The organism is Collinsella sp. LCP19S3_B6 (genome assembly GCF_052121815.1).
Taxonomy (GTDB): domain Bacteria; phylum Actinomycetota; class Coriobacteriia; order Coriobacteriales; family Coriobacteriaceae; genus Collinsella.
On the sequence record NZ_JBQKDN010000005.1, the window covers coordinates 1 to 57,671 of the forward strand.

General features: G+C 61.5%; 46 protein-coding genes and 2 tRNA genes (1 of these 48 running past the window's edge). 8 read left to right on the top strand and 40 right to left on the bottom strand.

What is annotated here, in order from left to right; all coding sequences use genetic code 11:
• Window positions 1–217: 217 nt before the first annotated feature.
• A complete protein-coding gene (ileS, locus tag ACTQWD_RS02860) occupies window positions 218–2,995 on the bottom strand; it encodes an isoleucine--tRNA ligase (protein ID WP_441536971.1) in 2,778 nt (925 codons plus the stop codon).
• 510 nt (window positions 2,996–3,505) lie between these two features.
• Here ileS and ACTQWD_RS02865 point away from each other — a divergent pair.
• Window positions 3,506–4,594: an iron-containing alcohol dehydrogenase family protein gene (locus ACTQWD_RS02865; protein ID WP_154515482.1), complete on the top strand. Its 1,089-nt coding sequence runs from the start codon at window positions 3,506–3,508 to the stop codon at window positions 4,592–4,594.
• Window positions 4,595–4,724: 130 nt separating this feature from the next.
• On the opposite strand, the gene ACTQWD_RS02870 is transcribed toward ACTQWD_RS02865, so the two are convergent.
• A complete protein-coding gene (locus tag ACTQWD_RS02870; protein ID WP_441559205.1) occupies window positions 4,725–5,177 on the bottom strand; it encodes a DUF523 domain-containing protein in 453 nt (150 codons plus the stop codon).
• Window positions 5,178–5,252: 75 nt separating this feature from the next.
• On the bottom strand, window positions 5,253–7,145 hold the full coding sequence (gene ftsH, locus ACTQWD_RS02875) for an ATP-dependent zinc metalloprotease FtsH (RefSeq protein ID WP_195838531.1): 1,893 nt from the start codon (window positions 7,143–7,145) through the stop codon (window positions 5,253–5,255).
• 92 nt (window positions 7,146–7,237) lie between these two features.
• On the opposite strand from ftsH, the gene ACTQWD_RS02880 reads away from it, so the two are divergent.
• The gene (locus tag ACTQWD_RS02880) at window positions 7,238–7,723 is read left to right on the top strand and encodes a cob(I)yrinic acid a,c-diamide adenosyltransferase (RefSeq protein WP_441559206.1); all 486 of its coding nucleotides are present in this window, start codon (window positions 7,238–7,240) and stop codon (window positions 7,721–7,723) included.
• Window positions 7,724–7,808: 85 nt separating this feature from the next.
• Here ACTQWD_RS02880 and ACTQWD_RS02885 read toward each other — a convergent pair whose 3' ends face one another.
• The 4 genes from ACTQWD_RS02885 to thyA all read right to left on the bottom strand — a co-directional run bounded on the left by ACTQWD_RS02885 (window position 7,809) and on the right by thyA (window position 11,684).
• Complete coding sequence (locus ACTQWD_RS02885) at window positions 7,809–9,158, bottom strand: MATE family efflux transporter (protein ID WP_441559207.1); 1,350 nt, start codon at window positions 9,156–9,158, stop codon at window positions 7,809–7,811.
• Between the two features lie 125 nt (window positions 9,159–9,283).
• The gene (locus ACTQWD_RS02890) at window positions 9,284–10,198 is read right to left on the bottom strand and encodes a TrmH family RNA methyltransferase (RefSeq protein WP_441559208.1); all 915 of its coding nucleotides are present in this window, start codon (window positions 10,196–10,198) and stop codon (window positions 9,284–9,286) included.
• 109 nt (window positions 10,199–10,307) lie between these two features.
• Window positions 10,308–10,826 carry a dihydrofolate reductase gene (locus tag ACTQWD_RS02895; RefSeq protein ID WP_441559209.1) on the bottom strand — a complete coding sequence of 173 codons (519 nt, stop codon included), beginning with the start codon at window positions 10,824–10,826 and terminating at the stop codon, window positions 10,308–10,310.
• 9 nt (window positions 10,827–10,835) lie between these two features.
• Window positions 10,836–11,684, bottom strand: a complete 849-nt coding sequence (gene thyA, locus ACTQWD_RS02900) for a thymidylate synthase (RefSeq protein WP_154515464.1) — start codon at window positions 11,682–11,684, stop codon at window positions 10,836–10,838.
• Window positions 11,685–11,900: 216 nt separating this feature from the next.
• Between thyA and ACTQWD_RS02905 the strand changes: the two genes are divergently transcribed.
• Window positions 11,901–12,665 (top strand): NifB/NifX family molybdenum-iron cluster-binding protein, encoded by a 765-nt coding sequence (locus tag ACTQWD_RS02905; RefSeq protein WP_427794672.1) that lies wholly within the window; start codon window positions 11,901–11,903, stop codon window positions 12,663–12,665.
• Between the two features lie 116 nt (window positions 12,666–12,781).
• Here the strand turns inward: ACTQWD_RS02905 and ffh are convergent, their stop codons facing one another.
• From ffh to ACTQWD_RS03040, 27 genes are all read right to left on the bottom strand, one after another.
• Complete coding sequence (gene ffh / locus ACTQWD_RS02910; protein ID WP_427747339.1) at window positions 12,782–14,275, bottom strand: signal recognition particle protein; 1,494 nt, start codon at window positions 14,273–14,275, stop codon at window positions 12,782–12,784.
• Window positions 14,276–14,285: 10 nt separating this feature from the next.
• Window positions 14,286–15,203 (bottom strand): signal recognition particle-docking protein FtsY, encoded by a 918-nt coding sequence (ftsY, locus tag ACTQWD_RS02915; RefSeq protein WP_441559210.1) that lies wholly within the window; start codon window positions 15,201–15,203, stop codon window positions 14,286–14,288.
• Window positions 15,203–18,739, bottom strand: coding sequence for a chromosome segregation protein SMC (gene smc / locus ACTQWD_RS02920; RefSeq protein WP_441559211.1), 3,537 nt, complete (start codon window positions 18,737–18,739; stop codon window positions 15,203–15,205). Before smc ends, ftsY begins: the two co-directional genes overlap by 1 nt.
• A 10-nt stretch (window positions 18,740–18,749) precedes the next feature.
• Window positions 18,750–19,475, bottom strand: coding sequence for a ribonuclease III (gene rnc, locus ACTQWD_RS02925; protein ID WP_154515455.1), 726 nt, complete (start codon window positions 19,473–19,475; stop codon window positions 18,750–18,752).
• A gap of 3 nt (window positions 19,476–19,478) precedes the next feature.
• Window positions 19,479–19,721, bottom strand: a complete 243-nt coding sequence (locus ACTQWD_RS02930) for an acyl carrier protein (RefSeq protein ID WP_154515452.1) — start codon at window positions 19,719–19,721, stop codon at window positions 19,479–19,481.
• Window positions 19,722–19,838: 117 nt separating this feature from the next.
• Window positions 19,839–20,855, bottom strand: coding sequence for a phosphate acyltransferase PlsX (gene plsX / locus ACTQWD_RS02935; protein WP_441559212.1), 1,017 nt, complete (start codon window positions 20,853–20,855; stop codon window positions 19,839–19,841).
• Between the two features lie 88 nt (window positions 20,856–20,943).
• Window positions 20,944–21,123, bottom strand: coding sequence for a 50S ribosomal protein L32 (rpmF, locus tag ACTQWD_RS02940; protein ID WP_022094017.1), 180 nt, complete (start codon window positions 21,121–21,123; stop codon window positions 20,944–20,946).
• Between the two features lie 64 nt (window positions 21,124–21,187).
• Entirely contained in the window at window positions 21,188–21,742 is a 555-nt protein-coding gene (locus ACTQWD_RS02945) for a YceD family protein (RefSeq protein ID WP_154515446.1), read from the bottom strand.
• Window positions 21,742–22,239, bottom strand: coding sequence for an ATPase (locus tag ACTQWD_RS02950; RefSeq protein WP_154515443.1), 498 nt, complete (start codon window positions 22,237–22,239; stop codon window positions 21,742–21,744). The genes ACTQWD_RS02945 and ACTQWD_RS02950 overlap by 1 nt, the downstream gene beginning before the upstream one ends.
• 68 nt (window positions 22,240–22,307) lie before the next feature.
• On the bottom strand, window positions 22,308–22,805 hold the full coding sequence (gene coaD, locus ACTQWD_RS02955) for a pantetheine-phosphate adenylyltransferase (protein ID WP_154515440.1): 498 nt from the start codon (window positions 22,803–22,805) through the stop codon (window positions 22,308–22,310).
• Window positions 22,798–23,442, bottom strand: a complete 645-nt coding sequence (gene rsmD / locus ACTQWD_RS02960; RefSeq protein ID WP_441033360.1) for a 16S rRNA (guanine(966)-N(2))-methyltransferase RsmD — start codon at window positions 23,440–23,442, stop codon at window positions 22,798–22,800. The genes coaD and rsmD overlap by 8 nt, the downstream gene beginning before the upstream one ends.
• Window positions 23,439–25,616: an ATP-dependent DNA helicase RecG gene (gene recG, locus ACTQWD_RS02965; RefSeq protein WP_441559213.1), complete on the bottom strand. Its 2,178-nt coding sequence runs from the start codon at window positions 25,614–25,616 to the stop codon at window positions 23,439–23,441. The genes rsmD and recG overlap by 4 nt, the downstream gene beginning before the upstream one ends.
• Window positions 25,617–25,626: 10 nt before the next feature.
• Window positions 25,627–27,288, bottom strand: a complete 1,662-nt coding sequence (locus ACTQWD_RS02970) for a DAK2 domain-containing protein (protein ID WP_427794677.1) — start codon at window positions 27,286–27,288, stop codon at window positions 25,627–25,629.
• Between the two features lie 27 nt (window positions 27,289–27,315).
• Complete coding sequence (locus ACTQWD_RS02975; protein WP_187361832.1) at window positions 27,316–27,705, bottom strand: Asp23/Gls24 family envelope stress response protein; 390 nt, start codon at window positions 27,703–27,705, stop codon at window positions 27,316–27,318.
• 162 nt (window positions 27,706–27,867) lie between these two features.
• Window positions 27,868–27,942: transfer RNA gene (locus ACTQWD_RS02980), tRNA-Asn, on the bottom strand.
• A gap of 33 nt (window positions 27,943–27,975) precedes the next feature.
• Window positions 27,976–28,050, bottom strand: a tRNA-Asn gene (locus ACTQWD_RS02985).
• Window positions 28,051–28,417: 367 nt separating this feature from the next.
• On the bottom strand, window positions 28,418–29,761 hold the full coding sequence (rpoD, locus tag ACTQWD_RS02990; RefSeq protein ID WP_370450567.1) for an RNA polymerase sigma factor RpoD: 1,344 nt from the start codon (window positions 29,759–29,761) through the stop codon (window positions 28,418–28,420).
• Between the two features lie 110 nt (window positions 29,762–29,871).
• Complete coding sequence (gene dnaG, locus ACTQWD_RS02995; RefSeq protein ID WP_441559214.1) at window positions 29,872–31,980, bottom strand: DNA primase; 2,109 nt, start codon at window positions 31,978–31,980, stop codon at window positions 29,872–29,874.
• A complete protein-coding gene (ribF, locus tag ACTQWD_RS03000) occupies window positions 31,973–32,980 on the bottom strand; it encodes a riboflavin biosynthesis protein RibF (protein WP_441559215.1) in 1,008 nt (335 codons plus the stop codon). The genes dnaG and ribF overlap by 8 nt, the downstream gene beginning before the upstream one ends.
• The gene (gene truB / locus ACTQWD_RS03005; protein ID WP_441559216.1) at window positions 32,977–33,909 is read right to left on the bottom strand and encodes a tRNA pseudouridine(55) synthase TruB; all 933 of its coding nucleotides are present in this window, start codon (window positions 33,907–33,909) and stop codon (window positions 32,977–32,979) included. Before truB ends, ribF begins: the two co-directional genes overlap by 4 nt.
• A 15-nt stretch (window positions 33,910–33,924) precedes the next feature.
• Complete coding sequence (locus ACTQWD_RS03010) at window positions 33,925–34,968, bottom strand: DHH family phosphoesterase (RefSeq protein WP_441559217.1); 1,044 nt, start codon at window positions 34,966–34,968, stop codon at window positions 33,925–33,927.
• Window positions 34,961–35,371 (bottom strand): 30S ribosome-binding factor RbfA, encoded by a 411-nt coding sequence (gene rbfA / locus ACTQWD_RS03015; RefSeq protein WP_006234038.1) that lies wholly within the window; start codon window positions 35,369–35,371, stop codon window positions 34,961–34,963. The genes ACTQWD_RS03010 and rbfA overlap by 8 nt, the downstream gene beginning before the upstream one ends.
• A gap of 11 nt (window positions 35,372–35,382) precedes the next feature.
• Window positions 35,383–38,058, bottom strand: a complete 2,676-nt coding sequence (infB, locus tag ACTQWD_RS03020; protein ID WP_427719633.1) for a translation initiation factor IF-2 — start codon at window positions 38,056–38,058, stop codon at window positions 35,383–35,385.
• A gap of 91 nt (window positions 38,059–38,149) precedes the next feature.
• The gene (gene nusA, locus ACTQWD_RS03025) at window positions 38,150–39,397 is read right to left on the bottom strand and encodes a transcription termination factor NusA (RefSeq protein ID WP_441559218.1); all 1,248 of its coding nucleotides are present in this window, start codon (window positions 39,395–39,397) and stop codon (window positions 38,150–38,152) included.
• 1 nt (window position 39,398) lies between these two features.
• The gene (rimP, locus tag ACTQWD_RS03030) at window positions 39,399–39,893 is read right to left on the bottom strand and encodes a ribosome maturation factor RimP (RefSeq protein ID WP_441559219.1); all 495 of its coding nucleotides are present in this window, start codon (window positions 39,891–39,893) and stop codon (window positions 39,399–39,401) included.
• 256 nt (window positions 39,894–40,149) lie between these two features.
• Window positions 40,150–42,726, bottom strand: a complete 2,577-nt coding sequence (gene leuS, locus ACTQWD_RS03035) for a leucine--tRNA ligase (RefSeq protein WP_441559220.1) — start codon at window positions 42,724–42,726, stop codon at window positions 40,150–40,152.
• Between the two features lie 259 nt (window positions 42,727–42,985).
• The gene (locus ACTQWD_RS03040) at window positions 42,986–44,497 is read right to left on the bottom strand and encodes an IMP dehydrogenase (RefSeq protein WP_154515410.1); all 1,512 of its coding nucleotides are present in this window, start codon (window positions 44,495–44,497) and stop codon (window positions 42,986–42,988) included.
• A gap of 193 nt (window positions 44,498–44,690) precedes the next feature.
• On the opposite strand from ACTQWD_RS03040, the gene ACTQWD_RS03045 reads away from it, so the two are divergent.
• Window positions 44,691–45,035, top strand: a complete 345-nt coding sequence (locus ACTQWD_RS03045) for a winged helix-turn-helix domain-containing protein (protein WP_441559221.1) — start codon at window positions 44,691–44,693, stop codon at window positions 45,033–45,035.
• 104 nt (window positions 45,036–45,139) lie between these two features.
• Here the strand turns inward: ACTQWD_RS03045 and ACTQWD_RS03050 are convergent, their stop codons facing one another.
• The 4 genes from ACTQWD_RS03050 to ACTQWD_RS03065 form a co-directional block, all read right to left on the bottom strand.
• Window positions 45,140–46,129 (bottom strand): PLP-dependent transferase, encoded by a 990-nt coding sequence (locus tag ACTQWD_RS03050; protein ID WP_441559222.1) that lies wholly within the window; start codon window positions 46,127–46,129, stop codon window positions 45,140–45,142.
• 95 nt (window positions 46,130–46,224) lie between these two features.
• Window positions 46,225–46,386 carry a GH32 C-terminal domain-containing protein gene (locus tag ACTQWD_RS03055; RefSeq protein ID WP_441559223.1) on the bottom strand — a complete coding sequence of 54 codons (162 nt, stop codon included), beginning with the start codon at window positions 46,384–46,386 and terminating at the stop codon, window positions 46,225–46,227.
• 55 nt (window positions 46,387–46,441) lie between these two features.
• A complete protein-coding gene (thrS, locus tag ACTQWD_RS03060; protein WP_441559224.1) occupies window positions 46,442–48,205 on the bottom strand; it encodes a threonine--tRNA ligase in 1,764 nt (587 codons plus the stop codon).
• A 257-nt stretch (window positions 48,206–48,462) separates the two neighbouring features.
• Entirely contained in the window at window positions 48,463–48,894 is a 432-nt protein-coding gene (locus ACTQWD_RS03065; protein ID WP_006234085.1) for a double zinc ribbon domain-containing protein, read from the bottom strand.
• 806 nt (window positions 48,895–49,700) lie between these two features.
• On the opposite strand from ACTQWD_RS03065, the gene ACTQWD_RS03070 reads away from it, so the two are divergent.
• The 4 genes from ACTQWD_RS03070 (at window position 49,701) to ACTQWD_RS03085 (ending at window position 54,542) form a co-directional block, all read left to right on the top strand.
• A complete protein-coding gene (locus ACTQWD_RS03070; RefSeq protein WP_441559249.1) occupies window positions 49,701–51,164 on the top strand; it encodes an NAD(P)/FAD-dependent oxidoreductase in 1,464 nt (487 codons plus the stop codon).
• Between the two features lies 1 nt (window position 51,165).
• Window positions 51,166–52,587 (top strand): NAD(P)/FAD-dependent oxidoreductase, encoded by a 1,422-nt coding sequence (locus ACTQWD_RS03075; RefSeq protein WP_441559225.1) that lies wholly within the window; start codon window positions 51,166–51,168, stop codon window positions 52,585–52,587.
• A 2-nt stretch (window positions 52,588–52,589) separates the two neighbouring features.
• Window positions 52,590–52,988, top strand: a complete 399-nt coding sequence (locus ACTQWD_RS03080) for a DUF1667 domain-containing protein (RefSeq protein WP_427728710.1) — start codon at window positions 52,590–52,592, stop codon at window positions 52,986–52,988.
• Window positions 52,989–53,453: 465 nt separating this feature from the next.
• The gene (locus tag ACTQWD_RS03085) at window positions 53,454–54,542 is read left to right on the top strand and encodes a M24 family metallopeptidase (RefSeq protein ID WP_441559226.1); all 1,089 of its coding nucleotides are present in this window, start codon (window positions 53,454–53,456) and stop codon (window positions 54,540–54,542) included.
• 239 nt (window positions 54,543–54,781) lie between these two features.
• Here ACTQWD_RS03085 and ACTQWD_RS03090 read toward each other — a convergent pair whose 3' ends face one another.
• The gene (locus ACTQWD_RS03090) at window positions 54,782–56,125 is read right to left on the bottom strand and encodes a bifunctional folylpolyglutamate synthase/dihydrofolate synthase (protein ID WP_441559227.1); all 1,344 of its coding nucleotides are present in this window, start codon (window positions 56,123–56,125) and stop codon (window positions 54,782–54,784) included.
• A gap of 278 nt (window positions 56,126–56,403) precedes the next feature.
• Window positions 56,404–57,671, bottom strand: the final stretch of a protein-coding gene (locus ACTQWD_RS03095; protein WP_441559228.1) for a valine--tRNA ligase. It continues 1,429 nt past the right edge of the window; only the last 1,268 of its 2,697 coding nucleotides appear in the window; its start codon lies off the right edge, out of view; its stop codon occupies window positions 56,404–56,406.

Sequence of the window (57,671 nt, forward strand, 5' to 3'; positions counted from 1 at the left end):
GGCAGGCCCCGCCGACCGATTGCAAGCGGTCGGCGGGGCCATTGTGGCTCTTGACAGCGGATTGGGTCATATGAGCGAAAACCCGCCAGAGCGAGCAAGGTGCCTTGAAGCAAGGCGGCATAGACCTTCTGGTCATGCCGCCGAAGCTGAAAGGCAGATTGCCGCTCTGGCGGGTTAGCAGCGTCAACCTGTTACGCGGTTTGGTAAAACCGCGTAACTACAAGGCATTCGCGCAGCGCTCGCAGATATGCGCGTGACCGTTGTACTCGCCGACGGTGGTGCGATAGTTCCAGCAACGGTCGCAGCACTCGCCCTCGGCGGCCTCAATAGCAACGGAAAGCTCCTCGCCCTGGGTTAGCTCAACATCGGAGACGATGTAGAACTCGGCCAGATCGACGGCCTTGTCGCCGGTCAGCAGCGCATACATCTCGGCGGGAACGACCGCCTTGACGCGGACCTGCTGGCTCTTAGTGAAGGTGCCGGCGGAGCGGGCATCCTCAAGGGCCTTGGTCACAGCGCTACGGAGCTCGAGCGAGGCCTCGAGCACGCCCTCGAACTCATTGGCCTCGTCGACCGTGATGGGCGACTTATACCAATCGAGCAGCGCGGCGTACTTCTGGTGATCGACGCAGCCGGCGGGCGCATAGGCCATGGCCTCGTCGACCGTGTAGGACAGGATCGGCTGCAGGTCGCGCATGAGCATCGAGAAGAGCTCAGCCAGCACGGTCTGGGCGCTGCGGCGCTCGAGCGAGCCGGGCTTGTCGCAGTACAGACGGTCCTTCAGGGCGTCGAGGTACACGTTGGAAAGCTCGGTAACCACAAAGTCGTAGAGCGCACGGTAGGCGCGCGGGAACTCGTAGCTGGCGTAGGCGTCGTCGACCTCGGCCTGGACCTGGGTCAGACGGGCAACCATGAGCTTGTCGAGCGGCAGCAGGTCGGCAAAGGCGACGCCGTCGGTCTCGGGCTCAAACTGACCCTCGAGCTCGGAGAGCAGGAAGCGCAGCGTGTTGCGGAAACGACGGTAGGCATCGGACGTACGAGCAAGGATCTCGTGGTCGATGGAGACGTCGGAGCTGGTATCGACCGAGGCGACCCACAGGCGGATGATATCGGCGCCCATCTCGTCGCAGACCTTGTTGGGGTCGATGACGTTGCCGAGCGACTTGGACATCTTGCGGCCCTGGCCATCGAGCGTGAAGCCCTGCGAGACGACCGCCTTGTACGGGGCGTGGCCGTTGGCACCCACCGAGGTGAGCAACGAGCTCTGGAACCAACCGCGGTGCTGGTCGGAGCCCTCGAGGTACACATCCGCCGGGTACTCAAGCTCGGGGCGATACTCGCAGACGGCCTTCCAGGACACGCCGGAGTCCCACCACACGTCGAGGATGTCCTTATCGGCCTTGAGGTGATGGCCGCCGCACTTGGGGCAGACGCAGGCCTCGCCCAGGTAGCTCTCGGGAGCGTCGGTGAACCAGGCGTCGGAGCCCTTCTCGTGGAAGAGCTTGATGACGGCGTCGAGCGTGGCGTCGTTCATGACCTTCTCGCCGCAGTCGGCGCAGGTGTAGCTGGGGATAGGCACGCCCCAGTTGCGCTGACGGCTGATGCACCAGTCGGGACGCTGCTCGACCATGGCACCGATGCGGTTGGCCGCGTGGGCCGGATACCACTTGACGTTCTCGCGGATCTCCTTTCCAGCCTGCTCGCGCAAACCGGTCTTGTCCATCGAGACAAACCACTGGTCGGTAGCACGGAAGAGCACCGGGTGCTTGCAGCGCCAGCAGTGCGGATAGCTGTGCGTGATCTTCTTCTCGAGGACCAGGGTGCCGCGCTCGCGCAGGAACTCGATGATGTGCGGATTGGCCTCGTCGGTATCCATACCGCTGAAGGGGCCACCGGTACCAAACTCCTCGCCGGTGTAGAACTTACCGTCGTCATCGACCGGCATGCAGATATCGGTGATGCCCTCCTTGAGGCAGGCGAAGTAGTCGTCGACGCCGTGGCCGGGCGAGTTGTGGACGATACCGGTACCGTCATCGACGCCGACGTAATCGGCCAGCAGTGCCACGCCCTCGACGCCGTCAAAGATCGGCTGCTTGTAGTGGATGTGGTGGAAGGTCTCAGCGGGAACCACATAGGGCTTACCGTCGACCATGACCGGGGTGTACTCCCAGCCAAACTCCTCACAGCACTTGGGAGCCAGGTCCTCGAGCATAACCTCGGCACGGCCATCGTGCTCAACGGCAACATAGGCGGCGCCGGGCTTAAGGGAAACGGCCTGGTCGGAGGGGATGGTCCACGGCGTGGTCGTCCAGATGATGAAGTCAACCGGGCCGTCGAAGTTCTCGAGACCGGCAGGCTTAGTGGTCATCTCAAAGCGCACGAAGATGGACGGGCTCGTCTCGTCGGAGTACTCGATCTCGGCCTCGGCCAGCGCGGTGTGGCAGTGCTTGCACCAGTGGACGGGCTTATGACCGCGATAGATCATGCCCTTGTCGAACATGGCCTTGAAGACCTCGATGTCGGCGGCGTCATGCTGGTGATAGAGCGTCAGATACGGGTTGTCCCAGTCGCCAAGAACGCCCAGGCGACGGAAGCCGGCCTTCTGCAGCTCGATGTTCTCGACAGCGAACTTATTGCAAAGCTCGCGGATCTTAGCCGTGGAGGTCTGGTTGAACTTCTCGGTGCCGAGCTTCTCCTCGACCTTGTGCTCAATCGGCTGACCGTGGCAGTCCCAACCGGGGACATAGGGAACCTCATAGCCCTGCATCATCCAGTAACGGTTGATCATGTCCTTAGAGATCTTGTTCATGGCGTGGCCGATGTGGATCGGGCCGTTGGCATACGGAGGGCCGTCGTGCAGCACGAACTTCTTGTGACCCTTGTTCTTCTTTAGAACTTGCTCGTAGACCTTGTTGTCCTGCCAGTCCTTGAGTCGCTTGGGCTCGGACTTGGAAAGACCGGCACGCATGGGAAAACCGGTCTTGGGCAGATTCATCGTCTGCTTGTACTCGTTTGCCACGGTACCCCTTTCTTGTCATGGGCGCGCACGCCCTCTGGGCACCAAAAAAGCGCCCGTCCCTGCAAGCTGGGACGAAGCGCCACAAGACAGGCAGTCTGCCCGTAAAAGCTCTTCGCTTAACCACCCAGCTTAGATGCCCTCGCCCGCGTCGCCGCGCGCTCGCATCCGTTACTCGGCTGGCCTGTATCGACGACCATCTCGGCGATATCTACTAAGACGTGCCTGCGCGGCACGTCCGTTGGGACCGCAGCTCCGGGGTGATTTTCATCGGTCGCATGCACGGGTTCTCAGCGCTCCCCGCTCTCTGTAGCATGCGGACGGCCGACTACTCGTCCCCATCAACGCTTATGCGGAGTATGCTAGCACGTTCCGCGCCGACGAAAAACCCTCAACACTGGTTTTATACGTTCGAAATTTCTCGCGGCTGTAGACCTTCTCTAGGAGCAAAATACCTGAAAGCACTTTATCGAACGAAAGAAGGTTGCTATGCGCACGATCGGAATGAGCGACTATACCGTCGGCGAGGACTGCTTCGACGAGCTACCCGGCGCGCTGGCCGAATACGGTGCGACCAAGGTCGCAATCATCGGTGGCAAGCGAGCACTGGCTGCAGCACTTCCCGGTATCGAAGCCGCGCTGGCAGGCACCGGCGTCGAGGTTCTGGAGACGCGCGTCTACGGCACCAACAGCACACGCGCCAATATCGCCAAGGTCGTAAACTCCCCTGCCTGCCAGGAAGCTGACGTGCTCATAGCCTGTGGTGGCGGCAAGGCGCTCGACACCGTGAAGACCGCAGCTATCGAGCTCAAGAAGATCGTCTTTACGGTGCCGACGATCTGCTCCAACTGCTCCGCCGCGACCGCCATTGCCGTTGTCTACAACGACGACGGCTCGCTTGAGGGCTATTCGTACCCCAACCGCCCCGCGCACATCTTCATCAACCCCAAGATCATCGCCGAGGCACCGGCAGAGTACTTCTGGGCCGGCGTGGGCGATGCCCTGTCCAAGCAGCCCGAGGTCGAGTACGCCACAAGCGCCGGAAATTTGGAGCACACCGCCGGTCTTGGCCTGGCACTCGCCCACACCTGCTCCGAGCCGCTGTTTACCTATGGCGTCCAGGGTCTTGAGGACGTGCGCCAGGACCTGTCGAGCGAGGCCGTCAAGCAGATCGCGCTCGACATCGTGGTCAACACAGGATATGTCTCGAACCTGACCAACCAGAACGATTACTACTACAACTCGAGCGTGGCACACGCGTTCTACAACGCCACTTGCAGCATTCCGCGTGAGGGCACCTACCTGCACGGCGAGGTCGTAAGCCTGGGCGTGCTCGTGTTGTTCGCCTACACGGGCGACACCGAGAACCTTGAGCGCTATGCCGCCTTTAACAAGCAGATGGGCCTGCCCGTGACGCTTGAGCAGGTCGGGCTTTCCGAGGCCGATATCCCTGCCCTGTGCGAGTACGCGCACGCCACCAACGAGTGGAAGCAGGGTAACCCCGAGCCCTTCACCGACGAGAAGTTCGCCGCCGCCATCAAGGCAGCCAACGCCTACGGCCACACCCTCCTCGCCTAACCTACCAAAAAGGGACAGGTTTATTTTGGCAGGTTTTATCTGGGAAAACGCCATTGAATATCTGTTGAAATTGTTTAGCTTGCCAGTAAAGGGGGCGACCATCTACTCGATGGCCGCCCCCTTTCATTTGCTATTCCAACATGCTCGGGTCAAATTCACTTGCGGGAATCACACGGTACCCGTGGCGCAGGAGCAGGTCGACGAAGACACCGTTACCCGCGGTGAGCGTGCCGCTAAAGGTGCCATCGTAGACGCGACCTGCACCGCACGAGGGGCTACGGTCCTGTAAGATGCACGCGGCGATCTCTTCCGGCCCGCCCGCCTGCTCGCACATGTCGAGTGAGCGCTCGGCACCCAGGCGAAACTCACGATCGACCGAGGCGCCCTCGCAGGTACGGACTTCGCCGTTCACAATTTCGGACGGCTTGCGCGGCGTGGGCAGACCGCCAAAAACCTCTGGGCACACGAGGAGCACCTCGGTTCCCGTGCGCTCGCAAGCCTCAACCAGCTCGCGATGGTAATTATCGAGCCCGTTATACTTGCAGCTCTCGCCCATCAAGCAGGCACTTACCACGATCTTCATATACAACTCTTCCCAAGCGAAACGCCCCATTTGAGGTGGACACTCAAATGGGACGAAAGCACTGCGCAACTAGTATTACTGCTGCTTTGGCATCAGCGGATTCTCACGCGTGAGGAGATTCATAAACTCCTCGCCCGTGATCGTCTCCTTCTTGTACAGATAACGAGCTAGCTCGTGGAGCTTAAACTTGTTCTCCTTCAGGATCTGCAGGGCGCGGTCGTGCGCATCCTCGATCAGCTTGGCGACAATCGCGTCCACGCGCTCGGCCGTACCGGGGGCGCAGGTGAGCGACGTATCCTGGTTAAGGTACGCGTTCTGCACGGTACCGAGCGCCATCATGCCAAACTCATCGGACATACCAAAGCGCGTCACCATGTTACGGGCGAGCTTGGTGGCCTGCTCGATATCGTTGGCGGCGCCGGTCGTCATCTCGCCAAAGATGAGCTCCTCGGCAGCACGGCCACCGCAATAGACGGCGAGCTTGTCCAGGATCTCCTGGCGCGTGGTCAGGAAGCGCTCGTCCTCCTCGACCTGCATGGTGTAGCCCAGAGCACCGCTCGTGCGCGGCACGATGGTGATCTTTGTGACCGGCGCAGAGCCCTTCTGGCGAGCGGCAACGATGGCATGACCGATCTCGTGATAAGAAACGACCTGCTTCTCGTGGTCGGACAGCACCGTGGACTTGCGCTGCTGACCGGCGATGACGACCTCAACCGACTCCTCAAAATCGTCCTGCGTGGCGCGTTTGCGACCCTCGCGGACGGCACGCAGGGCGCCCTCGTTGATAATGTTGGCCAGGTCGGCGCCCGAGGCACCGGGCGTGGCGCGGGCAATCGCGGTCAGGTCGATCGGCGGCTGCGTCTTCACGCTCTTGGCGTGCAGCTCAAGAATGTTCTTACGGCCGGTCAGGTCGGGCAGCTCAACGGGAATGCGGCGGTCAAAACGACCGGGGCGCAACAGGGCCGGGTCAAGGCTGTCGGGACGGTTGGTGGCAGCGAGGACGACGATACCCTTGTGGTTATCGAAGCCGTCCATCTCGGTCAGCAGCTGGTTGAGCGTCTGCTCGCGCTCGTCGTTGCCACTAAAGCCGCCGCCGTCGCGCTTCTTGCCGATGGTGTCGATTTCATCGATAAAGACGATGCACGGGGCCTTTTCCTTGGCCTGCTTAAACAGATCGCGAACCTTGGCGGCGCCGCGGCCGACGAACATCTCAACAAACTCAGAGCCCGAAATACTAAAGAACGGAACACCTGCCTCGCCGGCCACAGCCTTGGCAAGCAGGGTTTTACCGGTACCCGGAGGGCCGACAAGGAGGGCACCGCGCGGCAGCTTGGCGCCAATCTCCTCGTAGCGCTGCGGCTTCTCCAGAAAGTCGACGACCTCCTTGAGGGACTCCTTGGCCTCTTCCTGGCCAGCGACATCCTTAAAGGTCACGCCCACATCCTTGGAGGCAATCACGCGCGCGCCGGACTTGCCCAGTCCACCGCCGCCAAAACCGCCGCCGCCAAAGTTCATCGACGGGCCGTCATCACCCATGGCCTTCTTCATGCGGCGGTTGAGCCACCAGCCGATCAGGAAGAAAATCGCCATGGGAAGAATGAGGGTGAGCAGGTAGTAAGTCATCAGACCCGAGTTCTTATCGGGAACGACCGACTCAAGCGAGGCGCCAGATTCAAGCACGCGATCGGTAAAGCCCGCATCATTCGGCACACCGGTCGTCTTGTAGGCGATGTTCTCGTCCTCGCCCTTCTTGGTGTAATAAATCGAGTAATCGTCCGTGTTGTACTCGACCTTATCGACGCTCTTCTTGTCGAGCGCTTTGACAAACGTCGAGTAATCGGTCTTCGTAATCTGCTGCGTGTGACCGATGTTGGGGAACAGAACGGTCGAGAGCACGAGGTAGACGACGAAGGCGATGAGCACGTAGAGGATCATATTCCGTCTACGTTTGTTGTCATCCATCTCCATCTGCTTGAACTCCATCTACTGGGGTTGATAATGCTAACTAGAATACCCAACCCGGCCGGCGATAAACCGACACCGGGCACGAAAGGACAGAGATGGCATCACTGGAAGTCGGCAAGGTTCAAATCTATACGGGCGACGGCAAGGGCAAGACGACGGCTGCGCTGGGGCTCGCGCTGCGCGCCACGGGCTATGGACTTAACGTGTTCATGCTTCAGTTTGCCAAGAAGCTGCACTGCGCCGAACATGACGCAGCTCCTCGATTGGGGCTTTGCATCGTACAAGCCGACCGCAACACGCCCGAAGCCTGTGCCGCACAGATCATGGAGCTGGCGCGCGAGCAGATTAGCCAAGTCGACGTGCTGATCTTGGATGAGCTGGGAGAAGCCATGCGACGGGGCTTTGTGACGCGCGAAGATGTCGAAGCGTTAATCGCGATGAAACCAACCACCACGGAGCTCGTGCTCACTGGCCGCGGTTTGCTGCCCCTCGCCGACCTTGCCGATCTAGTAACCGAAATGCGCCCCGTCAAACACTACTTCGACGAAGGCCTCCTAGCCCGCCAAGGCATCGAATACTAATTGATCCAAAGGGGACGGAGGAAAACGAATCATCGACATCACCACGGAGAGCAATGATCCGTTTTCCTCTGTCTCATACGGATCATTAGGCAGTGGCGCGGCCTAGCCAGTTGCCGCTGTGGTGGTAGATGGTGAACATCGCGGCCGTGATGAGCCAGGTTACGGGGTAAACCAGCAGCAGGAGCTCAAGCGACGGATCGAAAGGCATGATCGCAAACACCCAGATCACCCTGAGCACGACGGTGCCGAAAATCGTGAGAATCATGGGTTGCAAGCTCACGCCGGCACCGCGAATGGAGCCCGACGCGTTTTCGATAATCGAGAAAATCGCATAGAACGGCGCAATAAAATGGATGATGGTCGTGGTGTACGCCGAGATCGAAGCATCGTCGACAAACAGACGCGACAGAGGACCCGAGAACACCAGCAGCACGGCAGACAGGCCACCAATGAGCATAAACGACAGCACGAGCGACGTATGGTAGCCCTTGCGCATGCGCTCGTAGTTGCGCGCGCCAAAGTTCTGTGCCGAGAACGTGGTGATCGACACGCCAAGCGCCTCGGTAACCATCCAGACAATGCCATCTAAGCGGCCCGAAAGACCCCAAGCCGTGGTGACATCGGCACCAAACGAGTTGACCGACACCTGAATCAAAACGTTGGAAATCGAATACGCAGCAGACTGAAAGCCAAGCGGCAGACCACACGAGATCATGCTCTTGCAAATACCAGGATCAATGCCGAGTTTGGACAGTGAAAGCCGCCACGCACCCGGTGCGTGCATCATGCGAATCACGATCATCGTGGCGTTGGAGCAAATGGTCAGCGCCACCGCGATGCCGCAGCCCAGAGCCTCCATATGAAGCACGGCAACGAAGATGACATCCAGTACCACGTTAACGAGGCAGCCGGAAGCGATGATCACGGCAGGGCCACGCGTGTCGCCCACGGCGCGCAGCAGTGCCGTTCCCATATTGAGCAGCAGCGCCGCAACCATGGCGGCAAAATAGCAACGAGCATAGGCCACACCCTCGGCCAATAGTTCATGCGGCGTATTCATAAGCACCAGCATGGGCTCAACGAACACTATGCCCAGAATCGAGACAACGATACCGCCCACCAGAGCGAGCGTCATGGCCGTATGGACCGAACGACTCAGTCGCTCATCATCGTGCTGGCCAAAATACTGACCCGTAATAACAGCACAGCCGGCGCCAACACCGACGCAAAAACCGATGCAGAGCTCCGTGAGCACCATCGTGGCCTGTATGCCGCCCAGCGCGAGCTTGCCGCCAAACTGACCGACGATATAGGTACCGATAAGCGTGTATGCCTGCTGAAAGAACGAACTAAAAAAGATGGGAACGCACAGCGAAAGCAACTGCTGCCAAATAACACCCTGTGTTACATCGATAGCCGTAGATTTCTTAGCCACACGCCCTCCCCACCAGCGCACGTCAAACAACAAAACGTCAATTTAAGACCAAAGCCAGCACCAGCTTAGCACCGACCGGCGTCAACCGAAACACTCGGACTCAGAGCCCAGTGCAAAATATCTGCCTAGTGATACAGTCCCGGCTGGTAGTGATACTCGTTGCTCACGTGCGGACACAACTGCCAAAAAGCGACAGCACTCGCCGCGGCCACGTTGAGCGAATCGACCCCGTGCGCCATCGGAATACGCACAGCCCGGTCACAGCCCGCGATGGTCTTGGCGCCCAGGCCGGCGCCCTCGGTGCCCATAAAGATCGCCAACCGGTCAATCTCCCGCAACGCGGGATCGTCCAACGACACCGAATCATCCGTCAATGCCATGGCGGCACACGAAAAGCCGGCATCGTGCAGCGCCGCCAGCCCATCATGCGGCCATACGCGTGCCTCGCTGCCAATGCGCGTCCAGGGCACCTGGAACACCGTGCCCATGCTCACGCGGGCCGAGCGGCGGTACAGCGGGTCACAGCAAGTGGGGCTCACCAAAATGCCATCGACATTCAACGCTGCCGCCGAGCGGAAAATCGCACCCACATTAGTATGGTCGACAATACCCTCGAGCACGCACACGCGCACCGGGCGCTCACCCGCCACCTCGACGACGCCGTCCAAGAACTCATCAACCGGAATCTGACGCGGGCGACGGAACGCCGCGAGCGCACCGCGCGTCACGTTAAAGCCCGTCAACTGCTCCATGAGATCCATGGAGGCCACGAACACAGGAACCGGACCTGCGCCCTCGCGTACAACCAGACGCTCGAACAGCGGCATCATCTGATCGAGCCAGCGCTCACCCAAAAGAAAGCTCACCGGCTCGTATCCGGCACGCACCGCGCGCTCGATGACCTTGGCGCTCTCGGCGATAAAGATGCCCTTTTGCGGCTCCAGCACGCAGCGCAGCTCGCGCTCAGTCAGTCGCACGTAGGCGTCGAGCCGCTCATCATTAAGGGAATCGATTCGCAGCACCTCAACGGCATCAGTCATAGCAGCCAGCCCGTACCCTTCTTTACAGCACATCTATACCAAACGAGGCGACGCTAAGCGCCGCCCCATGCATTCAATCAACCCGGTGATACCGTTCACGCCAGACGATTTAAGCATCAACACGACGATATGTCACGAACTCATAATCGAGGCCTTCGTCACCCTCGCCCGCGGCAATCGTGGCAACCCCGTCGCGCCGCGCAACTTCCCACGCAGGATCGACATCCAAATTGGGAAAGTACGTGTCCACGGCATGGGTGCAATGGTTGTGCGTGACCTCGGCCTCCACGCAGTACGGCAAAAACTGCCGATAGACATCGCCGCCACCGATCACCCAGGCAACAGGTTCATCGGCCACGGCGGCCAAGGCCTCGTCGATACTATGCACTACGTCGACGCCCTCGAGGGCAAAGCCCTCGTCGCGTGTGAGCACAATGTTGCGACGGTTCTTAAGCGGACGCCCACCGGGAAAACTCAGCAGGGTCTTGCGTCCCATAATGACCGGGCAACCTTTGGTGCACGCCACAAAATGGCGCATGTCGGCACGGTTGGACACGACCATGTCACCCTCGCACCCAATGCCCCAGTCATCGCACACGGCGACAATGGCAGAAAGCTTACACGTCATGCGCGTCACCTACACCGCAATGGGGATGTTCTTGACCTGCGGACCGTGCTCATAGCCCTCAACGATCAAGTCGTCGGTCGTAAACGCGTAGAAATCATGCACATCGGGGTTGAGCGTTACCTTAGGAGCCGCAAACTGCGGACGCTCGATAAGCTCGCGGACGATATCGACATGACGGTCGTAAATATGGGCATCGGCGATCACATGCAGCAACTCGCCAGCGATCATATCGACCGACTGCGCGACCATCATCAGCAAAATGGCATACTGGCACACATTCCAGTTGTTCGCGGCCAAAATGTCCTGGCTGCGCTGGTTGAGAATCATGTTGAGTGTGGGCTTATCGTCCTGCGGGCGCTGCGTGACGTTATAGGTCACGCTGTAGGCGCACGGATACAGGTGCATCTCGGACAGGTCGCTAAAAACGTACGTATTGGTCATGATGCGGCGGCTGTACGGCGTGTGCTTAAGGTCGTACAGCACGCGGTCCATCTGGTCAAAGTCACCCTCGGCATAATGGCTCTTCTGCCCAATCTGGTACCCGTAGGCCTTGCCGATGGATCCGGTCTCGTCGGCCCACTCATCCCAAATATGACTGTTGAGGTCATGCACGTTATTGGACTTCTTTTGATAGATCCATAGAATCTCGTCCATGGCAGATTTGAGGGCCGTACGACGCAGGGTAAGCGCCGGAAACTCCTCACGCAGGTCGTAGCGTGCCGTGACACCAAAGTTTTTAATAGTATAGGCAGGGGTGCCGTCCTCCCACACCGGACGAACCTTTTGGCCCTCGGTAGTGGTGCCATGGTCCAGAATATCGCGGCACATGGCTACAAACTGTTGATCAGCTTTGCTCATTGACCCTCCTGTCAGTCGCCTATAAGCGATTTTTATTGTAGCCCAGGCGCGCAGCATCGAATTGCACACTTGGGGCGGCACACGCAATGCACGGCAGTACGGCACCGCATTCGCAAATGCTCCACCTTTAGCTTTTTTGACATATGACAAAAATAGCTTGAAGGGTTTCGTATACGCGCTATCCTATTGTTGACATATGTCAGATTTGGAGAGTGTATGGCAGGAAGACGCGAAAAATTGCGCCGTGTTGGGATCATTCCCGAATATCGCGGCTTTACCCCTGACGGCCTTGCCAGCGGAGACGCCATCGACATGACGGTCGATGAGCTCGAAGTCCTACGGCTTTGCGACCTAGAAGGCCTCAATCAGGAGGCCGTCGCCCAGCAAATGGGCATCGCCCGTGCCACCGTGGCGGCCATCTGCAGCCGCGCGCATCGCAAGGTGGCAAACGCGCTGGTCAACGGGCGAGCACTTAGTATCGAGGGCGGCAATATCGCATACTCCCCCACACCTACGACGACGGCCATATGGCCAGCAAAGGAGGTCGGCACCATGAGGGTGGCAACGACGTACGACAACGGCAACATCTTTATGCACTTTGGCCGCAGCGAGCAGTTCAAAATCTATGACATCCAGGATGGCAAGGTACTCAACGAGCAGGTCGTAGGCACCGGCGGCACTGGTCACGGCGCCCTAGCGGGTCTGCTCGCCAACGGTGGCGTCGATACGCTCATCTGCGGCGGTATCGGCGGCGGCGCCATCAACGCGCTCACCCAGGCAGGCATCACGGTCTATGCGGGCGCCCAGGGCAGCTGCGACGCCTGCGTCGAGGCCCTCATTGCCGGCACGCTCGCGCAGACCGGCGAGGCCACCTGCGACTGCCATGGGCACGAGCACGAGCACGCCCACGAGCATGGCGAGTCCTGCAGCTGCCACGGCCACCACGACCATGATGGGCACGAGGGCTGCGGCTGCCACTAGTGGCAAGCACCTCAACGCCAACACGCTTCCGCGCGTGAGAAAACCTGCGAACGAACGGCGAAGGCCGCCTGGAGTACCATCCAGGCGGCCTTCGCCATACTCGACTCAACCAGTCGTTACTTTTTATTACGCATCTGCGCTTCCATCTGGCGCAGCAGGTCCATATCGGACTTGGGACCACCTGTTCCCATGCCACCCAGGCCACCCAGGCCGCCCATGCCACCCAGGCCCATGGCATCCAGACCGGGAATATTGGGCATGCGCATCTTTTTGCCTTTTTTACCCTTCTTGCCCTTCTTGCCGCCGGCTTGCGCCTGGTTGGCCATCGAGCGCATGCGGCCCATCATCTTGTTCATCTCGCCCCACTGCTTCATAAGGCTATTGACCTCGGTGGGGGTCACGCCGGCACCCTTGGCGATGCGGGCGCGACGCTGGCCGTTGATGATGGAAGGACGCAGGCGCTCCTCCTTGGTCATCGACATGATGATGGCCTCGTTCTTGTCGAAGATGCCCTCATCCAGGTTGCCGCCCATCTGGTTGAGCGCGCGCTGGCCGCCGGGAAGCATGCCCAGAATGCCCTTCATACCGCCCATCTTCTTGACGGCCTTCATCTGGTCGAGCATGTCGTTCATGGTAAAGCCCTCGCGCAGCATGCGCTCGGCAGCCTCGAGCTGCTCGGCATCGGCTGCCTCCTGGGCTTTCTCGATAATGCCGACGACATCGCCCATGCCCAAGATGCGCTTGGCCATGCGGTCGGGATAGAACGGCTCCAGCGAATCGGGCTTCTCGCCCATGCTCACGAACTTGATGGGCTTGCCGGTCACCTGGCGCACCGAAAGCGCGCCGCCGCCACGGGCATCGCCGTCGAGCTTGGAGATGATCACGCCGTCAAAGTCGGTGCGCTCGGCGAAGGTCGAGACAACGTTGACGATATCCTGGCCGGTCATGGCATCGACGACCATCAGCACCTGATCGGGCTTGACGGCCTTCTTGATGTCCACGGCCTCCTGCATCATCTGCTCGTCGATCTGCAGACGACCGGCGGTATCGACGATGACCACATCGCGCAGGTGGTCGACGGCCTCCTGGATGGCGCCCTTGGCAATATCGACCGGGTGCTCGCCGTCACCGCGGAAGACCGGCACGCCGATCTCTCCACCAAGCGTGGCCAGCTGGTCGGCAGCGGCGGGACGGTAGACGTCGCACGCGGCGAGCAGCGGCGAGCGGCCCTGCTTCTTGAGCAGGTATGCCAGCTTTACAGCCGCCGTGGTCTTACCGGAGCCCTGCAGGCCCACGAGCATAATGACGTTGGGAATGCGGTTGCTAAAGACGAGCTTGCTCTCGGTGGAGCCGAGCATCTCGGTGAGCTCGTCGAGCACGATCTTGACGACGTTTTGCGCCGGCGTCAGCGATTCCATGACCTCGGCGGTCATGCAGCGCTCCTTGGTCTTGGCGACAAACTCCTTGACGACCTTAAAGTTGACGTCGGCCTCGAGCAGCGCCATGCGAATGTCGCGCATGGCCGAGGTGATATCGGCCTCGGTCAGCTTGCCCTTGCCGCGCAGGCGGTCAAATGTGTCGTTGAGGCGATCGCTCAGAGAATCAAACACTGGTCACTCCTTAGTTGGACTCGCCCACCAGGGCGCGGCAGAAATCTTTGGCATTAAACTCCTGCAGGTCATCGACCTGCTCGCCCACGCCCACGCGCAGAATCGGGAGCTTGAGCTTCTCGGCCACGGCCATGGCGATACCGCCCTTTGCCGTGCCGTCGAGCTTAGTCATGATAATACCGTCCAGACCCAGCGCCTCATTAAACTCGAGTGCCTGGTTCAGGCCGTTTTGGCCCGTCGCGGCATCGATCACGAGGACAACCGAGACGGGCATGGGGCCGGCGGCCATATTGGCGGAGCGCTTACGCGTCACGTTGACCACCTTGGCAAGCTCGCGCATGAGCTCGGGGCTCGTGTGCAGACGACCGGCGGTGTCGATGAGCACCAGGTCGCTGCCGCGCTTATCGGCCTCGTCGAGCACGTCGTAGCAAACGCTTGCCGGGTCTGAGCCGCGGTCGCGCTTTATGACGGGGACGCCGGCGCGCTGGCCCCACACATCGAGCTGTTCGATGGCGGCAGCGCGGAAGGTATCGGCCGAGCCGATCACGACGTTCTTGCCACGGGCGGCCATGGCGCTCGCGATCTTGCCGACCGTAGTGGTCTTGCCGGCACCGTTGATGCCCACAAACAGCACGCAGCTCGGCGTGTCGGCGAACGGATCGCGCTCGACGGGTACAAAATGCTGCTCGAGCTGCTCGGCCAGGGCCCGACGGAGTTGCGGGGCGGTCTTGAGGTTCTTCTTGGCCGCGGCATCGCGCAGGTCGTCGGAGACCTGGATGGCGACCTCGGCACCCATGTCACCCATGACGAGGGTGTCCTCTAGGTCCTCCCAAAAATCCTCGTCGACCTCGCCGCCAAAGTAAAAGACCTCGTTGAGGGCCTCGCGGCTGCGCTCAAGTCCGCGCGAGAGAGCATCGAAGAATCCCATTATGCATTCACGACCTTTCCGGTTTCGCGATCGAGTTTTTGCGAGACGACGCGACTGACGCCGTCAGCTTGCATCGAGACGCCGTAGAGGACGTCAGCGTCCTCCATAGTACGGCGCTGATGCGAGATAACCAAGAGCTGCGTATCGGAACGCAGCACGTCAAGCGCGCCGATGAGCTTGGACAGGTTGGCGTCATCGAGCGCCGCCTCGACCTCGTCCAGCACATAGAACGGCACCGTACGCGTGCGATACACGGCAAAGAGCAGGGCAAGCGCCGTCAGGCTCTTCTCGCCGCCCGACATGAGCATCATCTTGGTGATGCGCTTGCCGCGCGGCTGCGCCACGACCTCGATGCCCGTCTCGGCCGGATGCTCGGGGTCGGTCATCTCCAGATGCGCCTGGCCACCCGGGAACAGCATGGCGAAGATCTCGCGGAAGTTCGCATCGACCTTTTCGAAGGTCACCAGGAAGGCTTTACGCATCTTGCGGTCGATGGCCACGGTAATCTTGGTGAGCGCCTTGCGCGCGCTCTCCAGATCGGCCAGCTGCTCCTCGATGTAATCGGCGCGGCGCTTGAGCTGCTCGTACTCCTCCATGGCAACCTGGTTCACAGGGCCCAGGTTGTTGATCTGGCGCACGAGCTGGTTGAGCTCGCGCTCGGCGGCGTCGCGATCGGTGGGAGCAGGAAGCACGAGCGCTTCCTCAAGCACGGTGGTGCCATCGGCGGTAATGGCCTTGATGGCCGCCTCTACCTGCACCTCGAGCTTGCCGCGCGCGACCTTGAACTCGTTTTGTGTCGCCGTGGCGGCATCGACCCGCTCCTTGGCGCGGGAGACCTCGGCCTTGGCATCCTCGATGGTTTTCTTGAGCGAAGCCGAGTCTGCCTCCTCGAGTGAGGCCTGGTCACGCAGGCGCGCAGCCCAATCAGATGCACGCTCCAGCAGGGCCGAATAGCGCTCGTGCATGGGATCGACACGCAGGCGCAGCAGCTCGAGCGAGCGCGAAGCCTGACGTGTTCCGCGGATACGGCGGTCAATGCCCTCCAGGCGATGCTCCAGATCGGGCACGCGGCCCTTCAGCGAACGCAGGCGCTCGCTCGTCTGGGCCAGGCGCACCTTGGCATCGGCGAGCTTACCGGCTGCCTCGGAATCGTCACGGCGCACGCGATCGAGCTCGTCGTTGGCTTCGGCAATCTGGAGACCCAGGTCGCTTGCCTGCGCACGGGCCTCGTCGCGCGAACGGGTGAGCTCGTCAACGCGCGGGCGCGCGGCGCGAACGGCCTCGGCCGCCTGCTCGCGGCGCTTGGAGATGCGCGCACGCTCGACCTCGGCGTTGTTGGCGCTTTGCTCCAGGCGGCCAATCTCGGAGAGCAGCGAGCGACGCTCGCCCTCAAGACGGGCGATCTCGCCGGCGGCATCACCCTCGGCGGCACGCGCCTCCTCGACGGCCGCATTGGCCTCGATAACCTGGTTCGACACATGCTCAAAAACGGCAGCCAAATCGGGCTCCAGGCCTTCGAGCTCGCGAATACGGCGCTTCCGCTCCAGGGCACCCGAGGCCTCGCCGGCATCGAGCCCCACGCGCACCAGGCCACCAAAGCTCACGCGAGCGCCATCGGGCGTCACATAGGTCACACCGTCAACGACTGGTGCCGCCAGCGCACAAGGCAAGTCATCGACCACGTAATAGCCGCCGAGCAGCGCCTCGACAATCGGGCCATAACCGGCACGCACGGACAGGCGATCAACCAGACGCGAACCGGCAGCGCCCTCGGCAGCAGCAGAGCCGCTCACACCACGCGCCACCAGCAGTGCCTCGCCCGAGGCCTTCTTTTGGTCCAAAGCCGCACGACCGGCACGCTCAAGCGTGGCGGCGTCATCAAACAACAGGGCATCGATATCGCCGGCAAGCAGCTGCTCGACCAGGCCCTCAAGCTCACGCGGCGCCTCGAGCACGTCGCCCAGACGGCCCGTTACGTCATCGCCCAATGCCCCTACCAGACGGCTCACCAACGGCGAGCTATCGGCCATACGGGCATCGAGCTTCTTTTGGCTCGCAAGCTCAGAGCGCACCTCGGACAGCTTGTTGCGCGACTCGCTCTCACGGGCGCGCAAGTCCTTCAACGCCGCACGGGCGACCTCGGTGGCCTGGCGCGCATCGGCCTGGGCTTGGCGAGCCTGATCGAGCGCGCCGTCGAGCTCCTCGGCACGGTCGCGACGACTCTCGAGCGAGGCCGTGACCTCCTCGAGCTGCTCGTCAATCTGCTCCAGGCGCGAGGCATACATGTTGTCCTCGACCTCGGCATTGCTCAGCGAGTCTTTCACCTTGGCAAGCTCGAGCGCAGCCTTGTCGGCCACGCGCTGCACATCGCGTTGCTCGCGCGTAAGCTGCGAAATCTGATTGTCGAGCGCAACACGGCGCTCGTGGAGCTCGGCGGCGGCAGGGCCGGCGGCGTCAACGTCGTCCTGGGCCTGCATGTGCGCACCGGTCACTTCCTCTAGCTGGGCACGTGCATCCTCGAGCTCCTCGACCACGCGACGACGCTGATGCTCGGAGCTCGAAATCTGGCCGCGCATATCGGACAGGCGCGACACCATATTGTGGCCCTTTTCCTCGAGCAGGCGCATATCGGAGTTAATACGGCCGACCACATCTTGCATATGACGGCGCTGCTCGCCCAAGTCACCCACAAACAGGCCCTTTTCCTCGAGCATCACCTGGAGCTTCTCGAGCTCGCGCTCCTTTTCGCCCAAGCGGTACTGCGCAAGCTCCAGCTCGGCGGCACCCTCTTTGGAACGGCTCTCCAGATCGTTCCACTGCGACTGCAGCGAACGAAGCTCGTCAACGGCCAGCATCTGCGTAAGCTCGTTCGCGCGCGAGGACAGCTCTTTGTACTTGCGCGCGCGATCGACCTGACGCTCCAACGGTCGCAGCTGACGGGCAATCTCCTTATTGATGTCGCGGGCACGAGTAAGGTGCTCGTCCATCGACTTAATCTTTTTGAGCGCACGCTCCTTGCGGCGCTTGTGCTTGGAAATGCCGGCAGCCTCCTCGATAAGGACGCGGCGCTCCTCGGGACGGCTCTGCAAAATGGCATCGAGCTTGCCCTGGCTGATAATGGAATGCGTATCCTTACCCAAGCCCGAATCGTGCAAAATGTCCTGGATATCCATCAGGCGGCACGGACTCGAATTGATGAGGTATTCGCTCTCGCCCGAACGATACATGCGGCGGGTGATGGCAACCTCATCAAAGTCGACAGGCAGCACATGGTCCGAGTTATCGAGCACCAGCGTGACCTCGGCAACGCCCACCGGCTTGCGCGCCGACGAGCCCGAGAAGATGACGTCCTCCATGGCCTGGCCGCGCAGCTGCTTGGCGCTCTGCTCACCCAGTACCCACAGAATCGAATCGGAGATATTCGATTTTCCCGAGCCGTTAGGACCGACGATGACGGTCAGGCCCGGCTCAAACGTCATATGGGCGCGGTCGGCAAACGACTTGAACCCTTTGAGCGTAAGGGACTTGAGATACACGGTTCCTCGCTTAAACGGGCTTCTTGTTGAGAATCACACCGTTGGTGGTGTAACCCATGCGGTCGAGCGCCTCGAGTGCAGCGGCTCCCTCGGCCTCTTTCTTAGAGGCGCCGGTGCCGCGGCCCTGACGGATACCGTCGACAAGCACCACGGCGGTAAAGGTGGGCGCATGTGCCGGGCCCTCGGAGCCTACCAGCTTGTATGCCGGGGGCTCGTGACCGTCTGCCTGCACGCACTCCTGCAAGAACGACTTGGGGTTCGCGGGGTGCTCGGCACGCTCGGAGGCCAAATGGGGCTTAAGCGTGCGGTGGATGAACTCTGCCGCCGCATCCCAGCCGGCATCGAGGTACAACGCACCCACGAGCGACTCATAGACGTTCTCGAGCGCCGAGTTAAGGCCGCGCGCGCCGGTACCGGTCTCGGAGGCGCCAAAGATGATGATGTCGTCGATGCCCAGCTCGTGCGAAACCTCGGACAGTGTGGCACCCGAAACAAGCGATACCTTCAGACGCGTGAGCTTGCCTTCATCGAACTCGGGATAAGACTCAAAGAGCGAACGGGCAACCACGGCGCCCAGAATGGAGTCACCCAAAAACTCAAGCCGCTCATAGCTGGCAGAGACCGGCTGCCCCTCTACTGCCGAGGGGTGGGTGAGCGCCGCGCGTAGCAGCACCTTGTTATTAAACTCATGGCCCAGGATTTCCTGAGCGCGCGTGAGTCGTTGAGATAAAGCCAAGACCTAGGCCTCCCTGGCGTTTTCGATAGCGTCGACGGCGTCGGCAACGGAGGTGAGCGACAACAGGGTCTCGTCATCGATCTCGAGGTCAAACTCGTCCTCGATGGCCGTCACCAGCTGCAGGCGCTCGAGCGAATTGGCATCGAGGTCATCAAAAGTCGTCTCATCACTGATCTCGGCAACGTCGACGCCCAGCACGTCGGCAGCGACCTCGGCGATCTTGTCAAAGATTTCGGAGCGATCCATAGCGCATCCTCTCATAAGTCGTGGAATACAATGTGTCGCGCGGGCGGAAGCCGCATTGCAGCACGGCTCCGATTCTACCCCACGATGCATAGCTTGAGCCACGTAACGGAGCTCTTGCTAAACGATACCTTCCATGGAATTGGCAATGCTTTCGATAAGCCCGGCTCGAACGGCCTGAGCCGCGGCGAGTGTACCGTTCTTAACGGCTTCGGCCGACGTGGCGCCATGGCCAATCAAAACGACGCCGCGAAGGCCCAGCAGGATCGCGCCGCCCTTGGCATCGCCCGAGAGCTTGGCTTTCATCTGACGCATCTGCTTTTTGATGAGCAGCGCGGCGATCTTGGTACCGAGCGAAGACATAAAGGCGCCCTTGAGCTCTTGCAGCAAAAACTTGGCAGCGCCCTCGGTTGCCTTGAGCGCAATATTGCCCGACATGCCGTCGGCGACCACAACGTCAAAATTGCCCGACGTAAGATCGGTGCCCTCGCAGTTGCCCACAAAACCGGGGACCGCGGCTTTCATAGCCGGGAAGCACGCCTTGGTAAAGCTAGAACCCTTCTCGTCCTCGGTGCCGTTGCCAAGCAGGCCCACACGCGGATGTTCGATGCCCAGGACCACGCGGGCATAGGCTGCACCCATCTGGGCAAAGCGAACCATGTCGTCGACCTCGACATCGGGGTTGGCCCCCATGTCACACAGTACCGTAAGGCCACCGGCGCGGTTGGGCAGCGCATTGGTGAGGCATGGGCGCACCGGCTGCTTCTTACCCTCTACCAAATATCTAAACGGCGTCACGTAGGCGGTGGCGGCAGCCGTCATGGCGCCGGTCGACCCCGCGGAGAAAAACGCGTCCGCGTTGCCCTTCTTAATAGCACGGCAGGCAAGCACGATCGAAGACTTACGCTTGGTCATCACGGCGCGGATGGGATCGTCGTCCATGGCGATGACATCGGGGGCCTCCAGAGCCTCCACGCGCGCGTGCGCCGCGGCAAAGGGGTTGACGATATCGGCGGGGCCAACAGCAATGACCTCGATATCGGGATCGGCGGCAAGTGCGGCCTCAATACCGTCGAGGACAACTTGGGGCTTCTCGTCTCCGCCCACAACGTCTACACAAACGCGAACGTTACTCATTTCAGGTGCTCCTTATACAAAAATGGCCGACTCACTGAGCCGGCCATTGTGGTTCCAGTTGGAACGGCATCGTATCCAGAGTATACCGTTACTCGGTAACGATAACCTCGCGGTCCTTGTAGAAACCGCAGCTGGGGCACACGTGGTGCGGGAGCTTGACAGCGCCGCAACGGGGGCACGTGGACTGAGCCGCAGCCGAGATCTTCATGTTGGCGGAACGACGGGTATGGGTACGGATACGACCCTGCTTTTGTTTAGGTACGGGCATAGTGACCTTCCTTATGAACTATCCAGTGTGGCGATTACGCGCAAGTAGCGATACTACCACATTTTTACTCATCAAGATTGAGATTCTTCAATGCTGCAAATGGATTTTCCGTGGCAGCGGCCCATTCGGCCTCGGCCTGGGCAGCGCAATCGCATTGCTCGACGTTGAGATTGATGCCGCAGGTGGGGCACAGGCCGCGGCAATCGGGCTTGCAGAGCACCACAAACGGCGTGTCCATGACAACGGCGTCGTTAATGGGCTCCCCCAGATCGACAATGCGGTCCTCGCCCAAAAGCTCGTAACCGTCCTCGTAGGCCTCGGGATCCTCGGGCTCCTCAAAGAGGTAGAACTCCTCGATCTCGCCGGCGATATCAAACGAGGCGAGCTCAAGGCAGCGGTCGCATTCGCCGGTGGCGTGCGCTCGAACCATGCCGGAGAGCAGAACACCGGTGCCCGCATTGGTAAAAACCACGTCGTAAGCAATGCCGTCCTGCAGCTGGTACTCCTTCTCGCCCACCGTGTAGGTGGCGACATCGACCTTGCCGGTCAGCGGATACGAGTCTCCGGGAAACTCGAGCTGCTCGGAAAGATCGACGGTAACGCTCGGGAACTCAGCCATTACCACTGACCGTTCTGCTGGGCGGCACCCTCGTTGAGCTGCTGACGGCAACGGGTAACGGTGCCGGTCAGGCTCTTGAGGTTCTCCTCGAGATGCGTAAAGACCTGCTCGGCATAATCCTCAGCCGCATAGCGCGTCTCGCGCTCGTACTGCTGGGCACGATCACGGATATCGTCGGCCTGCTGCTGCGCCAAGCGGACGATCTCCTGCTCACCGGCAATGGTGAGTGCCTGCTGCTGAGCATCGGCAATGATGGAATCGGCCTGAGCGGCGGCGGAAGCCATAAGCTCGTCGCGCTCCTTGAGGATGCGACGGGACTTCTGCCACTCCTCGGGATAGCTCATACGGATCTCGTCAAGGATGTTAAAGAAGACGTCGGCATCGATAACCTTCATCTGGGCATTCTTGCCGAACGGCGTCTTAGCCTCTTCGATGAGCCCCTCGAGCTCCTCGACAAGGCTCACGATCCTGTCGCCAGGAAAATTCTCGCCCGGCATCCGGTCTCCTTTCATAGGTAACATGTCATCGTGTTAGTTTACCACATGCCATCAGGCAATATGAAACGTCACGAAAAGCGATGTTTAAGCGCTTCGACCACATTGGGCGGCACAAACGTCGACACATCGCTTCCGAGCGATGCGATCTGACGAACCACCGAGCTCGAGATATAGCCGTACTGCGGCGCACTCATGACAAAAATGGACTCAAGCTCGTTGTCCAGGCGATAGTTGAGGTCCGCCTGCTGCAGCTCGTACTCAAAGTCGGTCATGGCGCGCAGGCCCTTGACCACAGCACCCGCACCCTGCTCACGGGCAAAATCGACCAACAGGCCGGTAAAGGGCAGTACCTCGACACCGTCAATATCGCCCAGGGCCTCGCGGGCCAACGCCACGCGCTCATCGAGCATAAAGGTGGTGCCCACGCCGTTTTTGCCCTGCGACTCCGCCACGGCGACAATCACGCTGGGAAAAATGCGGCGGGCGCGGCGGATTACATCGATGTGACCAAACGTGATGGGGTCAAACGTACCCGGAACGATCACGCGGTTGATAGTGTCATTCATGGGTATCCTCCAAAGGCACGTCCTCGTCAATATCGCTGTCATTAGCATAGTCGCACTCGTCCGCGGCCACCCAGCGCAGCAAGTCAACCGAGGTAATGCCGTAGCGTTTCTCTCGCACGGTCTCAAAACCAGCCGGATGAGCGCCCGCGTCGCTTGCGGCATGCTCAAACAGGGCAAAGGCCCCTGGTGCCAGCAAGCCCTGCTGGGCAAGATTGCGCAGCAGCTCCTCGACCGGCTCGGCACCAAAGGCATAGGGTGGATCGAGCAGGACCAGATCAAAGGGGCCGCCCGGAACACGGCCGCGCGAGGCGCTCGCCAACACATCGCCGGTAACGACGCGCCAACGCGAGCGGTCGCGACACAGCGACTCGATATTCTTAGTGATCAGTCGGGCGGCATTGCGATCGATCTCGAACGTGATGAGCGAGCGAGCGCCGCGCGAGAGCATCTCGATTCCCAGGGCACCGGAGCCGCCAAAGGCATCCAGCACGCGGACCTCGTCCAGATCGAAATCGAATGCCGACATGACCATGGACGCACATGCCTCGCGCACGCGGTCGGTCGTGGGACGGGTGACATCGCGCCCACGCGGCTCTTCGATCTTGCGGCCGCGCCATTCACCGCCGATGATTCTCATCCTCCGCTGACCTCCTTGAAGATATGTCGATAACGCGTGGCGACCGCATCGCGCAAGGGACGCGTCGCCACGGAGTCAAGGTTGCAAGCATACCGCAAGAGCTCGACCGCGTCCAAATGGGCCCATTCGATAAGATCCTCGTCGGCGTCCAGGTCCACAAAACGCAGGGTCACACCGCCATGTTGGCGATAACCCAAGATTTCGCCCTCGTGGCGCAAACGCAGGTCCATCTGCGCAAGCGCAAAACCGTCAGAGGTCTTTTCGAGCGCCCGCAGGCGGTCTTGCGCAGCAGACACACCGCCATTGCCCTTGGAATGCGTCATGACCAGGCACGTGCCCGACACGCTGCCGCGGCCCACGCGGCCTCTAAGCTGATGCAGGGCCGCCAAGCCAAAGCGCTCGCCGTTTTCGATAACCATGACGGTGGCGTTGGGCACGTCGACGCCCACCTCGACCACCGTAGTCGAGACGAGCACGTCGATCTCGCCGCGCTTAAAGGCGTCGATCACGCGGTCCTTCTCCCCCGCCGGCATGCGGCCGTGAAGACGCTCGACGGAAAGCCCCGGCAATGCCAGACGCAGGCGGTCGAGCTCGGTCGCGGTGTCGTGTAACGGCACGGGCACCGTCACGCGACCTTCATCGTCGCGAGCAATGCCGGGAACGTCTTCCAAATCGTCCGCGGAGTCACTCGGCTCCACAAGCGGGCAGATAACGTAAGCCTGCTGTCCTTGAGCATGCGCCTCGCGAATGGCACCGTAGGCCAGGTCGCGGCTCGACTCGGTGAGCACGCACGTCGAGACGCCGGCCCCGGGAACGGGGCGATGACGAATGATGGACGTGTCCAGGTCGCCATAGACCGAAAGCGCCAGTGTGCGCGGAATAGGCGTGGCCGTCATAACGAGCAAGTCCGCACCTGGGCCTTTGGCACGCAGGGCATTGCGCTGCCCCACGCCAAACCGATGCTGCTCGTCGATAACGACGAGTGAAAGATGTTTAAACGTTACGTTATCCGAAAGGACCGCATGGGTACCAAAGAGCACATCGAGCTCACCAGACTGCAGCTGTGCATGGATGCGCTCGCGCTCGGCGGCCGGGGTAGCACCCGTCAGGAGCGCCCAGGACATACCGGCCTGCGAGAGCAAAGGGCCGGTCTTATCGGCATATTGACGCGCCAGCACGCCCGTGGGTGCCATGACGCAGGACTGGGTACCCGAATCGGCCGCGACTGCCAGCGCGCAGGCGGCGACGGCGGTCTTGCCAGTACCGACATCGCCCAGCAGCAAGCGGTTCATCACGTGGTCGCCATCGCACATGTCATGCAGGATGTCTTGGAACGCGGCCTCCTGCTCGTCGCTCAGCGAAAACGGCAGGGCCCGCCTAAGCGCCGTCAAATGACCACCCGCGGTATGGGTGTAGGGAACCACCTCGACCATACCGCCGTCGTTGCGCAGACGAAGCGCCAGCTGAAGATAGAGGCATTCCTCATAGGCAAGCCGTGCGCGCGCGATATCGCGCTCGGCCATACTCGAGGGAAAGTGAATCGAACGCAGCGCACGGGCGCTGCTCATAAGGCGGCGCTTGGCGCGCAGGGGCGCGGGAATCGGGTCGAAAGGATTGCCGACAATCTCGAGCGCGCCGCTCACGATACGGCGCATCCAAGCCTGGCTCACACCGTCGCTCACATAGTGAACCGGAAGGATGGTGCCCGCGGCACGCCCGTCCTCGAGCTTTTCGAAATGCGGCGAGGCCATCTGCTTAAAGCCATAGGCAAATTCGACCTTACCCATCACGGCCAGGCGGTCGCCCTGCTTGAGCTGCTGGGCAATCCAGGGCTGGCGGAAAAAAGCGACTTGCAGCACGCCCGTCTCGTCCACAAGCGAGACCTCGGTAACCTGCATACGCGGGCGGGGCTGCTTTTGAACGATACGATCGACCGTGGCGACGATCGTGCACACCGTACCGATAGGCGCCATCTCGATGGACCAGGAGCGTGTAAAGTCCAGATATCGATGAGGGATATGGAGAAGGAGGTCCCCCACCGTCCTAATTCCCAGACGGCGAAGGGCCTCCTCACGTTTACCCGAAACATATTTGAGTCGCGCGATATCCTCGTCGAGCGCATTGCTCTGGGCAAAGCGCTCCGAGACGCGCGGCACGGAGCACAGCTCGGACATGGGCAGATGCCTACTCGATCGAGAAGATCACGGGATAGAGCGGCTGCTCGCCACGATGGGCGTCAATCTCCAGGTCGGGCTGAGCCTCCTCGATGGCGTCGACGATCTCCTGGAAGGCCTCATCGGACAGCTCCTCGCCGGCCAGAATCGTCAGCGCGTCGCCCTCCTCTTCCTCCTGCATGCGGTTGATGCAGTCGAGCGTGACCTGCTTCACATCGGAGCCGACCACGTCGATGGAGCCGGCAATGATACCCATGACGTCACCGGAGTGAATCGGAGAGCCGTCAGAGGCGCTGGAATCGCGCACGGCACGGGTGACCTCGCCATCGCGAACCTCGCTGATGGCATCGACCATGGCGGCAACGGCGTCCTCGAGCTCGGAATCGGGCAGCACCGCGAACAGAGCGGAGAACGCCTGCGGAACGGTCTTGGTGGGAACCACGGCGACCTTTTTGTCGGTGCAGGCAGAAGCGGCAGCCTCGGCAGCCATACGGATATTGCCGTTATTGGGCAGGATGATGACCGAAGTCGCGTTGACCTGGTCCACCGCGCCCAGCAGATCGGCGGTCGAGGGGTTCATGGTCTGGCCACCCGAAACGACTACGTCGACGCCGAGGGACTTGAGGATGTCGGCCTCACCGGAACCGGCGGCAACGGCGACAAAACCCAGGGCCTTGGCGGGCTCGGCGGCCTTTTGCTGGTCCTCGTGGATCTTAGCGGTACGGTCGTGGGCCTCCATCTCCATGTTGTGGATAAAGACCTCGTAGATCTGGCCAAGCTGCAGCATGTGCTCGAGCACCAGGTTGGGGGTGTTGGAGTGCACGTGGATCTTGTAGTCGGGGTAGGCGCCCACGAGCAGCTCGCAGTCGCCCATGGAACCCAGGAACTTAAGGCACTCGTCCTCGTCAAACGGGGCGTCGGCCTTAAAGAGGAACTCGTTGCAGTAGCGGAACTCCGAGCCCTCCCAGTCGTCGTTGGCCTCGATCTCGACGCGACCGAGGGCCGCATCGCGGGCAGAGCCAGCGGAATCAAACGTGGTGGAGAAATCCTCGACAACGGTGCTGCGGCCCAGAGCAGCGGCAACGAAGTTTTCCAGGAAGATGGCAAAGCCAAAGGCGCCGGAGTCGACCACGCCGTTCTCCTTCAGAACGGGCAGCAGGTCGGGCGTGCGAGCCACAGACTGGTAGGCCTCGACGACGATGGCGTCGAGCGCGTCCTCGGCCGAGAACTTCTTCTTCTCGCACTCGTCGGCCTTGGTCGAGACGTCGCGCAGGACCGTAAGAATCGTGCCCTCGATGGGCTTGCGGACGGCCTGGAAGGCGACCTTGACGGCGCGACGGAAAGCATGCGCGATGTCGGCAGACGTGATGGGCTCATCGACAGAGACGAGCCCCTCGGCCACGCCGCGCAGGATCTGCGAGGTGATAACGCCGGAGTTGCCGCGGGCGCCCATGAGGGAGCCGTGGGTGATGGCGCCGGCGATGGCCTCCATATCGGCATCGGCGGGAAGGGCGGAAAGCTCCTTGGTCACCGAGGCGAGCGTGAGCGACATGTTGGTGCCGGTGTCGCCGTCGGGTACGGGAAAGACGTTGAGTTTATTGATCTCCTCGGCCTTGTCGGAAACGGCAGCCGCAGCGATCGGAAAACAGGTGCGAATGGTCTTTACAATCATGAGTATTTGAATCTCCGTTTTCGGATGCTAGTTCAGACGGCTCTTGAGCGCGTCGATGTGAATGCCGATCTTAAGGCTGGCGGGATCGATCTGGGCGATCTCCTGCAGGGTGAAAGCAACGGAGCTCGAAAGATTGTGGCAGACGGACTTCATGTTGACGCCGTTCTCGAGCACGACGTGAAGGTCGACCGTAAGGCCGTTCTCGTCGGCGGAGACAAGCACGCCCTTGCGGAGGCGCTGACCGGCAAGCAGGCGCACGCTCTCGGCGCCCTGGAGCTGCTCGGCCATACCGACGACGCCATAGCACGTCATCGCGGCATAACCGGCAATATCGGCAATAACGTCGTTCGAGACGCTCAGGCTGCCGTTAATGGTCTCAGACACAAGAATCTCCTTATCTGGTGCTCGCGGCACCATGTCGTGGGAGCAATCATTGCAATATTCTACAACGACCGCGCCATGTTGAGGTGGTGGGTCGCGGGATTACATCCTCGACACGAAATGTTGATATGGCAACGTTTGCGTTAAGCAATCGCGGTATGAAAAAAACCCGCCGCAAAAGCGACGGGTTTTACAATCTGGCTCCCCGGGTAGGACTCGAACCTACAACAGCGCGGTTAACAGCCGCGTGCTCTACCATTGAGCTACCGAGGAATTTAAAGCCCAGCAGATTGGGCTGAGAAATTCTGGCTCCCCGGGTAGGACTCGAACCTACAACAGCGCGGTTAACAGCCGCGTGCTCTACCATTGAGCTACCGAGGAATAGGTGCATGCTCTCAAGCAACGAAGTTTATTATACGGACGAATCAGCTCAGGGCAAGAACTTTTTTGAGAAATTTTCCGACCCAGTCGTTGGGGACGTTCTTAAACGACTAGTCATTCAAGAACGTCCCCAACGACTAATCAACCAGACGCCCAGGGTAGTCTTTTTGGGACGGGGCTTTTTTAGCTACCCAATCTGGGGCCTTTAAAGCTTGAGCCACGCATTGAGATAGGGCAGCTAAAAAAGCCCCGTCCCAAAAAGACTAAAAAAGCCCCGTCCCAAAAAGACTACCCGTGCCTTAACTGCCGGCCCTTGTTACATGAAAGCGCCCTCAAGCGGACGTGCTTGAGGGCGCTTCTTGCATGACTAGCTTTCGATATAGTCTTTGAGCTTGCTGGAGCGGCTGGGGTGGCGGAGCTTGGCCAGGGTCTTGGACTCGATCTGGCGGATGCGCTCGCGCGTGACACCAAACTCGCGGCCGACTTCCTCGAGCGTGCGGGGATGTCCGTCGACAAGTCCAAAGCGCAGCTCAATAACCTTGCGCTCACGATCGGCAAGCGAGTCGAGCACCTGGGTGAGCTGCTCCTGCAGCATGGAGAAGCTGGCGGCATCGGGCGGAACGATGGCCTGGGAGTCCTCGATAAAGTCGCCCAACTGGGAATCCTCTTCCTCGCCGATAGGAGTCTCGAGCGACACGGGCTCCTGCGAGATCTTCTGAATCTCGCGGACGCGGTCGGCACTCATGTCCATCTCGGCACCGATCTCCTCGGGGGTCGGGTCGCGACCCAAATCCTGGAGGAGCTGGCGCTGCACGCGGACCAGCTTGTTGATGGTCTCGACCATGTGCACGGGAATACGGATGGTACGGGCCTGGTCGGCGATAGCGCGCGTGATGGCCTGACGGATCCACCACGTGGCGTACGTGGAAAACTTGAAGCCCTTCTGGTAGTCGAACTTCTCGACGGCGCGAATCAGACCGAGGTTGCCCTCCTGGATCAGATCCAGGAACAGCATGCCGCGACCGACGTAGCGCTTGGCGATGGAGACGACCAGACGGAGGTTGGCGCTGATGAGCGCCTGCTTGGCCTCGAGGCCCACGTTCTCGATACGAGTCAGACGACGCATCTCGGCGCGAGTGAGCTCGATCTCGCCCGCCTCGGCGGCCTCGAGCTTCTCGGTGGCCTCGAGACCGGCCTCGATCTTCATGGCCAGATCGACCTCTTCGGAGGCAGTCAGCAGGTCGACCTTGCCGATCTCCTTAAGGTACATACGAACCGGGTCACCGGTCAGCATCACCGTGGAGGCATCGATGCCACGCACGCGAGAACGCGAACGGGACGTGCGGACGGTGCGCTTCTTTTTGCTCTTGCAAGAACCCATCTCGGCATCGGCCTGACGGGCCATCTTAAGCTCATGATCGTCGAGCGAGCCGGAATCGTGCTCCTCGTCGTCATCGAAATCGTCGGTATCGTTATCGTCATCGTCGACGTCCATGGGGGCGTCGTCGTTTCCGCTCGCGGAGATAATCTGGATGCCGCTGTTGCGCAGCGCGGAATAGACCGCGTTGAGCTGCTCGTCAGAAACATCGATATCCTTCAGGACGACCTGGATCTCGTCCTCGGTTACCGAAGTCCTGTTTGAGCCGTTGCCCATGAGCTTAGCAACGTAGGATTCCAGCCCAGTACCCGTGCTCTCAGTCTTATTTGGCACAGATTCTCCCTTCGTAGTCCACAGGACACATTACTTTAGCACACACTTACACGTCTATACCCAAAATTCAGACTGGATATAGCAGATAACATGCCGATTGACCACAACATCTAGGCCTGATCGGGACCCGCGGCCTCCAAACCAATCAACCGGAACGGATCGGCCACGCCGCCAATCGACTTCTGGAGCTCGCGCTGGCGCAAAGAATCCTGCGCGGCCTGCATGGTCAATGCACGGCGCGCGTCATCGTCGAGCGACCGGTCCTGGCGCAGCTTGGCCTGGGCAGCCCGCATACGGCGCTTGATGGTGTAAAGCTCAAGCGTATCGAGCATAAAGACGATGTTCGTCTCGGTGGGGTGCTTGCTCGTCGCCGAGATGCGCCCGGCGCTGACAAGCGAAGCCGCCTCGGGACACACCGCGCGCGCGGCGTCCATGCACGCCGCGGGGTCGGTGCCCGGCGGCGTCGCGAGCACGGCCCACGCGATGGACTCGTGACGGGGGTCTACCCACTCAATCGAGCAGATGCGATCGGTGTACGTGCGGAATAGGTCGGGGTAGCTGGTGAGCATCGTCAACAGCTCGCGCTCCCCCGCCAGAGACTTCCGCTCCAGATCGGTCAGCACGATCGGCGTCCCCGGAACGGAAGCGCTCGAAGCAGACCCCGCGGGCGTTGTGTCCATGCCAGCAGGCACATCGATCGGCGGCGTATCGTCGACGACCTCGACCGGCGCGGCCCCGTAGGCCTCGAGCGGCACATAGTCGTACGGTTCCTCCTCGACCGGTGCGGATACCGGCGGCGTCGTCCCCGACGCCCAGGCGCCGCGAGATGCCCCCTGCGGACCGGACACCCGACCGCCCGCGCTGCCGGCGCGCTCGGCCTGTGCCCGCTGGCGCTCGTAGTTCTGCTCGCGACGACGCTCGGCGTCCTCGCGTTTGGCGACATCGCGAAACACACGGCCCGAGCTCGAGCGCACCGTCTCCAAATCCAGGCCCAGAAGGTCGGCGATCTGGATAAAGTACGTATCGATCATGTAGCTATCGCGCAGCGGATAGATGAGCGTCAGCGCATCCTCGAGCGCCTTGGCGCGACCGCCCGGCGTGGTAATGTCGCTCGACTCCTGCAGTGAGCGGTACACAAAGTCCATGAGGGGCTCGGCGGCGTCGATACGCGCCTGCAGGGCCTCGCCACCATGCGCCGTGATGAACTCCATGGGGTCGTTACCGTCGGGAAGCACCACGCAGCGCAGGTCCATCGAATCCTGCTCGATAAACTGAATCGCGCGGCGCGCGGCCTTTTGACCGGCGGCGTCACCATCGAACATATACACAATGCGCTTGGCAAAACGGGTGAGCGTCTTTACGTGATGTTCCGTCAGCGCCGTGCCCAGCGTGGCGACGACGTTTTTGATCCCCGCCTCCCAGCAGGCGATGCAATCGGTATATCCCTCCACCACGATGGCGGTATCCTGCGCGACGATAAACTCCTTGGCCCAGTTAAAGCCGTAGAGGTTCCTCTTTTTATGAAACACGCTCGTCTCGGCGGTGTTGAGGTACTTGGGTTGGCCGTCGCCCATAATACGACCGCCAAAGGCGATGTTATGACCCTGTTCGTCAAAGATGGGAAACATCACGCGGTCGTAAAAACGATCGGCAAGCTGTCCGCGCCCGCGGCTCACGGCCACGTTGGCGTCGATCATCTCCTGCGGGGTAAAGCCCTTCTGCGACAGATGGGCCACCAACATATTGCGACCCGGCGCAAAGCCCAGGCAGTAGCGACGGCAGACGTCGCCACCCATACCGCGGCTGGCAAAGTACTCGCGCGGACGGCTGTCCTTACCGCGCATGAGCATGGTGTGATAGAACTGGGCCGTCTCGGCGCACAGGTCATAGATGCGGGCGCGCTTGGTGCCGCGATCGCGCTGCGCGCCGGTATCGTGCAGCTCAATGCCGGCACGATCGGCCAGGTAGCGAATCGACTCGGGAAAGCTCAGGTTCTCGCGCTTCATGATGTAGGTGAAGACGTCGCCGCCCTCGCCACAGCCAAAGCAGTGCCACACCTGCGTAGCGGGGATAATGTGAAACGATGGGGTCTTTTCGCCATGGAAGGGGCAGCAACCCCAAAACTCATGGCCGCGGGGCTTGAGCTCAACCGTTTCCTGCACAATGGCAACCAGGTCGGACGCAGCGCGCACCTGGTCTTTCTCCTCATCGCTAATCACGGATGCTCACCCCCTGCTCACCCAAGTTATGACGGATATCGTCAATATTACCCTCGACGGTCGCGATAAGCTCGTCCAGCGAATCGAACACGCGCGAAGGACGCAGCCAACGCGTAAACGCCAACGAAACCGAACGTCCATACAGGTCGCCCGCATACCCGATCAAGTTGGCCTCGAGATGCGCCGAAGCGGCATCGTCGGCATACGTCGGCGGCAGGCCCACGTTGACGGCAGCGGGCCACACGGTATCGTCGACCAGCACAAGGCCCTCGTAGACGCCATCGGCAGGCAGCTGGATTCCGTTTGGCACCAGCAGGTTTGCCGTCGGAAATCCCATATCGGAGCCCTCGTGGCGACCGCGAATCACGCCGCCGCGCACCATATAGGGACGGCCGAGTAGATCGGCTGCCAGCTCAACGTGGCCCAAGCTCAGCTCACGTCGAATGCGGGTGGCACAGATAGCCTCGCCGCCCTCGCACAGCAAATTGTGCCCACACACGTCAACACCGCGCTCGACACCCCATGCCTGCATCTCGGCAACGCCCGAGGCACCGCCGCGGCCCAGCCTAAAATCGCTGCCAACGCGAATGGAGCGAATGTCGACAACATGCGCCAACAGCTCAAGAAAGCCCGCGTGGTCGAGCGACGCTACCGCAGGCGTAAAGGGAACAGCCACCACGGCATCGACCCCAGTCTGAGCCAGGGCATGCAGTCGGTCGGCCGTCGTCATCAATTTTTGAGCGGGCGCAGGGCTCACCACAACATCTGGATCAGGGTCAAACGTTACGACAACCGCTTTGCAGCCGCGGACGCGCGCATCGCGAATGACCGCGTCGATCAGCTCACGATGTCCCCTATGTACGCCATCGAACACGCCGATGGCAATCGAGGCGGCACCCATAGACTCGCAGTCATCAAAAGCATCAGCCAAAACGATGCGGGCCTCCGCCGCCGCGCCCACAAAAAATGTGCGCGCGAGATCGCGAGGGTCCAGCATCATCGAACACCGCCGATCGCCTGCGGAAAGACGTGCTCCATCACAAAGCGACCATCCTCGATACGAGCCAAAGCCTTGAGCCCGCCATCGAGCACCAGCGCAAACGGCGCTTTAGACACATCGAAGCCGGCGAGCGCGCGATCAATAGGAATACGACGACCGCACAGCAGATCTTCCGCAAGATTGCCCGGCAAGTCGACGCGCGTGGCGCCGAGGGCCGCAATGGGGTCCAAGGCAAAGCCGGCAGCGGACTCGGCAGAAAGCTCCTCGACCGCATGGCAGGCACCGATGGAGACAACGCCAGAAGCGGTACGGCGCAGCGCGGAAATATGCGCGGCACTATCGCAGGCGCGACCCAGGTCGCGAGCGAGCGCACGGATATAGGTGCCCTTGCTCACCGAGAAGGCAACGGTCCAAATGCAGGAATCGCCCTCGCCACTCACGGCGATCAGGTCGGCAGAATATACCTCGACCGGGCGCGCAGGCAACTCAACGGCATTGCCCTCACGTGCAGACGTATAGGCGCGTACGCCGTTGACCGAAATAGCCGAAAACGCCGGCGGGATCTGCATCTGAGGGCCCAGCATGGCGCTCAAGCGCTCACGGGCATAGGCCGGATCGCGCAGCTCGGGTGCAATGGCAACAGTACGGATGGCCTCGCCTTCCGCATCGTCGGTATTGGTCTCGGCGCCAAACGAGATATCGGCGACGTAACTTTTGGTATCGAGGGTAAGCATGCCCAGCAGACGCGTAGCCTGGCCCACGCCCACCACCATGACACCCGACGCCATGGGGTCGAGCGTGCCGGCATGACCGACGCGCCGCTCATGGAGGGCGCGTCGGCACCGCGATACCACGTCGTGGGACGTGCAGCCCACCGGTTTATCGACGGCGAGCAGCATATTCAATTGAGAAGGCGTACGACGAGCCATGTACCATCCAAAAAGTTAGAGCTCGACGGTCACCGAAGCGGGATCCTCCCCCACCAGCTCGGCCAGCATGGGAAGTGCCGCGGTGAGCGTCTCGAAAATCGTTCCGTTATTGGTAAAGCCGGCGGCAGCGTGATGTCCGCCTCCGCCAAAGTTGGCCGCAATCTCGGAGACATCCATGTCGCCCTTGGAGCGCAGGTTTCCGCGCACCTTGGTATCGCCCTCGATGCCCTTAAGGAACAGGCAGACCTCGACACCCATCACCGAGCGCACCACATCGACCAAGCCGTCGCACTCATCCGAGGTGACGCCACATTCCTTAAGGTCGCTTTCGTACGCGTAGCTATACGCCACGCGCCCGTGCGCGACCGTCTTGATGCGGCCCATAACGATGGACTTGAGGTGCAAGAACTCGACGCGCATGCTCTGATAGACCTCGAGCGCGACACGCGCCGGGTCGGCACCGTGCGCCACCAGGCGCGAGGCCGCATGGAACGCAGCGGCATCGGCATTCTGATACTGAAAACGACCGGTATCGGTAACCAGGCCGCAGAGCAGACAGGTGGCGATGCGATCGCGAACGACAATGCCGCAATCATCCAGAAAGCGGTCGATGATCATGGCGCACGCCGCAGCATCGACACGCCTCAGGCTTACCTCGGCAAACTCCTCGCGCGCCGGATGGTGGTCAAAGCACACCACATGTTTGGAGCGGCGGAGCACGTCGGCCGAGTTGTTCAGACGCTCGACAACCGGTACATCCACCGAGATAAACAGGTCGGGATCGCTCGTAAAGCTCGAAGCCGGCACCAGACGATCGGCGCCTTCCATAAAGCGGTAAATACGCGGAACGGGATCGTCGTCTGCGAGCAGCAGCGCGATGTCCTTGTCGGGGAACGCCTTCATGAGCGAGAGGCCCAGGCCCAACACGGAGCCCAGGGCATCGCCGTCGGGAGAGGTATGACCCGAGATCGCAATGGAGGACGCACCCTCGATAAGCTCAAGGATGCGTCGTTTAATATCTGCAGACTCGCACGAGACGAGGTCGGCGGAATTAGTCATCTAAAGCTGCCTCCTGGGCGGCATCCGCTATGGGATAGCCGTCCTCGTCCTTTTCGATCGCCAGCGTGGCCGGGACATTCTCCAGCGCACGCGTAATGCGCTCGGCCTCATCGGTCGAGCGATCGATGCGAAAATCGAGCTCGGGCGTGACGCGCCAGTCGAGTGAACGAGCCAACAGGCTGCGAATGCGACCCTTGGCGCTGGCGAGCGCCTCCATGACCTCATCGTAGCGGCTCGCATCGCACGACACGTACACGCGCGCGAACGAACGGTCCACCGCGACCTCGACCGCGGTCAGGGTGACCAGGTCGAGACGCGGATCGGAAACCTCAAAGAGAAGGATATAACCGAGCTTCTCGCGAAGCTGCTCGCCCAGACGGCGGGTTGCCTGCGTTTGCTTCATAGCGCTACCCCCTACTCGGTACGGGCAACCTGGTCGATACGGTAACCCTCAATCTGGTCGCCGGGCTTGATGTCCTGGAAGTTCTCCAGGCCAATGCCGCCCTCGGAACCGCTCTTAAGGCTCTTGGCCTCGTCCTTGTAGTGGCGCATCGAGGCGATCTTACCGTTAAAGACAACGATGCCGTCGCGCACCAGGCGCACGGAATCGGTCGCGGCGATCTCGCCCTCCTCGACGCGGACACCGGCGGCGATACCGACTTTGGGCACCTTAAAGGTGTCCAGGACGGTCGCGGTACCCGTGGAGACCTCGACCTCGGTGGGCTTGAGCATGCCGATGCGGGCAGCGTCGAGCTCCTCGAGGCACTTGTAGATAACGTCGTAACAACGAATCTCGACGCCCTCGCGCTCGGCAGCGGAGCGGGCCTTACCGTCGGGACGCACGCCAAAGCCAATGATGATGGCGTTGGAGGCGTCGGCCAGGACGACGTCGGTCTCGTTGATGGCACCGACCGCGGAGTGGATCGTGTTGATGCGGACCTCGGACTGATCCATCTTGTCGAGCGAGTCCTGAAGGGCCTCGATGGAGCCCTGGACGTCGGCCTTGATGATCAGGTTGAGCTCCTTGACCTCGGCGTCGGCGATGGTCTCGAAGAGGTTCTCGAGCGTGACGTGCTTCACGCGGCTCTGCTCCTCGATGCGGGCCTTGAGCGAGCGCTCATCGGCCAGGGCGCGCGCCTCGCGCTCGTCCTCGAACACGCGGAACTCGTCGCCGGCGTTGGGGACGGACTGCAGGCCCAGGATCTCGACGGCGTCGGAGGGACCGGCCTCGGTGACGGCGCGGCCCTTGGGGTCGAGCATGGCGCGAACGCGGCCATAGGTAAGGCCGGCGACCAGCGTATCGCCCACGTGCAGGGTACCGCGGGTCACGAGCACGGTAGCGACCGAGCCGCGGCCCTTGTCGAGCTTGGCCTCGAGGACGTTGCCCGAGGCGAAGGTATCGGGGTTGGCCTTGAGCTCGAGCACGTCGGCCTGGAGCAGCACGGTCTCCAGAAGGTCGTCGATACCGATCTTCTGCTTGGCCGAGATGTTGACGAACATGTTCTGTCCGCCCCACTCCTCGGGGATGACGCCGTACTCGGTGAGTTCCTGGCGCACGCGGTCGGGGTTGGCGCCGGGCTTATCGATCTTGTTGACGGCGACGACGATGGGAACGCCGGCGGCCTTGGCGTGGTTGATCGACTCGACCGTCTGGGGCATGACGCCGTCGTCGGCGGCGACGATCAGGATGACGATGTCGGTCACCTTGGCGCCACGGGCACGCATGGCCGTAAAGGTAGCGTGGCCCGGGGTATCGATGAAGGTGATCTTGCGGTCGTTGATCATGACCTGCGATGCGCCGATGGCCTGGGTAATGCCGCCAGCCTCGCCGGCAGCAACGCCGGTGTGGCGGATGGCGTCGAGCAGGCTCGTCTTGCCGTGGTCGACGTGGCCCATGACGGTGACGACCGGGGCGCGGGGCTTAAGGTCGGCGGGATCGTCGTAGAACGAGAAGGTGTTCTCCTCCTCGGGGGTGATGATCCTGATCTGACGGCCCAAGTCGTCGGCAACGAGCTCGACAAGGTCGTCGGACATGGACTGCGTCATGGTGAGCGGCGTGCCCAGCAGGAATAGGCGCTTGATGATGTCGTTGGCCGGAACGTCGAGCGCCTCGGCAAGCTCCTGGACGGTAACGCCCTGGGAGACCTTGATGGCGTCGAGCTCCTCGGGGTTCACGCCCTGGGCCAGCGCCTCCTCAATCTTGCGCTCCTCCTGAGCCCTAGCGGCCTCGCGCTCGCGCTTCTCCTTGCGCTTCTTGCGGCGACCGGTGGACTCGCGAGAGGCCTCCTCGACGGCGGCACGGGCCTCCTCGAGAACCTTCTCGCGGCTGTACTCCTCGGCCTCGCGCGCCATGCGGCTGTAGTGGTCCTCTTCGCTGTTGTGACCACCCTTGCGCTTCTTGCCCTTGCCCTGCTTATCGGGGTTGGGGAAATCCATGCCGGCAGCGACATTGTTGCTGGCATTGGTGCGATGGCTGTGCGGGCGGCTCTCGGAGGCGTTGCGGTCGTTGCGACGGCCGCCACGACGATCGTTGTTGCCGCCGCGACGGTTGCCGCGCTCGGCCTTGGCCTTGTCCTCGGCGTCCTTCTTCTCCTTGAGCACGGTCTCCTGTGCGGCGATCTGATCGAGCAGCGAACGGAAGCGCGAACCGGAGTCGGAAGCGGGAACGGCGCGGCGCTGGGCCTCGCGAGCAGCCTCCTCCTTTTCGCGGGCAAGGCGCTCCTGCTCGGCCTTCTTCTTGGCCTCGGCCTCGGCACGGGCTGCCTCCTCGGCGGCCTGGGCGGCGGCAAACTGGCGGCGCTCCTCCTCGCGTGCCTTCTCGGCGGCGATGCGCTCGCGCTCGGCCTCGGCGGCACGCGCTGCCTCCTCGGCGGCGGCAGCCTCCTCCTCGGCCTGCTTGGCGGCCTCGACTTCCTGGGCGCGGGCCTCGATCACCGAGGCAAGCTGCTTGCGGACCATGGCAACATAAGCGTCCTCCAGCGCGGAGGAAGCAGACTTAGCGGGAATCTTCATTTCGGCGAGGTGACCCATCAGTTCCTTGGAGGTCATGCCGAACTCTTTGGCCAGGGTGGACACACGGACTTTTGCCATATGACTTCACCTACCCTTTCTGGCACCTTGGGTGCCTAGAGACTGAACGAGCGTGGGATGTGCGCCGGAACCTGTCCAGCGCAACCGCGCGCTAGATCAGGTCCTCCGCATCATCGAAGGCGTCGGTGTCGTGGACACCGCAGAAACGGGAACCGGGACGGGCCTGGTTGCGGCACTGGATGCTGTCCTCGGACACGTACTCGCAACGACGGGCGTCGTCATCCTCCTCGTCACCGATCAGGTCAGCGGCAGGCTCCTCGTGAACGGGAACGTTCTTGAGGATGTCGGCGGCAAGGGTCTCGGACTTAATGTCGATGTGCCAGCCGGTCAGGCGTGCGGCCAGGCGGGCGTTCTGGCCCTCCTTGCCAATGGCGAGCGAAAGCTGGTCGTCGGGCACGATGACGCCGGCATAGGCCTTCTCCTCGTCGATAAGGACGCGAGTGACCTTGGCGGGCGACAGGGCGTTGGCGACGTAGACGGCCGGATCGGCATCCCACAGGATGACGTCGACGCGCTCACCGCGCAGCTCACCCACGACGGCGCGCACACGGCTGCCCTTGGGGCCGACGCAGGCGCCCACGGGATCCAGGCGGTCATCGAGCGAGTGGACGGCGACCTTGGAGCGCTGGCCGGGCTCGCGGGCGATCGACTTGATCTGGACGGTGCCCTCGTAGATCTCGGGCACCTCCTGCTCAAACAGACGACGCATGAGCTCGGGGTGGGTACGCGAGATAACGATCGGCGGACGGCTGTGCTCGCCGCGAACCGGCGGAAGCGTGGAGTTGGGGTCGCGAACGTCAATGATCACGGCCTTGATGTGCTGGTTGTGCAGATAGCGCTCGCCCATGGGGCGCTCGTTGCGCTCGTTCTCGTAGCGGCGCTGATCAAAGTGCGGAAGCTCGGCCTCGACGCCTTCGCGGATCTTGACGATCGTAAAGTCGGGTGTGGACTGCAGTACGGTACCGCTGATGAGGTCGCCGATACGGCCGGAGAACTCCTCGTAGATCTGCTCGCGGGCGGAGTTGCGCACGATGGCGTTGATCTCGGCCTTGGCGTGCTGGGCGGCGATGCGGCTGGTGTTCTTGGGGGTGACGTCGATCTCCTCGAACTCGGTGAAGTTGCCCTCCTCGTCCATGGAATCGTCGATCGGCTCCAGGCGGTAGACATAGATCTTGCCGGTGGTGCGGTCGATGGTCACCTTGGCGCCCCACTCAAGATGCAGGATCTCGGCATAGCTCTTGGCGAGCGACTGCTCCAGGCGGTCAATCAGGTAGAGCTGGTCGATGTGCTTCTCCTGGCAAAGCTCCATCAGGGCGGACATCATGTCGGATGCTGCCATGTTAGTTTCCTTCCTTCGCGGGCTTGAAGTCATAGACGGGCTTCAACTTGCACTTTTTTACATCGGTAAAATCGAGGGTGACAGACTCGCCGTCCTCGAGCTCGAGGGTTACGTTGGTCTCGGTCGCGGCGGCAATCTTGCCGGAGTACTTGCGACGGCCCTCGGTGGCGGTGGAGGAAAGCTCGCAGTCCTCGCCCACAAAGCGGGCAAAGTCACGCGGACGGCGCAGCGGGCGCGCCATACCCGGGCTCGACACCTCGAGCGTATAGCTCGAAGAGATGGGGTCGAGCTCCTCAATCACGTCGCCGACCCACTTGGTGTTGGCCGTGACGTCGTTGAGCGACAGGCTCTGACCCTCGGCACCCTCGATACGCACACGCACGCAGGGGGCCTTGGTGGCACCCACGAGCTCAACGTCGACAATATCGACATCGTGCTGGGGAGCGACGGCCTCGAGCGCGTCGATGATCGCCTGCTCGGTCTTGGTCTTGACCATTGCGGCACCTCCATCCATACAAAAAAGAAGCGGGGCCGAAACCCCACTTCTTTCAATTACAACTTCATTTGCAAGCAAACTATACCAATACCTGCGAAAACGTGCAACCATAGCACAAACCCGCAGGTCAGCGTGAGCACAGGTTCTCCACAAGAAATAGATAATTGGATGTAGTCGCAAGTATCCATATCCAAAAAGAGGGACGACCCAGCCGGATCGCCCCTCGTCTATTGTGCATCAACTATATGCGCAAGGTTTACTTAACCACAAGGTTGACCAGCTTGCCGGGCACGCAGATGGCCTTGACGACCGTCTTGTCCTCGAGCCACTTGGCAACAGCGGCCTCGGCGGCAGCCTGCATCTCCTCGTTGGAGGCATCGCGGGCCACATCGATGCGGCCGCGGACCTTACCGAGCACCTGGACCACGATCTGCACCGTGTCCTCGATGGACTCGGCCAGGTCAAACTCGGGCCAGGCAGCGGTGTAGGCGTTGCCCTCGCAGCCGAGCGCCTCGTGCCACAGCTCGTCGGCCCAGAACGGGCAGATGGGGGCAAGGACGCTCACGATGTCCTTGGCCACGCCGTAGCACAGTGCCTTGTCGCGCGATGCGCCCTCGGTGGCGTTGAGGTAGGCGCTCGCTGCGTTGACGAGCTCCATGACGGCCGAGATCGCGGTGTTAAACTGGCCGCGATCGAAGTCCTCGGTGCACTTGGCGATGGTGCGGTGACGCTCGCGATAGAGCTTCATCGCGGTCTCGTCGAGCACGGACTTGTCGAAGGCAACGTTGGCGTCACCCGACTGGACAAGCTGCCACACGATACGCCAGGCGCGCTTGATAAAGCGGTTGGCACCCTCGACGGCCTTGGGATCCCAGTCAAAGTCCTTCTCGGGCGGGGCGATAAACAGGATCGCCAGACGCATGGTGTCGGCGCCGTAGGGCTCGATAACCGAGCTCGGGGGTACGACGTTGCCCTTGGACTTGGACATGGTGTCGCCGTTCTCGTCCTTGACCATGCCCTGGCACAGCAGGTTGGTAAAGGGCTCGTCCACGCTCAGCAGACCCAGGTCGCGCAGCGCCTTGGTAAAGAAGCGGCTGTAGAGCAGGTGCAAAATGGCGTGCTCGATGCCGCCGATGTAGTTATCGACGGGCATCCAACGGTCTGCCGCCTCGCGGGAGAAGGGCAGCTCGGTGTTGTGCGGGTCGGTATAACGCAGGTAATACCAGCTGGAGCAGGTGAAAGTGTCCATGGTATCGGTCTCGCGCTTGGCCGGGCGGCCGCAAACCGGGCAGGTAGTCTCGTAGAAGTCCTTGCACTCGGCGAGGGTCTCGCCGGCGCCCAGGTCCAGGTTCTCGGGCAGCGTCACCGGCAGCTGGTCCTCGGGCACGGGCACAATGCCGCAGTGCTCGCAATGGATGGCCGGGATGGGGTTGCCCCAATAGCGCTGACGGCTGATGAGCCAGTCGCGCAGGCGGAACTCGACCTTGCGACGACCGCAGCCCATGGCCTCGAGGTCGGCCACGATGGCAGCCTCGCCCTCGGAGTGCTTACCGCCGCGCATGCCGGTGTACTTGCCGGACTGAACGAGCGTGCCCTCGGCAGCGTGGGCGCAATCCCAGTCGACGGTCTCGGCATGGAAGGTATCGATGGTCTCGCCACTGGCCTCGACGGCAGCGCGGTCGTCATCGTCCAGGATGATCGGGACGATCGGGAGGTCGTACTTGCGGGCAAACTCAAAGTCGCGCTGGTCGCCGCAGGGAACGGCCATGACGGCGCCGGTGCCGTAATCGGCAACGACATAGTCGGCAACCCACACGGGAACCTTCTCGCCGTTGACGGGGTTAACCACGTAGCGGCCCGTAAAGGCACCGTGCTTCTCGAGGGTGCCCTGGGCACGCTCGACGGCAGAGATATGCTTGGAGTCCTCGACGATCTTGGTCACGGCCTCCTCGTACTCCGTGCCCTCAACGAGCTCGTGCAGACGAGCGTACTCGGGAGCCAGGACAAAGAAGGAGACGCCAAAGAGCGTGTCGGCACGCGTGGTGAAGACGGTGATCTTGCCCTCGTCGCCCTCGATGGGATCGCCGTTGGCATCACACAGGGTAAAGTCGACCTCGGCGCCCTCGGAGCGGCCGATCCAGTTGGCCTGCATCTGCTTAACGCGCTCGGGCCAGCCGGGGAGCTTCTCCAGATCGTCGAGCAGCTCCTGGGAGTACTCGGTAATCTTGTAGTACCACTGCTCAAGGTCGCGCTTCTCGGGCTCGGTGCCGCAGCGCCAGCACTTGCCCTCGGTAACCTGCTCGTTGGCCAGAACGGTCTTGCAGTTGGGGCACCAGTTGACCGGGTTCTTCTTGCGGTAGACCAGGCCCTTTTCCCACATCTTCTCAAAGATCCACTGACCCCAGCGGTAGTAGTCGGGGCTGCAGGTCTTGACCATGCGATCCAGATCGTAGGAGAAGCCCATGCGCTTCATCGTGGCGAGCGCCTGGTCCATGTTCTTATACGTCCAGGCGGCAGCCTGCGTGTTGTGCTTGATGGCGGCGTTCTCGGCGGGCAGGCCAAAGGCGTCAAAGCCAATGGGGTGCAGCACGTCAAAGCCGCGCATGCGGGCCTGACGGGCCATGGCATCGCCGATGGTATAGTTGCGCGCGTGGCCCATGTGCAGGTCGCCCGAAGGATACGGGAACATCTCGAGCACGTACTTCTTGGGCTTGCTGGCGTCGGTGTCGACGGCAAAGAGGTTGGAGTCCTCCCAGGCCTTCATCCACTTGGACTCAATGGCCTGCGCGTCGTAGGCAGGGATCTCGTCCTTATGATCTGTGCAATCGCACATATCAGCTCCTTTAATCTTAGCTGGGGTCGGTCGGCTTGGCTTTATTCGCTACTGCGGACAGTCCTGCGCAAGACGAAGAGCACATTAAGTGCTCTTCTTTGCGTGCGGAACTTGTAGCGAACAAAGCCAAGCCGACCGACCCTAAGGTTAACTTGACTGATGATAGCAAATACGACAAGCGAGATGCCTGCGACTTGCAGGCATCTCGCTTTATCTTAATAACGTGGTTGGAACTCAACCTTTATGTGCGGCTCTTATCCTATCGATAAGACACAGACTGCTGCGAATCCTTGACGACTACGTCGTGGGCGCCGCCTTCGACGATCGAGGTCGAGCTCACCAGGGTCAGGCGTGCCTTTTTCTGGAGCTCGGGAATCGAAAGGGCACCGCAGTTGCACATCGTGGACTTGATCTTGTAGAGCGTGCCGCCCACGCCGTCCTTAAGGGAGCCGGCGTAGGGAACGTAGGAGTCGACGCCCTCGACAAAGCTGAGCTTCGCGGCGCCGCCCAGGTCGTAGCGCTGCCAGTTGCGGGCACGCGCAGAACCCTCGCCCCAGTACTCCTTCATGTACTGACCGTTGACGTTGACGCGCTCGGTCGGGCTCTCGTCAAAGCGGGCAAAGTAGCGGCCCAGCATCATAAAGTCGGCACCCATGGCAAGGGCGAGCGTCATGTGGTAGTCGTAGACGATACCGCCGTCGGAGCACACGGGCACGTAGACGCCGGTCTCCTCGTAGTACTCGTCGCGAGCGCGGCAGACGTCGATCAGCGCGGTGGCCTGGCCACGGCCGATGCCCTTGGTCTCGCGGGTGATGCAGATGGAACCGCCGCCGATACCCACCTTGATGAAGTCGGCACCGCAGTCGGCCAAAAAGCGGAAGCCCTCGGCATCAACGACGTTGCCGGCACCGACTTTGACGTCCTCGCCGTAGTTGGCGCGAATCCACTCGATGGTGCGCTTCTGCCACTCGCTGAAGCCCTCGGAAGAGTCGATGCACAGGACATCGGCGCCGGCCTCGATGAGCAGCGGCACGCGCTCGGCATAGTCGCGGGTGTTGATGCCGGCGCCGACCATGTAGCGCTTGTCGCCGTCGAGCAGCTCGTTGGGGTTGGTCTTGTGGCTGTCGTAGTCCTTGCGGAAGACAATGCCCATAAGGTGATCGTTGTCGTCGACGATGGGCAGGGCGTTGAGCTTGTTGTCCCAGATGACGTCGTTGGCAACCTTGAGGCTGATGTTCTTGTCGCCCACGATGAGCTGCTCACGCGGGGTCATGAACTCGGAGACCTTCTTTTGGTGGTCATCGCGGCTGGGGCGATAGTCACGGCTGGTAACGATACCCAGGAGTTTGCCCTTGGGAGTGCCGTCGTCGGTGACCGGCATGGTGGAGTGACCGGTCTTCTCCTTGAGCTCGATGACCTGCTCCATGGTCATGTCGGGGGTCAGCGTGGAATCGGACTGGACAAAGCCGGCCTTGTGATCCTTGACGGCCTTGACCATGGCGGCCTCGGACTCGGGGGTCTGGGAACCGTAAATGAAGGACAGGCCACCCTCGGTAGCGAGCGCGACACCCATGTCGACGCCCGAGACGGACTGCATGATGGCGGAAACCATGGGGATGTTCAGGGTGATTGCCGGCTTCTCGCCGCGCTTAAAGCGGGTCAGCGGCGTCTTAAGAGAGACGTTGTTGGGGATGCACTGCGAGGACGAGTAACCAGGGACCAGCAGATACTCCGAAAACGTGTGGGACTCACCGGGAAAGAACGTAGCCATGTTTCTCCTTTTTCCATGCGACCGGTCGGCTGCAGGCCTCGTAGGACCCAGCCCAACCTTGGGCGCCCAATACTGGGCAAGTATCTTAACGCACTTTGACTGCTACAATGCATGATTTAAGAAGAGCACACGAGGGTTTAACGCAGGCTTTGCGTTTGCCCAGCAGACACTTTAGCGGAGAGACGTGGAGCGCATGGAGTACAAGACGACGGCAAAACTGGTCATTCAGTCGTGCGACAAAGATCTGCCGGGCGTGTTCGGCCACGGCTGCGTCTTGCTGCTGCAGGGTATCGCCCGCGAACACTCGCTCAACCGCGCCGCCAAGAGCATGGGCATGGCCTATTCCAAGGCATGGCGCATTGTGAACGAGGCCGAGGGGCAGCTGGGGTGCAAGCTCATCGAGCGCGACGGCGCCCGCGGGAGCTCGCTCACCCCTGCCGGCGAGCGAGCCATAGCGGCCTACGAGGAGCTGCAGGCAGAGATCAACGAAGTCATAGCCGCAAGGGCCAACGACCTGATCGACACCATCAAAGAGTAGCTAATTTGGGACGGGGCTTTTTTAGCTACCCATCCAGAGCATTCTTAACTCATAGCCAAAAATTGACATTGGGTAGCTAAAAAAGCCCCGTCCCAAATTAGCTGCTATCGGAGGGCGTTATCGAGGGCGGCGGCTACCGTCAGGGGATCGTCGGTGCCGGCGAAGAGGCGGATGGTGTCCCCCTGCTTGCCACGTGGGGCCGAAAGACGCGTCGTTGCGCCGCCGGCAGGCGACGTGCGAAACTCCCCCGGCAAAGCGTCGAACAGTTCTCCCGCGCTACGCTCGATAAGGTCAAACTCAACTGCCGGGCCAAAGCCATGCTCGAGGATTCCCGTTGCAACCGCATGGTCAGGATGCGAGCTCAGCCCGGGATAGCGCACGTTGCGCACCATCTCGTTCGCGGCCAGATACTCGGCCAGCGCACGGGCGCGGTCGAAATGCGCCTGCATGCGAGCGTTAAGCGAGGAAAGCCCGCGCTCCAGCACGTCGGCCTCCTCAGCAGAAAGATCGAGCGCCGACGCACCGCAGCCCGCAAACAACGCATGCGCGCACTCAGCCGCGGCATCCACACGATGGCGCTTGAGCTGCGATCGCGCCACCGAAGCGGCAACGAGCTTACGCGGGGCCTTACCGGCACACACGCGGTCGAGTGCCTCGAGCGACAGCACGGCGCCCAAGCTCAGCGGATTGCAGCCAAAGACGTCAGCCACGGTGTTGTCAACAACCAGCAGCGCATGGGCCTCACGCGCGGCGCGGCCTAACGCGCGCAAATCGGGCACACGCAGACCGAACGCGCCAATGGAGTTGGCGAACCACCACAGGTGCGGCCCCTCGGCATCAAGCGAAGCATCAAAGCCCTCGGACGCAGCAGCATACGCCGCAACCGACGGCTCCCCCACCATAGCCACGTCGCAGCCCTCAAAGCCGCAAGCAAACGCTTCGGCAAAGTCATCCGCAAAGGCCACCAGGCGATCGCCGGGGCGCACAATCCCCAGAAGCGAAAGCGCCGCCGGCACATGTGAGGCTGCAACCAGTCGCGCCTCGCGCGCGCCAGCCCTTGCAGCCCAAGCCTCTTCTAGCTGCTGTGCGTCCACGTGACACCGTCCCTTCAAAACAAAAGCCCACGATGCGGATGTTTCCCGCATCGTGGGCAACGGCTGAAGTATAGCGCCGATATGCGACGAGTCGCCTAGATGTTGGGCGCGTGGTAGGTCACGCTCGCACCCGGAGCGTCAACGGTCACGCCATAGTCCTCGGGATAGATGCGCGTCGAGAACACGAGCGCGCCATCGTTCACAAGCACCTCGACCGACGAGACATCGCCAACAATGCGTACCTTTTTGCACAACAAAAAAGGCGACCGCCCGCGAGGACGATCGCCTTTATTGCTTCTTGTGTTGTTCGTGCTAGGCGCGAGTCTTAATCTCCTCGGTCACCTTAGCCACAAACTCATCGACGCTCATCTGAACGGTCTCGTTGGAGCGATCGCGGACAGAGATGTTGCCGGCCTCGACCTCTTTCTCGCCCAGGATGAGCATATAGGGCACGCGGTCAATGGAGCGGGCCTCGCGGATCTTGTAGCCGATCTTCTCGTCGCGGTCGTCGCAGACCACGCGAATGCCGGCCTCTTCCAGCTTGGCACACACCTCGTGGGCATAGTCGCGGCTCTTCTCGGAAACCGGAAGTGCCTTGACCTGCACGGGAGCCAGCCAGGTGGGGAACTTGCCCGCAAAGTGCTCGATCAGAATACCGATGAAGCGCTCGATGGAGCCAAAGCATACGCGATGCAACATGATGGGGCGCTTCTTGGTGCCGTCGGCGTCCACGTACTCCAGGTCAAAGTTGAGCGGCATCTGGAAGTCGAGCTGGACGGTACCGCACTGCCAGGTACGGCCGAGCGAGTCCTCCAGGTGGAAGTCAATCTTGGGGCCATAGAAGGCGCCGTCGCCCTCGTTGACCTCGTAGTCCATACCCAGCTTCTCCAGAGCGGTGCGAAGGCCCTCTTCGGCGCGAGCCCAGTCCTCGTCAGAACCCATGGAGTCCTCGGGGCGGGTGGAAAGCTCAACGTGATACTTAAAGCCAAACTTCTGGTACACAGAGTCGATAAGGTTGACCACGCCCACGATCTCGTCGGTCAGCTGGTCGGGGCGCACAAACAGGTGGGCGTCGTCCTGGTTAAAGCAGCGCACGCGGAACAGGCCGTGCAGGGCTCCGCGCAGCTCGTGGCGGTGCACCAGGCCAATCTCGCCGGCGCGGATGGGCAGCTCGCGGTAGGAGTGCGGCTTGGAGGCGTACACCAGCACGCCGCCCGGGCAGTTCATGGGCTTAATGCAGTACTCTTCGTCGTCGATGACGGTGGAGTACATGTTGTCCTTGTAGTGGTCCCAATGGCCCGAGGTCTTCCACAGCTGCTTGTTCATGATGAGCGGCGTGGAGATCTCCACGTAGCCGGCCTTGTGGTGGATCTCGCGCCAGTAGTCCAGCAGCGTGTTCTTAAGGATCATGCCGTTGGGCAGGAAGAACGGGAAGCCGGGGGCCTCGTCGCGCATCATAAAGAGGTCCATCTCGCGGCCGATCTTGCGGTGGTCGCGCTTCTTGGCCTCCTCCAGCATGTGCATATGCTCGTCGAGCTCTTCCTTGGTGGCAAAGGCGACGCCGTTGATGCGGGTGAGCATCTTGTTGTCCTTGTCACCCTTCCAGTAGGCGCCCGAGACGCCGGTGAGCTTAAAGGCCTTGAGGGCCTTGGTGTAGCAGATATGGGGGCCGACACACATGTCGATGTAGTCGCCCTGCTGGTAGAAGGTGATGCGGGCGTCGTCGTCCAGGTCGCCGATGTGCTCGACCTTGTACTTCTCGCCGCGCTCCTCCATAAGGGCGATGGCCTCAGCACGGGGCTTCTCGTACACGGAGAACTTGAGGTTCTCCTTGCAGATCTTCTTCATCTCGGCCTCGATCGCGGGGAAGTCGTCCTCGCTGATCTTGACGCCCTCGGGCAGGTCGACGTCGTAGTAAAAGCCGTTGTCGGTCGCGGGGCCGTAGGCAAAATCGGCCTGGGGGTACAGGCGCTTGATGGCCTGCGCCATGATATGCGCGGCGGAGTGGCGGATGACGTGCGTGACCTCGTCCTGCGGGAGCTCGGCCACCGAACCGTCATTGTAGAGTGCCTTCATGGGTATGTTTTCTCCTCTCGGATGCCTGGTGCAAGTGCTGCTTGGCGCCGTGCGGTGTGCATTGCGCTTGCCGGCGCGTGCGTTTTGACTTGCATCATTATAGGCAGGTTACCTAGGTATACAAGCGCCCGCCGCACCTGAATGGCACGGCGGGCGAATTTCTACGCATGCTTCATCGCGTGGGGCGGGTGCAGGGCGCGCGGCGTTCGCGTGGCGCGCGGGGCCCGTGGCTTGCGGCCAGCCCGGCGATGGATGCGCTACTGGATGCGAGTTCGGCAGTAGGGGCAGACCTTCCAGTGTGCGTCGAGCGGGCGATGGCAGCTGGGGCACACGTTGCGAACCTGGGTGTCGCACACCGGGCAGACCACAAAGTCCTTCTCGATGGGCGCACCGCACTGCGGGCAGGTGCCGTACTGGGCAAGCTGGCGCTCGCGCAGGGCCATGTCCAGCTCCTGCTCCTCGCGGTCGGCCGCATAGGAGTGCGGGCGCAGGACCAGGTAGGCAATGAGGCCTACAAACGGGATGAGGGCAATAATGCCCCATGCCACGTAAGCGCTAGCGCCGCGGCGGCGGGCGTCAATAAACACATAGACGACCGACAGCACGTACAGGGCGATGATAAAGCCAACAAAGGCATAGATGACGCCCATAAGCTGCGGCGACATGAGCTCGGAGATGTACTTGGACATTACGGGTACCTTTCGGGGTAGTTACAACTCGAGTTAGTGTAACACGGGGGTTAACGATTTGGCAGGTCGCAGGCATGGGCGGATAGAAACATCTCAATCTGTAACAGGTGAGAGCGGAATCCAGGTCCAGATGTTACAAAATTAGACAAACCGTTCTCTCCCAGACTTAAATCTCAGTCTGTAACATCTTGGCTCCAGAATCAGTCCCTACTGTTACAGATCAAGATGAACGGTGAGCCCTCCGTTAAATATCTCAATCTGTAACAACTAGGGGCCAGAAACCCTTCTATCTGTTACAGATCAAGACAAAGGAAAATGTCCAATCTCAATATCTCAATCTGTAACATCAACTCGGCAAAAACAGGTCTAACTGTTACAGATTTAGACATTCGAAACCGACTGATGGGTTCATCTAAATCTGTAACATCTAGACCCCAAAACGGTCCCGAGATGTTACAGATCGAGACAGATAACCTCTCCCTGACTTTAAATCTCAATCTGTAACACATAGGACCGATTTTCTACTCTTACTGTTACAAATCAAGACAAACAGAGGGCCCACCTGGCAAACGTCTCAATCTGTAACATCTGGAACCCAACTCTTCTGCTTACCGTTACAGAACGAGACAAACCTTTGACAACAGGGGTGCCAGACGAGGTCACCGATTGACCTGAGTCTCCCCTCGCCTGCCGTTGGCGGATGCAGCGGGGCTGTTCGCCGCATTGCCGCTGCGCGGGGGATGCGCACACCGTAGGATAGCCTTATTGACAGCCTGTCAACTCGTCTTGGAGGCACTGTGACAGAAATGTTTGATATCGCGATTGTGGGCGCGGGCATCACCGGATGCGCCATCGCACGGCAGCTCGCACGCTATGACCTGTCCATCTGCGTGGTCGAGGCGGCCAACGACATTGCCCTGGGCGCGTCGAAGGCCAACGGCGGTCTGGTGCACGCCGGCTACGATCCGGCGCCGGGCACGGTTAAGGCCCAGGTCAACGCCCGCGGCTGCGAGCTATATGGCACGTGGGCCCAGGAGCTGGGCTTTTTGTTTTGCCGCACCGGGTCCATGGTGCTGGGATTTAGCGACCAAGACCGCGCGCAGCTGGAGCAGCTGCAAAGCAACGGGCTGGCAAACAGCGTACCCGAGTTGGCGATCATCGGGGCCGAGCGCATCCACGAGCTGGAGCCGCGCGCCAGCGCCCAGGCCACGTGCGCGCTGTGGTGTCCCTCGACCGGCTATGTCGATCCGTTTGAGGTCGCCATCGCCGCGATGGAGAACGCGGTCGCCAACGGCGTGACGTTTGTGCGCTCCGCACCGGTGGAGACGATCGAGGTAGCTCCCGGCGCTGGCGACAGGAGCGGTGACGGGACCGCTCGTTTTACGCTGGTGACACCGGCCGGTGATGTGCGCTGCCGCTATTTGATTAACGCGGCGGGCAACGGCGCCGCAGACATCTCGCATATGGCGGGCGCCGAGGAGTTCCAGATGGTCTGGCGCCAGGGCAACATTGTGGTGCTGGACAAGGAGCCGCGCGCGCTCATGCCGCTCTACCCCGTTCCCACGCCGGTTTCCAAGGGCGTCATCGTCACGGGTACCGTACACGGCAACACCGTAATTACCGCGACGGCCGCTGTGCGCGAGGCTGGCGACACGCAGACCTATGCGAGCGATGTCGACGCGCTGCTGAGCGGCGCGCGCAAACTGGTGCCCGATCTGGACACGCGCCGCGTGGTGCGAGCGTTTGCCGGCGGGCGTCCGGTCATTAAGGGAACGAACGACTTTTTTATTGGACAGTCCGCCGTGGTGCCGGGGCTGTTCCAGGCGGCGGGCATTCAGTCGCCGGGCGTAGCGAGCGCTCCGGCCATTGCCGAGCGAATGGAGCAGGTGCTGCGCGAGGCGGGCGTTGCTTTGCGCGAGCGGGCCGATTGGGATCCGATTCGCCGTGCGCCGGACGACTTCGACCGTGCGCCGCTTGCGCGCAAGGAGGAGCTGATCGAGTCCGACCCCGCGTGGGGGCAGATTGTCTGCCGCTGCGAGACGGTGCCCGAGGCCGAGATCGTGGCCGCGATTCGACGCCGCCCGGGTGCGGTCTCGGTCGAGGGCGTCAAACGCCGCTGCCGTGCCGGCATGGGTCGGTGCCAGAGCGGCTTTTGCCAAAGCCGCGTGGTGGCGATTCTGGCCCGCGAGCTGGGCTGCGATCCCAGCGAGGTGCTGCTGGAGGACACTGGCTCGTGGCTCGTTGAGGGACCTTTGAAGGGGGTGCGCTAGGATGGCGACGAGTATCGATATGGGTGCGGTATCGGGCGTCGAGTGCACTTGCGCAGATGCCGACAGGGCATCAATTGCTGCCGGCGCCGTGCAGACGCAGGCGTTCGACGTAGTCGTTATCGGCGGCGGACCTGCCGGCATGGCGGCCGCACTTGCCGCACACAAGGCCGGAGCGCGCGTGGCCATCGTTGAGCGCGAACAGCACCTGGGCGGCATCCTGCGCCAGTGCATCCACCCGGGCTTTGGCCTCTCACACTTTAAGCAGGAACTGACCGGTCCCGAGTACGCACAGCGCTTTATCGACCAGGTGCGCGAAACCGATATCGCACTGTTCCTGGACAGTATGGTGATTGGGATCGACTCAAGCGAGGACAAAGTCGCAGGCACGGGCGCAAGTGGCGCGGCGAGCGAAGCCTCGGCACACACCGTCACGCTCATGAGCCCCGCCGGCATGTTGCAGCTCACCGGGCGCGCCGTCGTCCTTGCCATGGGGTGTCGCGAGCGCACGCGCAGCGAGATCAAGATTCCCGGCAGCCGCCCCGCCGGCGTGTTTACCGCCGGCCTGGCGCAGCGATACATCAACATCGACAACCTCAAGCCCGGCTCGCGCGCCGTCATTTTAGGCTCGGGCGACATTGGGCTCATCATGGCGCGTCGCTGCACGCTCGAGGGGATTTCGGTCGAGGGCGTGTACGAGCTTATGCCATACGCCAACGGCCTGCGCCGCAATGTAAAGAATTGCCTGGACGATTTTGGCATTCCGCTGCACCTGTCCACCACCGTCACACGCGTGATTGGGCACGACCGCGTGGAGGCCGTCGAGGTGAGCCAGGTCGACGAAAATCTGGCGCCCATTCCGGGGACCGAGCACATCGTTTCGTGCGACACCCTGCTGCTTTCGGTAGGTTTGATTCCCGAGAACGAGCTTTCGGTAGGCGCGGGTGTTGAGCTTGACCCGCGCACGCGCGGCGCCGTGGTGGACCAGAGCCTGCAGACGGGCGTGCCGGGCATCTTTGCCTGCGGCAACGTGCTGCACGTGCACGACCTGGCCGATAACGTGACGGCCGAGTCCGAGCGTGCCGGCGCAGCCGCGGCGACGTACGCGCTGGGGACCGGCGCGGATGTCGAGACGGGCGCTGGCTGCCAGCTCACGGTCTCCCCTGCCGACATTGCCGGCTACGCGCTGCCGGGACGCATTACGGCCGTGGCACTCACCAGGCTCAACTTCCGCGTGCGCCGGCCGGTCGATGCCGCCCGCGTGCGCATTCTGGCGGGCGACGAGGAACTGCTTACGGGCAAGGTCCGCGCGTTTAAACCGAGCGTTATGGAAAGCTTCCCGCTGCCGGCAAAGGTGATACAGCGAGCGCTCGACCTGGGTGCCAGCGAGATTATCCTTTCCGTCGAGCCCGTCGAGGAGGCATAGCCATGAGCACAAATGCGATCGAGACGCTACAGTTCAACTGCACCACCTGCCCATCCGAGTGCCTCCTTACGGTGGAAGTGGAGCGCGGGGCCGACGACCGCGTGGCGACGGTGCGCGCCGTGACCGGCAACAGCTGCCCGCGCGGCGATAAGTTCGCACATCAGGAGCTCACCTGCCCCATGCGCGTCCTCACTACCACCGTGGCGGTATCAGGCGGCGACGAGGCGCTGCTGCCCGTCCGCACGGCCGAAGCCATCCCGCTCGAACTCCATGCCCAGACCATGGACCTCATCCGCGGCCTAGTGGTCAAAGCCCCCATCCGCATGGGCGATGTAGTCCTCCCCAACCTCCTAGACACCGGTACCGACCTCATCGCCAGCATGGACATCGACCCGGCCTAAGCAGCTCGTTTGGGACGGTGCTCTTTTAGCTACCCGCATCCGCCCCGCCCCTCCTCAATTGCGGTGAAATAATTCCCGATTTCCGCCAAAACCCCGGCATCAAGGAACTATTCCACCGCAACTTGCCTTGGGATCGGTATTTAGCTTGTGCCTACTTTAGTGCCATTTCAAAACTATGCCGGATTACGGGGCTGATTCGGAGACCCCCACCCATACCGGCAATTTTCGATTTTTGATAAGCCTTCTACATGCGGTTTTAATTTCGCGATTTTTCCCATGGTCAAGTAATACAGGTCCAGCCCCGTAATCCGCCATAGTTTTGAAACCAGCCCATTTGGGACGGGACCATATTGACTGCTTTTACCTATCAGCTCGCATGTTTGACGCAGCTAAAATAGCCCCGTCCCAAATTGACTACCCTGGCATTGGGGATACCATGGTGGCAACCTAACGAAAGGACGATGTATGGCACATGTCGATGACCAGCGCGTGGCACGCGTGCTCGATGCGCTCGAGGCTCAGCACCCCGGCGCGCAGCTGCTCGTAAACGACCCGTGGTCGATTTATTACCTGACCGGCTTTTATGCCGATATGTTCGAGCGTTTTTGCGGCGTACTGCTCGCACGCGGTAGCGAGCCCGTGATCTTGGTCAACGCGCTGCATCAGCTGCCCGAGTATGACAATGCCCGCGTCGCGTACCACACCGATACCGACGTCGTGGCCGACGCCATCGCTCGCGAAGTTGATCCGACCAAACCGCTCGGCATCGACACCGTCATGCGCTCCGGCTTCTTGATGCCCCTCATGGAGCGCCATGCCGCGAGCGAATTCTTCCTAGGCGATTTTGCCGTGACCGCCGCGCGAACCTACAAAGACGACGCCGAGCAGGAGCTTATGCGCGTGTCCTCGGCCGCTAACGACGCCGTGATGGCCGACGCGATCGAGCTCGTCCACGAAGGCGTGACAGAGCGCGAGATCGCCGACCAGATGCTTGGCCTGTATCGCAAGCACGATTGCGAGGGCTTTAGCTTTCCGCCCATCGTGAGCTTTGGCGCCAACGCCGGCGACCCGCACCACGAGCCAGACGATACGGTACTCAAGCGTGGCGACGTGGTGCTGTTCGACATTGGCGGGCGTCGCCGCAACTATTGCTCGGACATGACGCGCACGTTCTTTTGGGGCGAGCCGGACGAGGAGACGGCACGCATCTACGACATCGTGCGCCGCGCCAACGAGGCCGCCGAGGCGCTCATCGCCCCGGGCGTGCGCATGTGCGACCTGGACCGTGCCGCGCGCGACGTGATTGAGGACGCGGGTTATGGCAAGTACTTTACGCACCGTCTGGGACACTCGATCGGCCTGCAAGACCACGAGCCGGGCGACGTCTCGCTCGTCAACGAGCAGGTCGTGGAGCCGGGCATGACGTTTTCCATCGAGCCGGGCATCTACCTCCCCGGCCGCACCGGCGTCCGCATCGAGGACCTTGCCCTGGTCACCGAGAGCGGCGTCGAGATCCTCAACGCCTACCCCCACGATCCGGTCCGCCTAGACTAGGCAATGCGGCAAAGGGACAGCCCCTTTGCCGCATCACATGAATGCCGCCACGAAATGGGCCTATCTACTACGTTTAACCCGCATGGGGTGACCATGCGGGTATTTTTTGAAAATTGGCAAGCCTTCTGCCTGCGGTTTTGATTTTGCGATTCTCGGCATGGTTGAGGGTAGCCGGTCAAACGTAGTAGATAGGCCCATTTCGTGGCGAGCAGGCAAACTAGCTACCCTGCGGAAGGGATCTAGCGGAGCAGACCGGCAACTTCGCCGGCCAGGGTGATGGTGCCTGCTGCTACGAAGGGCTCGCCTGCGGCCTCAAAGGCTGCGAGGGCCTCGGACACGCTGGGGTACACGCCTGCGAGCTTATCGGAATCCACCAGGGCAGCAAGCTCCTCCGCCGGCAGGGCGCGATCGGAATCGGTCTGCGTGACGACCACGCGCGGGAAGGCCGGGATCAGCACGTCGACGATACCCGCCACGTCCTTGTCTGCCAGCGCGGCGCACAGCAACGTGGGGCGATTCTCTACGCACGGATCGATCTCGTCCAAGGCGCTCACAAAGTTCTCGCAACTCTGGGGGTTATGGCAGGCGTCGATCAGCTTGAGCGGGTCGGTTCCCAACACATCAAAACGGCCCGGCGTAGGGCAGCCCATAAGCGAAGCATCAAGCGCCTCGTGGTCGAGCTCGCGACCCAGATACCCCTCGCAGAGCATAATCGCGCACGCGGCATTCTGCGGCTGATACGCCGGCTTAACCATGCTCGACGTATAAATCGCACGCGGCGTGGTGCAGCTAAACTCAACCGTATCGCCCACATGCGCCGGCACCTTGGTCGTGGCGTGGCTCACCACCAGCGGCACCACACCACACTCGCGACAACGGGCATCCATAACGCGCTGAACGCTCGGCTCATGCGTGCCCTCGCCCAGCACAACCAGGTGTCCGGTCTTAATGACGGCGGCCTTCTCCCCCGCAATGGCCTCGAGCGTATCGCCCAGAATGCGCGTGTGGTCGAGTCCGATGCCCGTGATGGCAACGGCGACAGGATCGGTCGCGCTCGTGGCGTCCCAGCGACCGCCCATGCCGACCTCGAGCACGGCGACATCCACGCGAGCCTCGGCAAACACCACAAGTGCGGCGGCCGTCAGCAGGTCAAAAGGCGTGATGGTATAGGCACGCTCCCCCGCCACCACGCGGCGCGCATTCACTCGATGCCCCGCCTCAACAGCAGCAGAAACGCCACGGGCAAACGCCTCATCGCTCACGACGTGCCCATCGACCTCCATGCGCTCGGGATAGCGAACAAGCTGCGGCGACGTATAAAGCGCAGCCTTGAGCCCCTCGCCGCGAAGGATAGCAGCCGAAAAACGCGTGGTCGAAGTTTTGCCATTGGTACCGGCAACCTGAATGCAATCAAAGTACTCGTCCGGCCGCTCCAGCTCATCGAGCATATCGACAACCGTCTCGAGCAGAGGACCAGCATCCCCAGAAATCCGCCCCGTATCGGCAGCAAGCCCAACAGCCTCATCAAACGAAAGCAACTCAAACGAGAAAGGAACGACATACGACCCAGAACGCTTAGCCATAACCCAAAGTCCCCTCAACATAAAAAGAGGCCCGAATCAACAACGAGCCCCTCCCATTCAAAATATCAGCCAAACACCGCTTTGCAGCAGAATCAAGGCCACAACCAAGTGGCCCTAACTAACCAGTTGCAAACAACCACGTAAACGACCTGGGAGCGGTTTGGGGCTTTGCTCGATACAAGTTCCGCACGAGCCGAAGGCCACTTAATGTGGCCTTCGTGCGAGCAGGACTGTCCGCAGTAGCGAGCAATGCCCCAAACCGCATCCCCCAGTAACGCCTACGAGAAGTCAGCAACCTGAGCAGTCAGCGCCTCCAGGATCTCCTTGAGCTCAGCTGCACGGTCCCTCTTCTTCTGGACCACCGCGGGCGCGGCCTTGGCCACAAAGCCCTCGTTGGCGAGCGTCTTCTCGCAGCCGGCGAGCTCCTTCTGGGCCGCGGCAATCTCCTTCTCCAGACGTGCCTTCTCGGCCGAAAGGTCAACCTTGCCCTCGAGCACCACAAAGACCTCGACGCCGCTGTCGACCACGGCGATGCTCGCGGCCGGCTTCTCAACATCGGTACCCATGACCAGCGAGGCGGTATTGGCCAGCGGCTCGATGGTCGAGCGCAGGCTCTCGAGCTTCTCGATGTCCTCGGCACCGGCACGCACGACCACGTCGAGCTCGGCCTTGGGGCTCAAGCGATAACGCGAACGCGTGGCGCGGGCGGCAGAAACGACGGTGCGACACAGCTCAAACGCGCGCTCGGCGTCCTCGTCGACATACTTGACATAGTCGGCAGGCTCGGGCCACTTGGCGATCATGAGCGCCTCGGCGCGGTCCACGTTGCCCTCGGCGTCCAGGTCGAGCACGCTCGCCGGCATGTTGTCCCAGATCTCCTCGGTGACAAACGGCATGAGCGGGTGCATCAGGCGAATAGAGGTATCGAGCACAAAGATCAGGTTTCGCTGCGCCTGCAGACGGCCCTCGCCCTTCAGGCGCGCCTTGGTGACTTCGACGTACCAGTCGCAGACCTCGTTCCAGAAGAACTGCTGAACGCCGCGGGCCATGTCGCCAAAGGTGTAGTTCTCGATGCCCTCGGTGACCATCTTGACGGCCTTGGCCAGACGGCTGAACATCCAGGCGTCGGCCGGCGTCTCCACGACGGGCTCGCCGGGCGTGTAGCCCTCCATGTTCATAAGCAGGAAGCGGCTGGCGTTCCAGATCTTGGTCACAAACGACTTGGCCTGCTCGGTACGCGGGCTGTCGATAAGCTTCTTGGTCTTCTTATCGATGTTCGCGTCAAACTTGACATCCTGGTTGTTGGTGCAGAGCGTCAGCAGGTTGTAACGCATGGCGTCGGCACCGTACATGCCAATGAGGTCCATGGGGTCAACGCCGTTGCCCTTAGACTTGGACATGCGGCTGCCGTCCTTGGCAAGAATCGTCGGGTAGATGACGACGTCCTTAAACGGCACCTCGTCCAGGAAGTACAGCGAGCTCATGACCATGCGGGCGACCCACAGCGCGATGATGTCGCGCGCGGTGACGAGCGCCGTCGTGGGGT

What these genes read in the sequence shown, in the direction of transcription:
- ileS (WP_441536971.1), bottom strand. Translation starts at nt 2,995, where the DNA reads ATGAATCTGCCCAAGACCGGTTTTCCCATGCGTGCCGGTCTTTCCAAG.
- ACTQWD_RS02865 (WP_154515482.1), top strand. Translation starts at nt 3,506, where the DNA reads ATGCGCACGATCGGAATGAGCGACTATACCGTCGGCGAGGACTGCTTC.
- ACTQWD_RS02870 (WP_441559205.1), bottom strand. Translation starts at nt 5,177, where the DNA reads ATGAAGATCGTGGTAAGTGCCTGCTTGATGGGCGAGAGCTGCAAGTAT.
- ftsH (WP_195838531.1), bottom strand. Translation starts at nt 7,145, where the DNA reads ATGGAGATGGATGACAACAAACGTAGACGGAATATGATCCTCTACGTG.
- ACTQWD_RS02880 (WP_441559206.1), top strand. Translation starts at nt 7,238, where the DNA reads ATGGCATCACTGGAAGTCGGCAAGGTTCAAATCTATACGGGCGACGGC.
- ACTQWD_RS02890 (WP_441559208.1), bottom strand. Translation starts at nt 10,198, where the DNA reads ATGACTGATGCCGTTGAGGTGCTGCGAATCGATTCCCTTAATGATGAG.
- ACTQWD_RS02895 (WP_441559209.1), bottom strand. Translation starts at nt 10,826, where the DNA reads ATGACGTGTAAGCTTTCTGCCATTGTCGCCGTGTGCGATGACTGGGGC.
- thyA (WP_154515464.1), bottom strand. Translation starts at nt 11,684, where the DNA reads ATGAGCAAAGCTGATCAACAGTTTGTAGCCATGTGCCGCGATATTCTG.
- ACTQWD_RS02905 (WP_427794672.1), top strand. Translation starts at nt 11,901, where the DNA reads ATGGCAGGAAGACGCGAAAAATTGCGCCGTGTTGGGATCATTCCCGAA.
- ftsY (WP_441559210.1), bottom strand. Translation starts at nt 15,203, where the DNA reads ATGGGATTCTTCGATGCTCTCTCGCGCGGACTTGAGCGCAGCCGCGAG.
- ACTQWD_RS02930 (WP_154515452.1), bottom strand. Translation starts at nt 19,721, where the DNA reads ATGGATCGCTCCGAAATCTTTGACAAGATCGCCGAGGTCGCTGCCGAC.
- plsX (WP_441559212.1), bottom strand. Translation starts at nt 20,855, where the DNA reads ATGAGTAACGTTCGCGTTTGTGTAGACGTTGTGGGCGGAGACGAGAAG.
- rpmF (WP_022094017.1), bottom strand. Translation starts at nt 21,123, where the DNA reads ATGCCCGTACCTAAACAAAAGCAGGGTCGTATCCGTACCCATACCCGT.
- ACTQWD_RS02945 (WP_154515446.1), bottom strand. Translation starts at nt 21,742, where the DNA reads ATGGCTGAGTTCCCGAGCGTTACCGTCGATCTTTCCGAGCAGCTCGAG.
- ACTQWD_RS02950 (WP_154515443.1), bottom strand. Translation starts at nt 22,239, where the DNA reads ATGCCGGGCGAGAATTTTCCTGGCGACAGGATCGTGAGCCTTGTCGAG.
- coaD (WP_154515440.1), bottom strand. Translation starts at nt 22,805, where the DNA reads ATGAATGACACTATCAACCGCGTGATCGTTCCGGGTACGTTTGACCCC.
- rsmD (WP_441033360.1), bottom strand. Translation starts at nt 23,442, where the DNA reads ATGAGAATCATCGGCGGTGAATGGCGCGGCCGCAAGATCGAAGAGCCG.
- recG (WP_441559213.1), bottom strand. Translation starts at nt 25,616, where the DNA reads ATGTCCGAGCTGTGCTCCGTGCCGCGCGTCTCGGAGCGCTTTGCCCAG.
- ACTQWD_RS02970 (WP_427794677.1), bottom strand. Translation starts at nt 27,288, where the DNA reads ATGATTGTAAAGACCATTCGCACCTGTTTTCCGATCGCTGCGGCTGCC.
- ACTQWD_RS02975 (WP_187361832.1), bottom strand. Translation starts at nt 27,705, where the DNA reads ATGGTGCCGCGAGCACCAGATAAGGAGATTCTTGTGTCTGAGACCATT.
- ribF (WP_441559215.1), bottom strand. Translation starts at nt 32,980, where the DNA reads ATGATGCTGGACCCTCGCGATCTCGCGCGCACATTTTTTGTGGGCGCG.
- truB (WP_441559216.1), bottom strand. Translation starts at nt 33,909, where the DNA reads ATGGCTCGTCGTACGCCTTCTCAATTGAATATGCTGCTCGCCGTCGAT.
- ACTQWD_RS03010 (WP_441559217.1), bottom strand. Translation starts at nt 34,968, where the DNA reads ATGACTAATTCCGCCGACCTCGTCTCGTGCGAGTCTGCAGATATTAAA.
- rbfA (WP_006234038.1), bottom strand. Translation starts at nt 35,371, where the DNA reads ATGAAGCAAACGCAGGCAACCCGCCGTCTGGGCGAGCAGCTTCGCGAG.
- infB (WP_427719633.1), bottom strand. Translation starts at nt 38,058, where the DNA reads ATGGCAAAAGTCCGTGTGTCCACCCTGGCCAAAGAGTTCGGCATGACC.
- nusA (WP_441559218.1), bottom strand. Translation starts at nt 39,397, where the DNA reads ATGGCAGCATCCGACATGATGTCCGCCCTGATGGAGCTTTGCCAGGAG.
- rimP (WP_441559219.1), bottom strand. Translation starts at nt 39,893, where the DNA reads ATGGTCAAGACCAAGACCGAGCAGGCGATCATCGACGCGCTCGAGGCC.
- leuS (WP_441559220.1), bottom strand. Translation starts at nt 42,726, where the DNA reads ATGTGCGATTGCACAGATCATAAGGACGAGATCCCTGCCTACGACGCG.
- ACTQWD_RS03040 (WP_154515410.1), bottom strand. Translation starts at nt 44,497, where the DNA reads ATGGCTACGTTCTTTCCCGGTGAGTCCCACACGTTTTCGGAGTATCTG.
- ACTQWD_RS03045 (WP_441559221.1), top strand. Translation starts at nt 44,691, where the DNA reads ATGGAGTACAAGACGACGGCAAAACTGGTCATTCAGTCGTGCGACAAA.
- thrS (WP_441559224.1), bottom strand. Translation starts at nt 48,205, where the DNA reads ATGAAGGCACTCTACAATGACGGTTCGGTGGCCGAGCTCCCGCAGGAC.
- ACTQWD_RS03065 (WP_006234085.1), bottom strand. Translation starts at nt 48,894, where the DNA reads ATGTCCAAGTACATCTCCGAGCTCATGTCGCCGCAGCTTATGGGCGTC.
- ACTQWD_RS03070 (WP_441559249.1), top strand. Translation starts at nt 49,701, where the DNA reads ATGTTTGATATCGCGATTGTGGGCGCGGGCATCACCGGATGCGCCATC.
- ACTQWD_RS03075 (WP_441559225.1), top strand. Translation starts at nt 51,166, where the DNA reads ATGGCGACGAGTATCGATATGGGTGCGGTATCGGGCGTCGAGTGCACT.
- ACTQWD_RS03080 (WP_427728710.1), top strand. Translation starts at nt 52,590, where the DNA reads ATGAGCACAAATGCGATCGAGACGCTACAGTTCAACTGCACCACCTGC.
- ACTQWD_RS03085 (WP_441559226.1), top strand. Translation starts at nt 53,454, where the DNA reads ATGGCACATGTCGATGACCAGCGCGTGGCACGCGTGCTCGATGCGCTC.
- ACTQWD_RS03090 (WP_441559227.1), bottom strand. Translation starts at nt 56,125, where the DNA reads ATGGCTAAGCGTTCTGGGTCGTATGTCGTTCCTTTCTCGTTTGAGTTG.